This window comes from Streptomyces sp. NPDC079167 (assembly GCF_040686735.1).
In the GTDB taxonomy this organism is placed as follows: Bacteria; Actinomycetota; Actinomycetes; order Streptomycetales; family Streptomycetaceae; genus Streptomyces.
This window is the reverse complement of sequence record NZ_JBFBLO010000013.1, coordinates 1-57,671: the sequence shown is the minus strand read 5'-3', so window position 1 is coordinate 57,671 and position 57,671 is coordinate 1. Positions and strand designations below refer to the sequence as shown.

The following is a 57,671-nucleotide window of genomic DNA, read 5'->3' as shown; positions in this document are numbered from 1 at the left end:
ATTCAACCGCAAGGACAAGAAGGAAGAGGAGGCGTAGCCGTGGACATCGATGTGAAGCTTCTGAAGGGCTTGGCGCAGGACAAGGAGATCCCCTTCGACGTGCTCGTCGGGGCGATCGAGTCGGCCCTCCTCATCGCGTACCACCGCACCGACGGCAGTCACCGCCGTGCGCGCGTCGAGCTGGACGCCGCCGGTCATGTCACGGTGTGGGCGAAGGACGACCCGGCCGAGCTCGAGGAGGGCCAGGAGCCCAAGGAGTTCGACGACACGCCGTCCGGCTTCGGCCGTATCGCCGCGACCACCGCCAAGCAGGTCATCCTGCAGCGGCTGCGCGACGCCGAGGACGACAGGACGTTCGGCGAGTACGCGGGCCACGAGGGTGACGTCGTCACGGGCCTGGTCCAGCAGGGCAAGGACCCGAAGAACGTCCTGGTCGACATCGGCAAGCTGGAAGCGATCCTGCCGGTCCAGGAGCAGGTCCCGGGTGAGGAGTACACCCACGGCCTGCGGCTGCGTACGTACGTCGTGCGGGTGGCCAAGGGTGTGCGCGGTCCGTCCGTGACGCTCTCACGCACCCACCCGAACCTGGTGAAGAAGCTCTTCGCGCTGGAGGTTCCGGAGATCGCGGACGGCTCGGTCGTCATCGAGGCCATCGCCCGCGAGGCGGGTCACCGCACCAAGATCGCCGTACGCTCCACCCGGGCCGGTCTCAACCCGAAGGGCGCCTGCATCGGCCCGATGGGCAGCCGTGTGCGCAACGTCATGGCCGAGCTGCACGGCGAGAAGATCGACATCGTGGACTGGTCGGACGACCCCGCCGAGATGGTCGCCAACGCGCTGTCACCCGCGCGGGTGAGCAAGGTCGAGGTCGTGGACCTCGGGACGCGCTCCGCCCGGGTGACCGTGCCGGACTACCAGCTGTCGCTGGCGATCGGCAAGGAGGGGCAGAACGCCCGCCTGGCCGCCCGTCTCACCGGCTGGCGCATCGACATCCGCCCGGACACCGAGACCGACGAGGAGCGCGACGTCGCGGACCGTGAGCGCGCCGAGCGCGCCCGGGAGCGTTCCGAGCGCGGCTGAGGAATAGATCGAGGCGCCATGCCGCTGAGATCACGACAACATCCGTTCGATTTTTGCCCCCGAGGGGTGAGGTCGGTGCGGGGAGGTAGACTTAAACGTGTCTGGCCGGACGCAAGCTCGCGCTTGCCCCGAGCGAACCTGTGTGGGATGCCGGGAGCGAGCGGCCAAGAGCGAGCTGCTGCGCATCGTGGTGGACGAGGGAGAGGTTGTCCCTGATCCACGCGGTACGCTGCCCGGCCGGGGTGCGTACGTACACCCCGCCTCTGTCTGTCTCGACCTGGCGGTCCGCCGCCGGGCATTCCCCCGGGCCTTCAAGGCCAAGGGGCCGTTCGACTCCGCGGCACTGCAGCGGTTCGTCGAGCGGGTGACACCGTAAGAAAGTGAACGGCACGGGTCCCCGTGCGGTCAGGTACCTCGCGAGTTGGAAGTAGGTCGAGATTGCGATGAGCACTCGATGAGTACGCGATGAGTACGCCCATGAAGTAGCGACGGTCCGGCGGTAACCCGGACCTAAAAGGAGCGAAGTGGCTAAGGTCCGGGTATACGAACTCGCCAAGGAGTTCGGGGTTGAGAGCAAGGTCGTCATGGCCAAGCTCCAGGAACTCGGTGAATTCGTCCGTTCGGCGTCCTCGACCATCGAGGCGCCGGTCGTACGCAAGTTGACTGACGCACTGCAGGGTCCCGGTGGCAACGCCGGCAAGTCCGCTGCAAAGCCTGGCGCGCCCCGCAAGGCCGCCCCCTCGAAGCCCGCAGCGCCCTCCCCGGCCGCTGCGGCACGTCCCGCTGCCCCGAAGCCCGGCGCCCCGGCCCCCAAGCCGGCCGCCGCGGAGACTCCGGCGAGCAGCACCCCCGCGGCGCCCTCGACGCCGTCCGCGCAGTCCGGGGGACCCCGTCCGGGCCCCAAGCCCGCGCCGAAGCCCGCCCCGGTCACCCCGGTGCCCGCCGCGGAGTTCTCGGCACCGGCTCCGGCCCAGCAGCCGGCCGCGCCGCAGCAGGCCCCGCGTCCCGCGGGTGCCACCCCCGGCCCCCGCCCTGCCCGTCCGGCTCCGGCCGGCGGACAGCGTGACGGCGGCCGCGACGGTGGCCAGCGTGACGGCGGCCGTGGTGGCGAGCGTGGCGGCGACCGCCCCGCGCGTCCCGCCGGCCAGGGCGCCCCGCGCCCCGGTGGCGCCCGTCCGGCCGGTCCCCGTCCGGGCAACAACCCCTTCACCTCCGGCGGTTCCACCGGCATGGCGCGCCCCCAGGCGCCCCGTCCCGGCGGTGCCCCGCGCCCCGGTGGCGGTCAGGAGCGCCCCGGCGCCCCGCGCCCCCAGGGTGGTCCCGGCGGCGCCCCGCGCCCCCAGGGCCAGGGTGGCGCACGTCCCTCTCCGGGCGGCATGCCCCGTCCGCAGGCTCCCCGTCCGGGCGGTGCCCCCTCGGGTAACCGTCCGAACCCCGGCATGATGCCGCAGCGTCCCGCTGCGGGTCCGCGTCCCGGCGGTGGTCCCGGCGGTGGCCGTGGTCCCGGTGGCGGCGGCGGTCGCCCGGGTGGCGGCGGCGGTCGTCCCGGTGGCGGCGGCTTCGCAGGCCGTCCGGCCGGTCCCGGTGGCGGTGGCGGCGGTTTCGCCGGCCGTCCCGGTGGTCCCGGTGGTGGCGGCGCGGGCCGTCCCGGTGGTGGCGGTGGCTTCGGCGGCCGTCCCGGATTCGGTGGACGTCCCGGCGGCCCGGGTGCCCGTGGTGGCACACAGGGTGCGTTCGGCCGTCCCGGCGGTCCCGCGCGTCGTGGCCGCAAGTCGAAGCGTCAGAGGCGCCAGGAGTACGAGGCCATGCAGGCCCCGTCGGTGGGCGGCGTCATGCTGCCTCGCGGCAACGGGCAGGCTGTCCGGCTGTCGCGCGGCGCGTCCCTGACCGACTTCGCGGAGAAGATCAACGCCAACCCGGCGTCGCTCGTCGCCGTGATGATGAACCTCGGCGAGATGGTCACCGCCACGCAGTCCGTCTCCGACGAGACGCTGAAGCTCCTCGCGGACGAGATGAACTACGTCCTCGAGATCGTCAGCCCGGAGGAGGAGGACCGCGAGCTGCTCGAGTCCTTCGACATCGAGTTCGGTGAGGACGAGGGCGGCGAAGAGGCCCTGGTCTCCCGTCCGCCGGTCGTGACCGTCATGGGTCACGTCGACCACGGTAAGACCAGGCTGCTGGACGCGATCCGCAAGACGAACGTCGTCGCGGGCGAGGCCGGCGGTATCACGCAGCACATCGGTGCGTACCAGGTCTCCTCCGAGGTCAACGGCGAGGACCGCCGTATCACCTTCATCGACACCCCGGGTCACGAGGCGTTCACCGCCATGCGTGCACGTGGTGCGAAGTCGACCGACATCGCGATCCTCGTGGTGGCGGCGAACGACGGTGTGATGCCCCAGACGATCGAGGCGCTGAACCACGCCAAGGCGGCCGAGGTGCCGATCGTGGTCGCGGTCAACAAGATCGACGTCGAGGGTGCCGACCCGACCAAGGTGCGCGGTCAGCTCACCGAGTTCGGTCTGGTGGCCGAGGAGTACGGCGGCGACACGATGTTCGTCGACATCTCCGCCAAGCAGGGCCTCAACATCGAGGCACTGCTGGAGGCCGTCGTCCTCACCGCCGACGCCTCGCTCGACCTGCGGGCCAACCCGGAGCAGGACGCGCAGGGTATTGCGATCGAGTCCCACCTCGACCGCGGCCGCGGTGCCGTCTCGACCGTCCTCGTCCAGCGCGGCACGCTGCGCATCGGCGACACGATGGTCGTGGGCGACGCGTACGGCCGTGTCCGGGCGATGCTCGACGACAACGGCAACAACGTCCAGGAAGCGGGTCCCTCGACCCCCGTCCTGGTCCTGGGTCTCACCAACGTCCCGGGTGCCGGCGACAACTTCCTGGTCGTCGACGAGGACCGCACGGCGCGTCAGATCGCCGAGAAGCGGGCCGCCCGCGAGCGCAACGCCAACTTCGCCCGCAAGGGTGTCCGGTTCTCCCTGGAGAACCTGGACGAGGCGCTCAAGGCCGGTCTGGTCCAGGAGCTCAACCTCATCATCAAGGGCGACGCGTCCGGTTCGGTGGAGGCTCTCGAGTCCTCGCTGCTCCAGCTCGACGTCGGTGAAGAGGTCGACATCCGGGTCCTGCACCGCGGTGTGGGTGCGGTCACCGAGTCGGACATCAACCTGGCGACCGGCTCCGACGCCATCGTCATCGGCTTCAACGTGCGCGCCGCAGGGCGTGCCGAGCAGATGGCCGAGCGCGAGGGCGTGGACGTCCGGTACTACTCGGTCATCTACCAGGCGATCGAAGAGATCGAAGCGGCCCTCAAGGGCATGCTCAAGCCGGAGTACGAAGAGGTCGAGCTCGGCAAGGCGGAGATCCGCGAGATCTTCCGCTCGTCCAAGCTGGGCAACATCGCCGGTGTGCTGGTCCGCTCCGGCGAGGTCAAGCGCAACACCAAGGCGCGCCTGCTGCGCGATGGCAAGGTCATCGCGGAGAACCTCAACATCTCCGGTCTGCGCCGTTTCAAGGACGACGTCACCGAGATCCGCGAAGGCTTCGAGGGCGGTATCAACCTCGGAAACTTCAACGACATCAAGATCGACGACGTCATCGCGACGTACGAGATGCGCGAGAAGCCGCGAGGCTGATCCACGGGGAACCCCGGGGGGTGACCCCCGGGCTCTCCTGCACGGTCGGGGCCGGTCGACGGGTCGTATTTCCGTCGATCGGCCCCGGCCGTTGCGTGTACGGTTCGGGTGTCCCCGCCGGGTGAAGGCGGGGCGTGGCTGTGCCAGTCCGGGGGACGACCCCGGACCCCGAACCCGAACCGGCGGGACATCCGGACATACATGTATGTGGGGACACTGTCCTTCGATCTGCTCCTCGGCGACGTACGGTCGTTGAAGGAGAAACGCTCCGTCGTCCGCCCGATCGTCGCCGAGATCCACCGCAAGTTCGGGGTGAGCGTCGCGGAGACGGGCGGCCAGGATCTCTACCGCAGGGCCCAGATCGGTCTTGCCGTGGTCTCCGGGGACACCGGGCACCTCACAGACGTACTCGACCGGTGCGAGCGCATGGTCGCCGGCCGGCCCGAGGTGGAGTTGCTGTCCGTACGACGGCGACTGCACAACGACGAAGAAGACTGAGCACGTAGCAGAAGGAGAAGGACCAGTGGCCGACAACGCGCGGGCAAAGAAGCTGGCGGACCTCATCCAGGTGGTGGTCGCCGAGAAACTGCAGCGCGGCATCAAGGACCCGCGTCTGGGCACGCACGTGACCATCACGGACACCCGTGTCACCGGCGACCTGCGGGAGGCCACGGTCTTCTACACGGTCTACGGCGACGACGAGGAGCGGGCCAGCGCGGCCGCCGGCCTGGAGAGCGCCAAGGGCATCCTGCGCTCGGCGGTCGGCGCGGCGGCGGGGACGAAGTTCACCCCGACGCTGGCCTTCGTGGCCGACGCCCTGCCGGACAACGCCAAGGCGATCGAGGACCTGCTCGACCGGGCACGTGCCTCGGACGCCAAGGTCCGTGAGGCGTCCTCCGGTGCCACGTACGCCGGAGACGCGGACCCGTACCGCAAGCCGGAGGACGAGGACGAGAACGGCGAGGGCGCACCTTCCGCATGACGCAGAACAAAACGCCGGACGGCCTTGTCATCGTCGACAAGCCGTCCGGCTTCACTTCGCACGACGTCGTGGCCAAGATGCGCGGCATCGCCCGCACCCGGCGGGTCGGCCACGCCGGCACGCTGGACCCGATGGCGACCGGTGTTCTCGTCCTGGGCGTCGAGAGAGCCACCAAGCTGCTCGGGCATCTCGCGCTGACCGAGAAGGAGTACCTGGGGACGATCCGGCTCGGCCAGGACACCGTCACCGACGACGCGGAGGGCGAGATCACCTCGTCCAGCGACGCCTCGGGGGTGACCCGCGAGGGTATCGACGCCGGTGTCGCCGCACTGACCGGCGCGATCATGCAGGTGCCGTCCAAGGTCAGCGCCATCAAGATCGACGGCAAGCGGTCCTACGCCCGGGTGCGGGGCGGCGAGGAGTTCGAGATCCCGGCCCGTCCGGTGACCGTCTCGTCCTTCCGGGTCTACGACGTCCGTGAGGCCGTCGCGGAGGACGGCACCCCGGTCGTCGACCTGGTCGTCTCCGTGGTGTGTTCCTCGGGTACGTACATCCGCGCCCTGGCCCGGGACCTCGGCGCCGGGCTCGGCGTCGGCGGGCACCTGACCGCGCTGCGGCGCACCCGCGTAGGACCGTACGGCCTCGACGGGGCGCGCACCCTCGACCAGCACCAGCAGGAGCTGACCGTGATGCCGGTGGCCGAGGCCGCCGCCTCGGCCTTCCCGCGCTGGGATGTGGACGAGAAGCGCGCCAAGCTGCTGCTCAACGGAGTGCGGGTGGACATGCCGTCCTATCCGCCGGGGCCGGTCGGGGTCTTCGGGCCCGACGGGGCGTTCCTCGTGCTCGTCGAGGAGCAGAAGGGCAAGGCCAAGAGCCTCGCCGTCTTCGCCTGACGTCTTCGTCCGACGACGTACACGCGGGCTCCCGTGGGTCCGCCCGTCGTGGAGCGGGCCGCCCCCCCGGTGCGTGCCCGCTCCACGGTCCCCCTCCCGTGACCATCCCTGTCCACGAGAACCCGCCGATTCACCCCAACGGGCGGGCGCTCGGAGTGACCGGGGGGTGCGAGGGGGGCGCTTTCGCCTCGCGCGTTTCCGGTGCCGCTCATCCGGGACCTACCGTCGGAACCATGGGCAGCGGGGACCGGTCGAAACTTGTGAAGATCTGCGATCACGCCGGCCGGCCGCGGGGGACCGGATTCGTCGCGGACGACCGGGGCACAGTCGTCACCAGTCATCAGGCCGTCGCGCGCTCCCTGCCCCTGACACTGCACTCCGCCGACGGCCTCAGCTGCGTCGTCGGCCCCGAGGACATCACCGAACTGCCCGCCCTGGGCCTGGCCCTGCTCCGCACCGGTGGCCCCGGGACCCTCGGCGTGGAGCCGCTCCCCATCGCCGTGCGCGAACAGATCGGTACGGGCACCTATGTGCGGATCGCCGCCCATGGCTGGCGCGAGGCAAGGGTGCTCGGGACGACCCCCGCGACGTATTCAGAGGGCGGCCGCGACCACCCGGTGAGCGACGCGCTGGAGCTCGCCCTCGGTACGGACGGGCGCGACGCGCTGCGGTCCGGCGGTGCCGCCGTCGGCGGGCCGGTGACGGACCCGCGCACCGGGGCCGTCCTCGGAGTGCTCTCGACCGCGCTGAGCGCCGGACGCGAGACCGCCGGGCTCGCGGTGCCGCCGGCTCCCCGGGACGCCCCGGCGCCGCTGGCCGAGGTCCTCCGGCGCAACGCGAACAGCGTTCCGGGATACGGCCGCGACCTCAACCTCGCGGGGGCGCTGCAACTGACCGCCACCTCGCTCGGCCACGCGGACAGCCGGCCCTGCGGCACGGAGATCGTCGAACGCCCCGGCATCAGCGCCGAGTTCACCGCCTTCGAGACCGGCACAGGGCCCGTGCTCGGCATGGTCGGCGCTCCCGGGACCGGCCGCACCACGGAGCTCGCCGCCCTGGCCGACCGCCGCGCCCGGGGCCCCGTGCCCGCACTGACGCTCTGGCTGCGCGGGGCCGATCTGCTGGCCGACGACACCTCGGTCACCGATGCCATGACCAGGGCCCTGCAACGCTCCGGCAGGATCATCACCGCTGCCGGAGCCAGGGGCGACATGGAGACGGCCACCCCCGAGCGGGTGGCCCGCCTCGCCGCGGACTCCGGGAACCCGCTCCTGGTCGTCGTGGACGGACCCGAGGAGATGCCGCCCCTGCTCGCCCACCGGCTCGCCGGGTGGACCGTGGCGACGGCCGGATGGCTCAGGGCCCACGAGGTGCGGATGGTCGTCGCCTGCCGCCCCGAGCACTGGGAGACCGCCGGCGCGCTGTACTCCCCGGGAACACTGCACCGCCCGGAGCGGCCTGCCGGAGGCCTGCCGCCCGCCGTCCGGCTGGGCGACCTCACGGCGGAACAGGCCGCGCGCGCGGCGGAACGGTACGGCATCCCGCCCGGCACGATCGCTCCCGGCCACGACCGGCATCCGCTCACACTGCGCCTGCTCGCCGAGGTGCGCGCGGCCCTGCCCCCCGACGTGCCCGGCAGGCCCGGCACGGAGGAGGTCTTCGCCGCACATCTGGACCTCGCCTGCGTCCGGATCGCCGTCCGGATCGGGGCCCAGGGCGAGCCCCGGCTCAGGGGCGCGGCGGTCCGCAGGCTGGCGGCGAAGGTGGCCGGCCAGGTCCACGAGGCGGCCAGGCGCTGCCTCGGGCCGGGCCAGGGGGAGCTGGACCGGGCGGCGTTCGAGGAGATCTTCCCCTGGCGCACGGGCTGGGCCTCCGCCGTACTCACCGAGGGCCTGCTGGTCCCGGCGGGCGCGGGATACCGCTTCGCCCACGAGGAGCTGGGCGACTGGGTGCAGGGCGCGCACCTCGACCTGGACGCGGCGCTGCACTCGCTGGTCCACCGCTGGCACGCGGACGGCGCCTCCGAAGAGCCCGCGCCCGCCCCGAAGGACCCGGCCGAACCCCACAACCTCCCCGTGCCGCGCCACCGCATCGGCCCCGTGCTCCAGGCGATGCTCCTGCTGGAGCGGCGACAGGGGCACGCGGCCCTCGCCCACCGCATGGCCGACCTGATCGAGGCGATGGACCGCCTCCCCACCGGCCCGGGCACGCAGGAGAGGCTCACCGACGCCGCCTGGTGGGCCGCGCACCTGCTCCGGGAGAGCCTGCTCAGGGTCCCCGACGCCCGGCCCTGCCTCGGAGTGCTGCGGGTGCTCGCCGGCCGGATCACCCGGCGCTCCCTGCCCGGCGGCGGCCCGGCCGCGCTCGGGCCCTACGCGGAGTTCGGGCCGTGGTTCTGGCGCCGGATCCGGCTGCCCGAAGCCGACCGGATCGACCTCCTGCGCCGTCTCCTGCCCGCCGACGGCGCCCCCCGCACGGACGGCGGCGAACGGTATCTGGACGCCGTCTCCCGGCGCCTGGCCGCCCACCCCAGGACCGTGCAGGCGCTGCTCTGCCGCTGGTTCACCGACGAGAGCCCCCTGCCGGCCGAGGAGGGCCTGCCGATGCGGCTCACCGTGGCCGCCGCCGCGCAGGCACTCCTGTACGCCCGCCGGGACCTCGCCGTCGACGATCTGACCGAGGCGCTGGTCGACGCCGACCACCCACGCGCCGCCGAACTCCTCACCACTCTCGCCGAGGACGAGCCGGCCGCCCTCTGCCGGGCCGTCGACCGGTGGGCGCGTGACGAGGAGCGGCCCGGGCGGCGCGCCGCCGCGGCGGTCCACGCCACGCTCACCGCCGCCCGCGACCTGGCCGCATCCGACCGCGCCCTGCTGCGCGGGGCGGCGCTCACCCTGCTGGCCCGGCCGGACGACACACCGCTGCACGCCCAGGCCCTCACCGTCCTCGTACGGGACCCGGGCACGGGGGGCCGCTACCTGCCGCAGGCCCTGAGGCTCTTCGCCGCCGGAGACCCCCGGCTGCCCGTGGCCCTGCTCACGGAGGTGTTCCCCGAGCACCCCGAGCCGGTGCTGGCCGCGCTGCGCGCCCGCCTCTCGCTGCCCGGGGAGGCCGCCGACGCTGTGCTGCGGGAGCTGGCCGCCCTGGACGCCCCCGCCCTGGCGCTGCACGCCCCGGATCTCGTACGGCGTTACATCGACAGCCGGGCCGACGGCGAGGAGTCCGGCGCGCAGACCGCCGCCTACGTAAATCTCCGGCTGGAGCACAGTCCCGCCGCCCGGGCGCTCCTGCTGCCCCTGATGACCGGGCTGCTGCGGGGCCGTCCCGCGCCCGCCGCCGTACGCGCCGCGCTGGCCCGGGTGCTCGCCGCCCCGGGAAGCGCCGCTTCGAGGCCGCTGCGGGCGGAGCTGCTGGAGGTCCTGCTGGAGTTCGAACAGGAGAAGGGGAAGGACCCGGAGGTCCTCGACGCCCTGCTGAGGGCGGCTGCGGCAGGCTCCGGCCGCCGCCCCGAGGCCCGTACACGGGCCCTGGTGCACCGCACCGGAATGCTCCTCGTGCGGACACCCGAGGGCGCGGCCCGCTTCGACCGGGGCCTGGTCGAACTCGCCCGGGACGTTCCCGGATTCGCGGCCCTCGTCACCCGCTGGCTGGCGGACGCCCCGCAGGAGTGGGCCGCCGTCGTGGGACCGGGCGCCCGGCGCACGATGGAGGCACTGGACGGTTCACGGCCCGGGATCCCCATGCCGATGCAGGCCGCGGGACGTGAGCATGGCAGTCTTAGACCTGCGTAATGGACATACACACGTACACAGGTTCGGGCGAGGAGCGGTCAGAGTGCACTGCTGGCGTGGCTTGGAGGACATCCCTGAGGGCTGGGGGCGCAGTGTCGTCACCATCGGCTCCTACGACGGGGTGCACCGCGGACACCAGCTGATCATCGGCCGTGCCGTGGAGCGGGCGCGCGAGCTCGGCGTGCCCTCGGTCGTCGTCACCTTCGACCCGCACCCCAGCGAGGTCGTACGCCCCGGCACGCACCCGCCGCTGCTCGCACCGCACCAGAGGCGAGCCGAGCTCATGGCCGGCCTCGGGGTGGACGCGGTGCTGATCCTGCCGTTCACCTCTGAGTTCTCCAAGCTCTCGCCCGCGGACTTCGTCGTGAAGGTGCTCGTCGACAAGCTGCACGCGAAGCTGGTCATCGAGGGTCCCAACTTCCGCTTCGGACACCGGGCGGCGGGCAACGTCACCTTCCTCGCCGAGCTCGGCCCGACGTACGACTTCCAGGTCGAGGTCATCGACCTCTACGTGAGCGGTGACGCGGGCGGCGGCGAGCCGTTCTCCTCCACGCTCACCCGCCGGCTGATCGCGGAGGGCGACGTCGCAGGGGCCGCGGAGATCCTCGGCCGCCCGCACCGCGTCGAGGGAGTCGTGGTGCGCGGCGCCCAGCGGGGCCGCGAGCTCGGCTTCCCCACGGCGAACGTGGAGACCCTGCCGCACACCGCGACCCCCGCCGACGGCGTCTACGCCGGCTGGCTCACGGTGAACGGCGAGGCGATGCCCGCCGCGATCTCCGTGGGCACCAACCCGCAGTTCGACGGCACGGAGCGGACCGTCGAGGCCTACGCCATCGACCGCGTCGGCCTCGACCTGTACGGGCTGCACGTCGCGGTGGACTTCCTGGCCTACGTACGCGGCATGCTGAAGTTCGACTCGATCGACGACCTGCTCGTCGCGATGGCCGCCGACGTGAAGCGGGCCGGCGAGCTGATCGCGGCGTACGAGCGCGCCTGACGCCTTCCTGTGGTGCGCACGCCGGCACCGGGGCATGGTCGGGGGACATGAGCCCGTCGAGCCCGGGAGGACGCCCGCCCATGCGTGAACTGCTGTCGGAACTGCGCGACTGGCACACCGCCGGTACGCCCTTCGCCCTGGCCACGGTCGTCGCGGTGCGGGGCAGCGCGCCACGGGCCCCCGGCGCCCTCATGGCGGTGTCCGCAACGGGCGCGGTGGCGGGCAGCGTCTCCGGCGGGTGCGTGGAGAGCGATGTGTACGAGGTCGCCACCGAGACGCTCACCACAGGCCGGACGGAGCTGCGGACCTACGGCATCAGCGACGACGAGGCTTTCGGCACCGGGCTGACCTGCGGCGGCACGATCGAGGTACTGGTCCGGCCCTTCGTCACGGCGGCCGACCGCGACGGCCTGCGGGAACTCGTCGACACCGTCGCCACCGGGGAACCCGTCGCGCTCGCCACCGTGGTGTCCGGCGCGGCGCGCCCCGGCGCCCGCCGGGTGGTCCTGGCCGACCGTGTCAGCGGTTCGCTGGGGGACGAAGGGCTCGACGCCGCCGTCACCGACGACGCGCGTGGGCTGCTCGCCCAGGGAGCCACGGGCAGCGTCCGGTACGGCGCGCACGGCGAGCGCCGGATGCAGGACGTCACCGTCTTCGTCCAGGCGTACGCCCCCGCGCCCCGCATGCTCGTCTTCGGGGCCATCGACCACGCGGCGGCCACCGCGGGCATCGGGTCCTTCCTCGGCTACCGCGTGACGGTGTGCGACGCCCGCCCCGCCTTCGCCACCCGGGAGCGCTTCCCCACCGCGGACGAGGTCGTCTGCGCCTGGCCGCACACCTACCTGGAGTCGACCCCCGTGGACGCGCGCACCGTCGTCTGCGTCCTGACCCACGACCCGAAGTTCGACGTGCCCCTGCTCGCCGCCGCGCTGCGCACACCCGCCGCGTACATCGGGGTGATGGGCAGCAGGCGTACCCACGCCGACCGGACCGCCCGGCTGCGCGAGGCGGGGGTGGACGAGGCGGCCTTGGCCCGCCTCGCCTCACCCGTCGGCCTCGACCTCGGAGCCCGTACGCCCGAGGAGACGGCCGTCTCCATCGCCGCCGAGATCATCCAGCACCGCTGGGGCGGCACCGGCCGCCCCCTGGGGGAGCTGGCCGGCGCGATCCACCACGGACCACCGGCCGGCCCTTAGGGGACCACCGCTCCCGCGGCCGCCCAGTGGCAGGCCACCTGGGTCAGGCCGCCTCCCTCCAGCACCGGCAGGTCCTTCGTGCGGCACGCGTCCGCGACACCCGCCCGCTCCGCCTCGCCCGAGGCCAGGATCTGGCACCGGGCGTGGAAGCGACAGCCGGACGGCACCTTCGAAGGGTCCGGCGGTTCACCCGTCAGCAGCACCGGCTCACCGTCCGCCTCCGGCAGCACCGACAGCAGCGCCTGGGTGTACGGGTGCCGGGGGGCCGTGAGGATCTGCTCGACGTCACCCGTCTCCACGATCCGGCCGAGATACATCACCGCCACCCGGTCCGCGATGTTCCACGCCAGCCCCAGATCATGCGTCACCACCAGTGCGGACAGGCCCAGCTCGTCCCGCAGCCGCAGCAGGAGCGCGAGGATCTCGCCCCGCACGGAGGCGTCCAGCGAGGCCACGGGCTCGTCCGCGACGATCAGCTCGGGCTCCAGGACCAGTGCGCCCGCGATCACGACGCGCTGGCGCTGACCGCCGGACAGCTCGTGCGGATAGCGCAGGAAGAACCGCTCCGGGGGCCGCAGCCCCGCCCGCGCCAGCGCGCCGGACACGGCCTCCCGCTCGTCGCCCGCGTAGCCGTGGATGCGCAGGCCCTCCGCCACCGCGTCGTACACCGTGTGGCGGGGGTTGAGCGAACCGCTGGGGTCCTGGAGCACCAGCTGCACCCGCTTGCGGTACGCCTTGAGCGCCCGGCTCCCGTAGTCGAGGGGCTCGCCGCCGAACGTGACGCGGCCGGCCGTGGGCGTCACCAGGCCGAGCAGGGACCGGGCCAGGGTCGTCTTCCCGCAGCCCGATTCGCCGACCAGGGCGACGATCTCACCGGGACGGATGTCGAGGTCCACCCCGTCGACCGCCCGCGCGGTCGCCGCCCCGCGCCGCCCGGGGAACGCGATCTCCAGCGCCTGGGCGCTGAGCAGGGGAGCCGGGGGAGTCGTCGTCATGAGGTGCTCCTTGCTTCCTCGGTGCCGCCCTGCGGGCCGGGCGTCGCGGTGGCTTCCGGCTCCACCAGCACACAGGCCGCACGCCGGGACGGGCCGGCCGGCCGCAGCTCCTGGTCCTCGGTGGCACAGGAGTCCAGCGCGGCTGCGCAGCGCGGATGGAACGTACAGCCGGAGGGCAGCGCCGACGGGTCCGGGGGATCTCCCGGCAGACCACGCGGCGCGTGCCGCGACGCGAGGTCACCGATGCGGGGGAAGGCGGCCGACAGGGCGCTGCTGTAGGGGTGACGGGCGTTCTCGTAGACCTTCTTGGCCGGTCCCTCCTCGACGACCCGGCCCGCGTACATCACCGACAGCCTGTCGCAGGTGTCGGAGAGCACCGCGAGATCGTGGCTGATCATGATCAGTCCGAGGTCCTGGTCGCTGACGAGCTGTTCGATCAGCCGCAGGATCTGCGCCTGGATCATCACGTCGAGGGCGGTGGTGGGTTCGTCGGCGATGATCAGCCGCGGGTCGCAGGCCAGTGCCATCGCGATCATCACGCGCTGGCGCTGACCGCCCGACAGCTCGTGCGGGTAGGCGTCCGCACGCGCGGCCGGAAGCCCCACCTGTTCCAGCAGCTCACCCGCGCGCCTGCGAGCGGCCGCCGGGGTCCCCTTGCCGTGCAGCAGGATCGGTTCGGCGATCTGGTCCCCGATGCGGTGCACGGCGTTCAGCGAGTGCATCGCGCCCTGGAAGACGATCGACGCCCCCGCCCAGCGCACGGCGCGCAGCCGCCCCCACTTCATGGTGAGGATGTCCTCGCCGTCCAGCAGGATCTCACCGCTCAGGGTCGCGGTGGCGGGCAGCAGCCTCAGCAGGGCGAGCGCGAGCGTCGACTTCCCGCACCCGGACTCCCCGGCGATGCCCAGCTTCTGGCCCGCCTCGACCCGCAGGTCGACTCCCCGTACGGCGGGGACGGCCGACGCCCCGGAGCCGTAGGTGACATGCAGGTTCCGGACGTCGAGCAGCGGCTGCCCGGTCTCCGGCTCCGTGACGTTCTCGGTCTTCACGGCAGTCAACGGGACACCCCCAGCTTGGGGTTGAGCACGGTCTCGATGGTGCGGCCGCACAGCGTGAACGCGAGGGCGACGACCGCGATGGCGAGTCCGGGCGGAGCGAGGTACCACCAGTTGCCGGAGCTGACCGCTCCGGCCTCACGGGCGTCCTGGAGCAGCCCGCCCCAGGAGACGATCGTGGGATCGCCGAGCCCGAGGAAGGCGAGGGTCGCCTCGGTGAGGATGGCGGTGGAGATCACCAGCGTGGTCTGTGCGAGCACCAGCGGCATCACGTTGGGCAGCACATGGCGGGACATGATGTGGCCGTGTCCGCCCCCGAGCGCCTTGGAGCGCTCGATGTACGGACGGGACTCCACGGACAGCGTCTGCGCCCGTACGAGCCGCGCGGTCGTCGGCCAGGTCGTCACGCCGATGGCGAGGACCGTCGTCCAGAGGGACCGCGAGAGCACGGTGGCCAGCGCGATGGCGAGCACCAGCGTCGGCATCACGAGGAACCAGTCCGTGATCCGCATGACGACGTTGCCGTACCAGCCCTTGAAGTGACCGGCCGTGATGCCCACCAGCGTTCCGATGGCCACCGACAGGAAGGCGGCGAGCAGACCGACGGTCAGCGAGACCCGCGTCCCCCACACCAGGAGGGCGAGCAGACTGCGTCCGAACTGGTCGGTGCCGAGCGGGAACTCGGCGCTCGGCGACTCCAGCGCGCCGCCCGGCGCGTCGGTGACGCTCTGCGAGTCCGCGCCGACCAGCAGCGGCGCCGCCAGCGCGGTCAGGGCGATCAGCGCGAGCACGGCCAGACCGGCCAGGCCCGCCCGGTGGCTCCGGTACTGCCGCCAGAAGCGGGCCGCCGCCTGGCGACGGCGGGCCCAGGTCAGCGCGCGCGGGCCGATGGCCGGCGCGGCGTCGGTCGAGGTCGTCATCGGCCCACCCGGGGATCGAGGAGCGGATAGATCACATCGGCGAGCGTGTTCATCAGGATCACCGAGGCGGCGAAGACGAAGAACAGCGCCTGCACCAGCGGCAGATCGGGGACGCTCAGCGCCTGGTAGAAGAGACCGCCCAGGCCGGGCCAGGAGAACACCGTCTCCACCAGGATGGCACCGGCCACCGTGTTGCCCAGGTTGACGAAGAGCAGCGTCACCGTCGGGAGCATCGCGTTCGGGACGGCGTGCCGGCGGCGTACGAGGTCGTCGCGGAGCCCCTTCGCGCGGGCCGTCGTCAGATAGTCGCTGCCCATCTCGTCGAGCAGCGAGGAGCGCATCACCAGCAGGGTGCGCGCGTACTCGACGGCGACGAGGGTGATGACCGGCAGCACGAGGTGGTGGGCCACGTCGAGGACGTAGGCGAAGCCGCTCTCGCTGCCGGACTCCATGCCGCCGGTCGGGAACATGCCGGGGATGGGCCCGATACCGACCGACAGGGTGATGATCAGGAGCAGCCCGAGCCAGAACGAGGGCACCGAGTACAGCGTCAGCGCGAAGGCCGTGTGGAAGCGGTCGCCCGCCGAGCCGTTGCGCCAGGCGGACCTGGCACCGAGCCAGATGCCGATCGCCGTGTAGATCACGAACGCGGTGCCGGTGAGCAGCAGCGTCGCGGGCAGGGCCTCGCTGATCTTGTCCATGACGGGAGCGCGGAACTGGTACGACGTACCGAAGTCCCCGGTCAGGGCCTTGCCGCAGTACTCGGTGAACTGCTGCCAGAGCGGCAGGTCCAGGCCGAATTCCTTACGCATCGCGGCGATCTGCTCGTTCGACACCTGCCGGCCGCCGGTCATCTGCTTGACCGGGTCGCCGGGGATCAGACGGAACAGGAAGAAGCTGGTGACGAGCACGGCGAACAGCGAGACGGCCGCACCGGCCAGCTTGCCCGCCGCATAGCGGAGATACGCGGTCGTGCTGCGGGCGCGCGGACTGCGGGCCGACGGCCCGGCCGGAGCCGGGCCGTCGGTCTGCACAGCGTCCACGCCCGCCGCGCCCTTCACGAGCGCGGGAGTGCTTTCTGTGCTCATGGACTATTCACGGTCTTCCGCGGTGGAACGACGACGCATGGCGAACAGCAGCCCGCCACCGGCGAGGACGACTACAGCGATACCGACACCGACGAGGACTCCGGTGGAGCTGCCGCTGTCGCCGGACGAGCCGCCCGACGCACCGGCGGCCGGGACCGCCGACCACCAGCTCCAGTAGCCGTCCTGACCGTAGATGTTGCCCGCGTCCGAGGGCATGGTCGTGATGGACCGGATCTGGTCGGTGCGGTAGGCCTCGACGGCATTCGGGTACGCCATGACATTCATGTATCCCGTGTCGTACAGCCGCGACTCCATCTGCTTCACCAGGTCGGCCCGTTTGGCGGGGTCGTATTCGGCCAGCTGCTTCGCGTAGAGCTCGTCGTACTGCTTGTCGCAGATGAAGTTGTCGGTCGCCGCGGTCTGCTTCGCCTTGGCCGGGAGCGCGGCGCAGGTGTGGATCGACATGACGAAGTCGGGGTCCGGGTTGACGGACCATCCGTCGAAGGCGAGGTCGTACTCACCGGCGTACCAGGGGTCGGAGACGTTGTCCCGGCAGTCGACCTTCAGGCCGATGCCGAGCTCGCCCCACCACTCCTGGAGGTACTTGCCGATCGCCTTGTCGTTGGGGTCCGTGGCGTGGCACAGGATGCGGAAGTCGAGCGGCTTGCCGTCCTTGCCGGTCCGCTTGCCCGCGCTGTTCTTCCTGTACCCCGCCTCGTCGAGGAGGGCGCCCGCCTTCGCCGGGTCGTAGGCGAGCTTCTGCTCGGCCGCCGGCTTCCAGAAGTACGTGCCGTAGCGGGGCGGGATGTAGCCCTCGCCCTCTATGGCGTACCCCTGGAAGACCTTGTCGATGATGGCCGTGCGGTCCACGGACATGAACAGCGCCTGGCGGACCTTCTGGTCCTGGAGCGCCGGGTGCCCGTCGCCGAACTTCTTGCCGTCCTTGGTCTGCGCGCCGGGGTTGGTGGCCAGTGCGTAGAAACGCCGGCCGGGGGCGTCGTTGACCTTGATGTTGTCGGCCGACTTCAGCGACGCGGCCTGCGCGGGGGTCAGGCTCGGGCTTCCGGCGACGAAGGAGACTTCACCCTTTCGGAGGGCGGCGACCGCTGCGTCCTGGTCCTTGTAGTACCGGAAGACGAGCTCGTCGAACTTGGGCGAGCCCCGCCAGAAGTCCTTGTTGGCCTTGAGCTTCACATAGCTGTCGACCTTGTAGTCCGTCAGGATGAACGGCCCGTTGCCGACGATCGGGAACTTCGTGTCGTTGTTGAACTTCGAGAAGTCGCCGACCTTCTCCCAGACGTGCTTGGGAACGATCGGCACGTCCAGCGCCGTCATCGTGGCCTGAGGCTGCTTCAGCTCGATGACCAGCTTGTCCGGGCTGGGTGCGGACACCTTCTTGAAGTTGGAGACGAAGCTGCCGTTCGACGTCGCGGCGCCCTCGTCGGTCATCATCTTGTTGAAGGTCCATGCCGCGTCCTCGGCGGTGGCCTTCTCGCCGTCCGACCACTTCGAGTCGTCCCGGATCGTGTACGTCCACGTCAGCTTGTCCGCGGACGGCTCCCACTTCGTGGCGAGCCCGGGGATCGTGTGGTTGTCCTTGGCGTCGTAGTTGGTCAGGAAGTCGTACATCAGCCGGCTGATGCTCGTGGAGACAAGCCGCTGCGCGAGGAACGGGCTCAGTGAGTCGACGCTCTGGGCGACCGCGACGGTCAGCGTCGACGTGCCGTCGGCGGCCTGCGCCTCCTGCGGGGCGGGGGCGAGCGGATTGCCGGGGACGACCGATCCGGCGGCCAGCGCCAGGGCGGCGGCTCCGGAGGCGAGGAGGATACGCAGTCGGCCGCGTGGGCGGGACGGGCGTGGTGGGACTCTTGTGACCATGGACGTGGACCTCGCGTCATGACTCGCATGGTGAAGGCGGGCAGATCTCTGGTTCGCCAGCTGGTGAAGCGAAGGTTTATCAGCGGCGGTCGAGTCGCGTCAACGGTCCGCCAAACCGCGTGTGGTCTGCGGGAATGCAAGAAGGGCCCGCACCGTGTGAACGGTGCGAGCCCTCATTGGTTTAGACCTCTACTGCCTTACTGCTGAGGCGCAGACGGCGGCTGCGGGGGATGCTGCTGCCGGCCCGCGGGCGGAACCGGGCCTTGCAGTTCGGGCTGCCCCGACTGATGTGCCTGGCCACCGTGCTGTCCGGGCGGCGGAGGCGGTCCGGCCTGCCCCGCGCCGGGTTGCGCCTGCGGTGGCAGCGGCTGCTGCCAGCTGTTGTTCTGCGCGCCCGGTCCGGCGGGCGGCGGGTAGGCCTGCTGGGGCGCGGCGGCCTGCTGGGGCGGCTGCTGCTGGCCTCCGTACTGCTGCCCGCCGTACGGCTGCTGGGGCGGATACGGCTGCTGCGGCTGTCCGGGGTACGGCTGACCGGGGTACGGCTGCTGCCCCGGATACGGCTGACCGGGCTGGGGTGCGTACGGCTGCTGGCCGGGCACCTGCTGACCGGGCGTCTGCTGACCCGGCATCGGCGGGGCGTACTGCGGCGGCGGACTGGTGCCGTCTGCCGTCCACAGCCCCTGCTGCTGCTGGGCGCGCTGGAAGTCCTCGGCGACGAGCGCGGAGAGGTTGAAGTACGCCTCCCTGGTCTTAGGCCGCATCATGTCGAGGTCGACCTCGGCGCCCGCCGACAGGTGCTCGTCGAACGGTACGACCACGACGCCGCGGCAGCGCGTCTCGAAGTGCTGCACGATGTCGTCGACCTTGATCATCTTGCCGGTCTCACGGACACCGGAGATGACGGTCAGGGAGCGCTGCACCAGCTCCGCGTAGCCGTGCGCCGACAGCCAGTCCAGCGTGGTCGACGCGCTCGACGCGCCGTCGACGGACGGCGTCGAGATGATGATCAGCTGGTCGGCGAGGTCCAGCACCCCGCGCATCGCGCTGTAGAGCAGGCCGGTGCCCGAGTCGGTGAGGATGATCGGGTACTGCTTGCCCAGGACGTCGATCGCCCGGCGGTAGTCCTCGTCGTTGAAGGTGGTGGAGACCGCCGGGTCCACGTCGTTGGCGAGGATCTCCAGGCCCGAGGGAGCCTGCGAGGTGAAGCGGCGGATGTCCATGTACGAGTTGAGGTACGGGATCGCCTGGACCAGGTCGCGGATGGTCGCCCCGGTCTCGCGGCGCACCCGGCGCCCGAGCGTGCCGGCGTCCGGGTTGGCGTCGATGGCGAGGATCTTGTCCTGCCGCTCGGTGGCCAGGGTCGAGCCGAGCGCGGTGGTCGTCGTGGTCTTGCCCACGCCGCCCTTGAGGCTGATGACCGCGATCCGGTAGCACGACAGCACCGGCGTACGGATCAGCTCCAGCTTGCGCTGCCGCTCGATCTCCTCCTTCTTCCCACCCAGCTTGAAGCGGGAGGCGGCGGACGGCGTGCGGCTGCTCTTGGCCTTCTGCTTGCCCCGGACCAGCCGGTCCGACGACAGTTCCACCGCGGCCGTGTAGCCGAGCGGGGCACCCGGCACCGAGCGCTCGCGCTGGTCGTGAGTGACGGGCGTCGGCCAGGCGGCGCCGGTGCGCGGATCGGCCGGCGGGGCCTGGGGCGCGGGCGGCTGGGGCTGGTAGGCCCCGGGCTGCTGCTGGGCAGGCACGTTCGGTGTGCCCTGGGGAGCCGGCTGCTGCGGGGGGAGCGGGGCACCCTGCGCGGGGAGGTGCGGGGGCTGCTGACCGGCCTGCGGAGCCGGGAAGCCGTAGCCGCCCTGCGGCTGCGCGCCCGGAGGCAGTTGGGGCGCGCCCTGGGCGGGGTACTGCTGCTGCGGAGCCTGGGGGAACCCGTAACCGCCCTGCTGCGGTGTCTGCGGGAAGCCGTAACCGCCCTGCGGTGCGGGTGTGTTGGGCTGAGCCGGGTGCTGGGGAGCCGGCGGGGACGGCTGTGCGGGTGGCGGCGTAGGAGCCTGCGGGAAGCCGTAGCCGCCCGCCGCGCCGGCGGCCGGAGCGGGTGGCTGCTGTGCGGGCCACTGCTGCGCGGGCTGAGGGGCGCTCGGCTGCTGTGCGGCCGGCTGGAAGGCGGGCGGCAGCGGCGGGAGGGCGCCTTGCGCGGGAGGCGCGGGCGTCCACGGGGCGGGCGCGTTCGACGGGACGGCGCCCTGAGGCGGTGCGTCGGCGGACGGTGTGCCAGCCGACGGTGTACCTGCAGGAGGTGTGGCCCGGGGCGCCGCGTCCTGGGGTGCCGGGTCCGTCGCGGAGTCCGAGGGCTCGTCGTCCGTCTCGTCCCCTGCGGGAGCCTGCGCCGCGTCCGCCCCCAGGGCGCCTGCCTCGCCGGGGTCCTCTTCGGAGCCCTCGGACGCTCCGGGTGCTCCGGACGTCCCGGGCTCTTCGTCGGATGCTGCGGAGCCCTGCTCCTTCACGGGGCCGTCCGAGTCCGAACCGTCGGCTTCGGAAGGCGCTGAACCCGGCGTGGATCCGGCGGAACCGGAACCCGTGGACTCGGCCTCCGCACCGGCCTTGGCCGCCTCGCGCTCGGCGATCTCCTGCTTCAGCGCGGCAGGTGAGAACCGCATGGTCGCGCTGCTCTCCACATCGCCGCCACCGAAGGGATCAGGCGCGGCGGCAGGCTCCTCGGAGCCCGCCGCGGGAGAAACCGACGCCGGCTCCGGGAGAGCGGGCTCGTGGGAAGGCGGTGACGGCCGGGGTGAGGCGGACGATGCCGCTTCGGACAGCCCGACCGAGAAATCCGGTGGCCAGACGGGCTCGGAAGCCGACGGTCCCGGCACGGACACCGGCGCCCCCTGCGGCGGCGGAGGCGCCAGGTGTGCCCCCGTCCCTCCCGAAGAGTCACCCGGCGCGTTCTGCGTGTACCAGGCGGGCGGGGTGTAGTCGATGGTGAACTCACCCGTCATCTCGGCGGGATCCGCGTCGGACGACTCGTCGACGGGCGTGTTCCATCCCCCGCTGATCTCGTCCCGATCGCCGTTCACTTTGCCTCCTGGTGTGGTCGAGCACCCTTGTGCCGTGGTGGGTGGGGGCGACCGTTCCCGTAATTTCCGGTCCGCCCGGCTCTCCCCCTTGCGACGCGCAGCGCCTGCCCGCAGGTTCCTCTGCCGCGCCCCCACCACCCTAATCGCCATGGGGCGCGCTACGGCAGGCCGTATCGCTTGCGACCGCTGTCCCGTAGGTCACGCATGGTCCCCGCACGGAGCGGCCGAGGCAGAACGTCGGTCCTGAGGCACCGGGGACGGGACCGGGGGAGGCGAAGTGGCGGGCACGACGGGCGGCGGAGCGCGGCGAGGGGGCGGCAGTTCCCGACCGCCGCCCCCTCGCCGCGCGGTCGCCTACTTGAGGTCGAACTCCCCGTCCCGGGCGCCCAGCACGAACGCGCGCCACTCGGCCTCCGTGTAGCGCAGTACGGTCCCCGGGTCCAACGACGACCGCATCGCGACCGCGCCCCCGGGGAGGTGGGCGATCTCGACCCGTTCCTCGACATCCTCGGTACCGGGCGCACTCAGCCACTCCACATCCGAGATGTCGAGAGCGTAGAGCTCGTCCTTTTCCTGCTGGGTGCCCATGCGCACGTCCCTTCGGTCGAACTGTGTCGTTCCCCGTAATGATCCTGAAAAGCGGCCGGTCCGGGGGCCGAACAGGACGGATTCAGTCCATCCTGCGAGCGGTGCCCAGCAATCCGGTCTCCACGTCCGTCGCGCTGGTCATCACCCAGTGGCGCTCACGGCCCGCCACCCAGAGGGTGACACCGTCCGCCAGGGTGGGCAGCGCCTCGCTCTCGGCCCGCGCGAGCCCCAGGATCCGGCCGATCTGCTGCGCCTCCTCCGGCGACACCCGCTGAACACCCACGAGGGTCGCCGCCCGCATCAACCGGGGGGCCACGGGGCTCAGATAGGGCAGCAACGTCAGCACCGACTGCCACGGCGAGGACACCACCCGGCCGCGGGGCGGACGCATACCGCAGTCGCGCACCACCACCACAGGACTGCCCACGGTCGCCCCGGTCGGCGGCACCCGCCCCACGTCATGGAGCGAGACGCACTCGAGACCGGCACCGGCGGCCTGCGCCAGCGTGGTCCACGCCTGGGTGCGACCCGTCTCGACCGCCACCCGCGCCCCCGTGGCGGCCGCGCGCAGCGTCAGGACCTGCGCGGTCCACAGGCCGCCGATCAACAGGACGTCGTACGGCGCCGGCCGGTGGAACCCGATCATCTGCGGGCGCCCCTCGGCGTCGTCCCCGATGATCACGCCGTCGTCCCCCACAGGCAACGACAGCGCGCCCAGATGGTCCGCGGCCAGGGTGTGGCCGGCATGGCGCGGCCCCAGCAGCCCCCGCCTCGGAGCGATGTGCTTCGTCACTGCGCGCCTCCCAGCGGGAGCGTGGCCAGGACACCCGGCAGCTGCTCGCGGTCCAGCCGTACGAGACCGACCTCCGCGTGCCGGGCGGCTTGCTCCAAAGTCCTCCGGACCCCGACCAGTTCGGTGTCGGAGCCGCCGGTGATCCGTACGTGGCCGCGCACGGACATGTGCCCCTGGTGCGCCCCGCGGCGCACCGTCAGGCTGAACGTCGTCGCGTACGCCGGCACCGAGGTCAGCAGCGCCACGAGCCTAGGCAGCGGAGTCGCTCCCCGGCCGAGCTCGGGCCAGCGGTCCACGGCGTAGGTGGTGTGCCAGCGGTCGTCGCAGCGCCAGACCCGCGTGGTCTCCGTCGTCCGCCGCTGCGGCGCGGCATCCGGACGCCCGGCGCGCGCCGACAGGATGGGATTTGCACACGCGGACGTGGCCACGGCGGAGTTCAGCTCGTCCTGGTCCAGCACCGAGGCCCGGAAGCCCGCGCCGGTGATCCGGCTCGCCACATGGTCCGCGACCCGCACCAGACAGCGCTGAGCCCCTCCGAGCCCGCCACCGCGCGCCTCCACGGCCTCCCGGCACAGCTCCGGGTCCAGCTTCACCGCCACCCAGGTCATCCGCAGCGCGGGCGCACCGGTCCGGTCCTGGAGGGGGCCGTACGACAGCCTGGCCACCGACCGCTCCGGCAGATGCGGCGCCGGAGCGGGCCGCACCTGCTGCACCAGCTGCGCGGACTCCAGCACGATGTCGTCCACCGCGAGCGCGTCGCCCAGGAGGGACAGCGGAAGCGCCCGGGCGCCCATGGCCTGACGGAGCGACTCACCGCTCGCCTCGACCCGCACGACGGCGGTCAGGAACGTCCCGTCCCCGATCATGCCCACCGTACGGCGGGCACCGTCCACATAGATGTAGGGAGCGAATCCCGGAACGTTCTCCGCCACCGGCGCCAGCTGCGGCTCCGACTCGGCGGGGGACGCCGTGGCGGACCGCCTGCGACGGCGGAGGGACGACACGGTCGACAGCCAGTCCTGCACGGCCCTGCCCCGGCGGCGTACCACCGCGAGGAGGATCAGCAGCGCGGCGATCACACCGGCGGGGATCATCCAGGCACCGCCGAGCGCGGCACCCACCACGGCGACCGCCAACGCGGCCTCGACGAGCACCAGCTGCCGCAGCGCGGGCCCGACGCGGCCGGTCCTGGAGATCGAATGCAGAGTGGTCGCGGCGGGGGTGTCCCCCGGCTGACGCGGAGCGGATCCGTCCGGTCCGTTGCTGCGTTGCCGCCGGGAAGGGGCGGGGGTTCGCCGGCTGGACCGCCTCGTGCGCTCGCCCGTCGCTGCAGCCATCGCCGCGTTGCCCCCTCGTGTCCGTATTCACCGTTTTTTTCACGGGCGTTGATCGGGCGATCACCCTACCTGAGCGGTGAATGCCAAGTGCCAACAGGCATAGTAGGGGTCCCGGTCGACGGCAGCGGCCCACGGCAGGTGTGGGAACCTGGTCGCCCACTGGGGAGAAGGGGCAGCGCGCACATGGCATCACGGCGGGACGAACTCAATGCCTACACCTTCGCGAAGCGGAGGTTGGTCGCACAGTTCCTGCAGCCCCACCCGTCCGGCTCGGAGGAGGGCGCGCCGCGCCCTCTTCGCGCGGTGGTGCCCGGAGCGATCGTCGGCGTGGTCGTCCTGGCGGTGTTCGGAGCCTGGGGGATGTTCAAACCCGTGGCGCCCCAGAAGTGGGACACCCCGTACGAGAACGTCATCATCGCCAGCAAATCCACCACCCGCTACGTGGTGTTGAAGACCGACGGCAAGACCCAGCTCCACCCCGTCCTGAACATGTCCAGCGCGAAGCTCCTCCTCGCACCGGACAAGGGCAAGGTCATCAACGTCGACGAATCGGTCCTCGACAACGGCAAGATCCCGCACGGGGCGACCCTCGGCATCCCGTACGCCCCGGACCGCCTGCCCGACCCGAAGGAAGCCGGTTCGGCCAAGCGCTGGGCGGTCTGCGAGCGGCCCGGCGAGGGCGGCAGGGCCATCCAGAAGGCGGCGTTCGTCTTCGCGGAGCGCGAGCAGGACAAGACCGAGGGCAAGGGCAAGCTGCGGGGTGGCGAGCTCATGTACGTCGAGGGCCCCGGGCCGGACAAGGCCCGCTACATCGTGGACGCCACGGGCACCGCGTACGCGGTGAAGAACGACGAACTCCTGCTGCGTACCCTGGTCGGCCCGGACCGTGACCCCCAGCGGGTGTCCGCCGACTGGCTGGACACCTTGCACAAGGGAGACGCCGTCGCCATCCCCACCATCGAGGGAAATCCCGGTACCGACGCGGGCGTTCCGGGGATCCTCCAGGCCGAGGACAACAAGGTGGGCATGATCCTCGCGGCGACCTCCGGCACCGGAACCCAGCAGTACGTGGTCCTGCCCGGCAGGGTGGCCCCGGTGTCCGACTTCGTCGCCAAACTCCTGCTCAGCAGCCGCGCCCTGGTCGGCCTCGGCCAGGACGGCCAGGCGAAGCAGGTCAGCGCCGGAGCGTTCGAGCCCGGTGAGGCGTTCGGGCAGGAGAAGAACTGGCCCACGAGCGAGCCGACGCCCGTCAACTCCGCGAGCACGGAGAGCGGAAGCCGCAACACCGTGTGCAACGTCCTGCGCAGTGTCTCGGACAAGAGCGGAGCCACCACACTCAGCACCTGGGCGGGCACGAGCTTCCCCGCCACGCTCCCCACCGGCTCCAGCAGTGCTTACGCCACCCCCGGATCCGGGCAGCTCTTCCGGCAGTTCAAGGGATCGAGCCCCGACTCCGGCCCTCTCTTCCTCGTGACCGACACCGGGCTGCGCTACGCCATGCAGTCCAACGGCGACAGCGTGCAGGGCGACTCCGGCATCGGTGAGTCAGGCACACAGGAGGAGAAGAAGCAGAGCCAGCAGGAGGCACAGCAGGCGCAGAACCACCTCGGGTACAAGGACGTCGACCCCGCGCCCGTCCCCGCCGCCTGGTCCACCTTCCTGCCGACCGGCCCCCGCCTGTCGACGGGCGCGGCCCGCCAGCCGCAGGGTTCGTGAGGAGCGGCCACGTGACCACGGACTCCTCATACCGTCGGCGGCTGCTGACGACCGCGGCCGCCACGGCAGTCCTCCTCGTCTCGCTGCCGGTGCTGCCCGCAGCCGCGGACGACTCCACCCAGTGCACCTTCGGCCCGGAATCGAAGATGTACACGGGCCGGCCCTGGGCACTCCAACGCGTGCTGATGGACGAACTGTGGGAGCAGTCCACCGGCAAGGGCGTACGCGTGGCGGTCATCGACACCGGTGTCGACATCAAGAACCCCCAGCTCACGAAGGCCGTGGATGCCGGGAGCGGCCGCAACTACCTGCCGAAGAACCTCAAGGACGAGAGCGGCAACAAGATCGAGCGGGGCAAGGAGAACGGCACCACCGACGTGGTCGGCCACGGCACCAAGGTCGCCGGCATCATCGCCGCGCGAGAGGCGAAGGGCACCGGCTTCACCGGCCTCGCTCCCGACGCGACGATCATCCCGATCCAGCAGAACGACGCCGAGGGCCACGGGACGGCGGAGACGCTGGCGGACGCCATCAACTACGCCGCCGGGCAGGGCCGGGCGGACGTCATCAACATCTCCCAGGACACGGCTGACGCGGTGAAGCCCACGCCCCTCCTGGAGCAGGCGGTGGACGCCGCCCTGGCCAAGGAGATCGTGGTCGTCGCCTCGGCCGGCAACGACGGACTGGGCGGCAACATCAAGAAGACCTACCCGGCCTCCTACGAGGGCGTCCTGTCCGTGGGCGCCTCGGACCGCAACAACGAACGAGCCGCCTTCTCCCAGTCCGGCGACGTCGGCGTCTCGGCACCCGGCGTGGACATCGTCTCGACGGTCCCCGGCGGGGGCCACTGCTCCGACAACGGCACCAGCTTCTCGGCCCCGTACGTCGCAGGGGTCGCGGCCCTCATCAAGGCCAAGCACAAGGACTGGACGCAGGAGCAAATCGTCGCCCAGATCGAGCAGACGGCGGAACGCTCGATCGCGGGCAAGGACCACCTGGTCGGCTGGGGCGTCGTCGACCCGGTTCGCGCGCTCACCGAGGATGACAAGCCCATCGAGAAACCGGTGGCACACGAAGGTGTGAGCAAGGGCGAGGCCCCGTCTCCGGCCGTCGTCCACCTGGGCGAAACCGCCGAGCAACGCAACTCCCGGCTCGCGACGTACGTCGTGGTGGGCGGAGGAGTCCTGGTCGCCGCCATTGCGGGCGCGGCAGTGGCCGTACGCGACCGGCAGCGACGGCAGGGGCGACCGGGCGGCGGGTGAGGCCGGGGAAGTCACGTGATGGACAAGACGGTTGGTCCTGTCAGTGCCATTGGCTAGAGTGATGTTATGGGGTCAGTTCTGTTCACGCGGGTGCGATAGCAACGCGAAACGGACTGAGCAAACGGGGAAACGGGGAAGGGCAGCAACGTGAGCAAAGGAAAGGGAGATCTCCGGCGCGGAGTAGGCGCCCTGGAGAAGTTCCAGAAGAGCGTCAACGCGTTGCTGGCGGACCTCGAGAGCTCACCGGCCGGCAAGTCGAAGGTCGCGGCACAGACGGTGTCGCGTAACGCCTTGAGCGGCGGGAACACACGCTTCGCAGAGGCGGACGGCCTCTACACCCAGTACAACCGCGTCCACGACGCACTCGTCACGCTCTCGAAGTCGCTGGGCGACCAGATCGAGTACCTGAGCCTCGGCGTGCACGCGGCGGCGGTGGGCTTCGACAACGTGGACGACGACACGCGGCGGCGGTTCTACGAGATCCAGGCGCACCTGGATGCGGAGAGCGAGAAGGCGCGGGCGGAGAAGGCCGACAAGCCTGAGCAGCCGCGCTCCGACAGCAAGACCGGCTCTGCCTACGACGACTTGGGTGATAGCTGATGAGTGACGAGAAGCAGCAGCCGGAACTGACGCCCGCTGAGCAGCAGCAGCAGGACACGGAGCGCGTCCAGGGTCAGCTGATCGTCACGGACGTGACGCGCCAGATGCAGGGCGTCATGGAGGCATTCGGCTTCGGGAGCCCCGGCGGCTCGGGTCGGACGTCCTTCGAGGGCGTTGACCTCAACGTGATGATCGACCTGATCGAGAACTCCAACCCGGAGCACCTCGAGGAGGCCGGGGAGGCGTTGCTGAAGGCACGGACCGCGATCAGCGACGCGGCGAAAGAGCTGGGCGACTTCATCGCGGAGGTCGACTGGGAGGGCGAGTCCGGAGTCGCCTTCCGGGACTGGGGCAAGGGCTTGGTGGCCCATGCCGAGAAGCTGGGCGAATTCGCCCAGGCGGCCGGCACACAGATCACGGTCGCGGGCACAGGTCTCGCCTCGGTCCGTAACTCCCTTCCTCCCCGCGACAACCGTTTCATCCGCAAGTCCCCCGAGGACATCGAGTCCCCGGCGCGGATCGAGTCGAACCCGGAGTACGCGGCGGCGCTGAAGGTCGAGAAGGACCGCCAGGAGGCCATTAACCAGGCCAACCGGCTGGCTTCGTATTACGCGGTGGCGGGGGAGTCGCTGGCTTCGCAGGAGCCGCCGCGGTTCGACAAGAGGCTTGATGTGGCGATGCCGAGGCCGCAGGGCCACTGGCGCGACGGAGAAGAATCGGGCTCCGCGCCGTCGGGTGGCTCCGGCCCGTCAAGCAGCGAAGGCCCTGGACGTGTCACGGAGCACACGGCGACTGGCAGCCAGAGTTCCTCAGGAAACGGCCGTGGTCATGAGACGCCTGTGGCGGTGGAGCCTGTTCTGGACAAGGGCACATCGACAGAAATCAACAGCGTCGCCACTCCGCCGTCCCCGGTGACCACTCCAAGCGCCCCTTCTCCAGCACCGAGTACGAGCCCTGCGGCACCTGGGGGAGGACCAACGCCTATCGCGAACGGCTTCGTGAACCCCGTGACAAGTAGCTCACGGGGTGTCCAGACAGCAACGGGCGCACCCAGAGCTGCTGGCCCGTCGAGAGCTGGTGGTCTCTCGGAGGGTGGTCCAGCGGCGAACGGCCGTACTGGAGCAGCGGTGGGACGCCCTGGGCCTTTGGGTGGGGGATCTACTTCCTCCGGAAGTGCCGGACGCGCTGGCGGCGGGCCGCAGACCCCCGCCGCTGGTCGGTCCGGTGTCACTGGCGGCCGGCCCACAGCAACAGGCCATGCGGGTACGTCCGGAGCCACCGGTGCGCGTGCAGGTCGAGGCGGCATCGTAGGTGGGACTCCCCAGCGTGCCGCTCCAGGTGCGGGCACGTCGGGGGGAGCCCGTGGCGGCGTGCCCCGCGGCACGGTCATCGGAGCCGGTGGAGCGGCACGGACAGGCGGTCCGGTCGCCGGCGCCGGCCCGCGAGGTGTCGTCGGAACCAGTGGGACGGGCGGGGCATCGCGCGCAGGGGGGCGGGGCACTCCCAGTACCAACGGAGTTGTGGGCACACCCCGTGGAGGCGCTCCGCGACCAGGTGCAGGTGCGAAGGGCTTCACCGCCGGGGGCGCGGGTCTTGTCCGTGGTCCGGGCCGGCAGGACTCGGGAGACGAAGACGAGACCGATGGCACGGCACGCCCGGACTACCTGACAGAAGACAGAGAAACGTGGGACGCCGGTCGGCGTGGATCCGCACCGCCGGTGATCGAGTAGGTAACGGGAAGGTGCGGAAGTCAGGATGACAGCGGTAATGAGCCAGACCCGGAAACGCCACAGCTCTTTCAGGCTGAAAGGGCGCCTGCTCGGCACGATGACTGTGGCTGCTGCGTGGAGCGTGGTTTTCGCCGGGGCTGCTCCCTCGGCGGTTGCCGAAGACGTGCAGTCGAAGCAGTGGTACCTCGAACTTATGCATGCCGAAGAGATGTGGAAGACGACTACCGGCGAAGGCGTCAAGGTTGCTGTCATTGATACGGGTGTTAACTCGTCGACGGCGTCTCTGAAGGGGCAGGTTCTCAAGGGGCTTGATGCCACGGGTGCGGCGGGTGACGAGACCGACGACTATGAGGGGCACGGCACCACCATGGCCGAGTTGATCGCTGGCACAGGGCGGGGTGGTGGGTTGAAAGGTCTGGCTCCAGGAGCAAAGATCATTCCGATGAGAATTGCGGGGGGCGATTGGGGGGAAAAGGAGTCTACAAATCCCCTCGATACCACAGACGCGATTCGGGCCGCTGCTGATAGTGATGCAAAAATCATCAGCATGTCGTTTGGCAACGACTTCAAGCTTGATGAGGAAATTGAAGCCGTAAAATATGCTCAAAGAAAAGGAAAGCTTTTCTTTGCCGCTGTTGGCAATGAGGGGAATGAAGCCAATAATCCGATTTATCCGGCAGCGTACCCAGAAGTTGTTGGTGTTGCAGCTACCGACCGGCAGGGCAAGGTATCCGAGACTTCCCAGCATGGTGATTTCGTAGATATCGCCGCACCTGGTGATGACCTCCCTTCTTGGTGCGACGAGAACTTTGAACGTTATTGCCAGGGAAACGGCGGAACCAGCGCCGCAACCGCCATCACGTCAGCCGCCGCCGCCCTGATCTGGTCCGCCCACCCGGAGTGGACGGCCAACCAAGTCCTCAACGTGCTCTTCGACACCGCTGGGCGAGGCGACATGGAAAAGGGCACGCTCAGCAACTACATCGGACACGGCATCATTCGCCCGGCCGTCAACATCCTCAAGGGCACGGGGACTCCTGGCGCTCCGGACATCAGTCCCCTCACCAACGAGAAGACGGCCGGCTCACCCGCCGCCTCCGCATCAGCTTCGTCACAGCCTGAGAAGAAGGAGAAGGCTGAGGACGCTGCTATGGCAGGCTCCAGTGCGGAGAAGAACGACGACAGCCAACTGGGCCTGATCCTCGGCGGAGTGGCAGTGGTGCTCGTGCTCGGTGGTGGCGCCTTCGCGCTCGTTCGCAAGCGCCGTAGCGCCTGACCGACCGTAGTTCCTCCTGTATGTACCCCCGGCAAGAATGCCGGACCGAACAAGAGCACCAGAAAGGAAGCCAGAACTATGGCAGATCAGAAGCTTTCAGATGAAGCCCTCCTCAAGCTCGAAGGCGAGCTCGGTAGGCGATTCGACTCCGTGAGGGGCCAGCTGAAGACGCTGAACGCGACGATCGACAGCCTGGAAGGCGCCTGGAAGGGCATCGGCGCCAACGCGTTCAACGCCAAGCAGGTTGACATCAACAACAGGATGAGCGGCATCGCCACCCGGTTGGTCAACTTCCAGGAAGCCATCAAGGCGGCTCGTACCATCTCGGGCAACACCGAAGACGAGATCAAGCAGGCCCTCCAGGGCGTGGACGTCGTCTCCGGTCACTCGGGCGGCTCGGAGGCCAGGACCTCCGCCATCAACTCTCTCTGACCCTTGCTGAACCCGTACCGAGTGCGGGTCATCACACCGAACTAGATTGAACTGGAGGGGCCGTATGTCAGCCAACGACGGCACGATGGTTGTCACTTACTCGAGCCTGGAGCAGGCAGCCGGGGACATCGACCGGCAGAGCAAGCAGCTCCAGGAAGACCTTGCGGCGATCAAGCGAATGATCGCCAGCGTCTCCGAACTCTGGGTCGGCGAGGCGAAGTCCGCGTACGACGCGTCGCAGGCCGGCTGGGACCGTGACGCCACGGGGATCCACACCGCCCTGTCCGAGATCTCTCGCAAGGTGCGCGACGCCGGTGTCGCCTACCACGCTGGCGACAAGCGGGCGAGGGCCAACTTCGAGTAGGACTCGACAAAAACAAACAGATCAGGGTGGGCACGCACGGGAGGTGCCCACCCTGACGTGTGTCGTGAGGCTGTCCAGACTGCTGGCTTCTGCCGGTGATCGAGTAGGTGCAGGGGAAGGTTCGGAAGTCGGGATGACAGCAGGAATGAGCCAGGCATGGAAGCAGGGCTACAGCGCTCTCCGACTGACAGGGTGCCTGCTCGGCACAATGGCTGTGGCCGCCGCCTGGAGTGTTGGATTCGCAGGAATTGCTTCTGCGGCGTTTGCCGTAGACGCACGGTCGAAGCAGTGGTACCTCGAACCCATGCATGCCGAAGAGATGCGGAAGGCAACCACAGGGGACGGTATCAAAGTTGCCGTCATCGACTCCGGTGTTAACCCTCGGACGCCCTCTTTGAAGGGGCAGGTACTCAAGGGGTTCGATGCCACGGGGACTAGCGGTGATGAACACGACGACTACAACGGCCATGGCACCACAATGGCTGAACTGATTGCTGGAACGGGTAGAGGTGGGGGTCTGGAAGGCCTTGCGCCAGGTGCGAAAATCATTCCCATTCGTATCACGGACACAAAATTGCAAAACGATAACTCTGTTAATCCTCACGACATTTCTGACGCGATCCGGGCTGCGGCAGACAGTGATGCGAATATTATTAGCATGTCCTTTGCCAGTGACTTCGCGCGTGGGGAGGAGCGGGAAGCCATCGAATATGCTGACAGCAAGGGGAAATTGTTCTTCGCGGGCGTGGGTAATAATGGAAAGCAGGGGAACAAGGAGCAGTACCCTGCCGCGTACCTGCAAGTCGTCGGTGTGGCGGCTACTGACAGTAGTGGCCGAGCTTCGTCCTACTCTCAGCATGGTGAATCCGTAGACATTGCGGCCCCCGGCGACGGCATTCCCACGTGGTGTGACTCGCAATTTCAGAACTACTGCGAAACTGAAGGTGGTACCAGTCAGGCCACAGCCATTACTTCAGCCGCCGCCGCCCTGGTCTGGTCCGCCCACCCGGAGTGGACAGCTAACCAAGTCCTCAACGTGCTCTTCGACACCGCTGGACGCGGTGACATGGAAAAGGGCAAGCTCAGCAACTACATCGGTCACGGCATCATTCGCCCGGCCGTCAACATCCTGAAGGGCAAGGGAACCCCGGGCGACCCGGACATCAGCCCTCTCACCAACGAGAAGACGTCCGGCCCACCCACCGCATCCGCATCAGCTTCGCCCCAGCCTGGGAAGAACGACAAGGCCGAGGACGCCGCCATGGCAGGCACCAGCACGCAGAAAAGCGACGAAAGCCAACTGGGCCTGATCCTCGGCGGAGTGGTAGTGGTGCTCGTGCTCGGTGGTGGCTCCTTCGCGCTCGTTCGCAAGCGCCGTAGCGCCTGACCGACCGTAGGTCCTCCTCTATGTAATGCACTCTTCAAGCTCTTGAAGCGTGTCGTGGGACAGCCCTGACCGTGAAGCACAGAACCGACCCACACCAGGTGGGTGATTCCCACGTGACCGCAGGTCCCCAGGGACCGCGCTCATACAGAATCCGTTGTACTGGTTGACCTCCTGGACTGGGCGGACGACTGCCCGTGACCGCAGGGAGCGTCAGCGTTGTACCGGGCAGCACGGTTGGGTCCAGTACTGAGCAGGCACGGAAGGGCGGGCGGTGGCCATGCGGGCGGACAATGGGGCCGGGGACGCGACCAACAACGAGCCGGAGCTGTCGGACAGCCTCAAGACATTCGGGGCGGTGCTGAAGGCGCTGCGGGACGAAGCCCATCTCACACAGGAGCAGTTCGCGCCGCTGGTGCAGTACTCGGCGGCGTACATCGCCAAGATCGAGCAGGGGAAGCGGTTCCCGCCGAGGGACCTGCTGGACCGCTCGGAGGGGGTGCTCGGGGCGCCGGCCGCGCGGGTTCTCGCTGCGGCGGCGCGGAGTTTGACGCGGAAGGTGGGTCTGGCGTCGTGGTTCCGGCAGTGGGCGGGGATCGAGGAGGATGCGATCACGCTGTACGCGTACGAGTGCCGGGCGATCCCCGGGCTGTTGCAGCCGGAGGGGTACATCCGGGCGATCTTCGAACGGCGGCTGCCGCCGGTCACCGAGGAGCAACTGGAGCGGGAGGTTGCTGCCAGGCTCGACCGGCAGCAAGTCATCCTCCAGAAGCCAAACACTGCGTTCAGTTTCATCATTGAACAGGCCGTCCTGGAAAGGAGCCTGGGCGGCGACGAAGTCACGCGGGCCAGCATCGACCATCTGTTGTCCGTTGGCCGGCTGCGTAACGTCGAGATCCAGGTCATGCCGCTACGGCAAGAGGATCACTGCGGAATCGACGGGCACATGTACCTCGCCGAGACCCCGGAGCACCAGTGGGCCGGATACACGGAGGGGCAGCGGTCGAGCAGCCTCCTCACTGCGCCGAAGGACGTAAGCGTTCTACTCCAGCGCTATGGCAAGCTGCGTTCGCAGGCCCATGACTGCAGGGCCACGATCAGCCTGCTGGAAGAGATGCGAGGAGCGCTATGAACACCGCCGAGCAGGATTGGTTCAAGAGCAGCTACAGCGGGAGCGAGGGCGACAACTGCGTCGAAGTGGCGGCACACCAGGCGACGGTCCTCATCCGGGACTCGAAGAACACGCAGAGGCGTCCACTGAGCGTATCCCCGGGCGCCTGGTCGGCGTTCACCGTGCTCGCAGCTGACTCAGCGGTTTGAACGAGGGCGATGGGGCAGCCCCCTGACCTACTCCTTGTCCGCGGCCTGCGTCACCGTCAGCCCGTGGCCGGCGAGATGCTTGATGAGGAGTTCAGCCAGTACGGCGGAATCGTCGTGCTGGTTCAGCAGGTGGCCGCCCTCACCGTCTCCGTCTTTCTCTCCGAAGGCGAAAGGGTAGCGGCCGGGCAGCACGACGGCGCGGGTGAAGAAGTCGCACAAGACATCTGCGAACTCTGCGTCCGGGCGCTCCGGCACCGGCTTGCCCAGTGCCGTCAGGCCGGACTCGACGATGGTGTTGAGGTAACGGCGGCGCGCGTTCCTGTCTCGCCGGGCCTCACCTTCGGCGCTCTCCTCGGCCGCCTCCACCACGCGAAACCGGCCGGGGTCACTGCCGGGACCGGCATCCGGCCGCCGGTCGGGCTCGTGGGCCTTCGCCAAGGCCTCCTCCATGGTGCCCGCATGCACCTGGGTCGTGCGGCGGATTCCCTCGTCGGCGCTTGCCAGCTCGACTCGGAAACGAGGCAGAGCGCCTTCCCGTTCCGCGCTCGACGGCTCACTCATCCCGTCCTCCGTAGCTTGTCGGGTGTCCATGAGGCTGCCCCCCGACGCGAAATATACGCGGCGTGTATAGCTGGCCGCAGCCCCCGGCCCGTAAGCCGGCCGGCCCAATGATCAAGTCCACGCCGCTCGGCAAGCCTTGGCGACATAACCGGGATGGATCGAAGGTGGCACGGTCGAGCGGGCGGCCGGCACCTCACCCAGCTGAACCGCTGATCCGAACGAATTGCGTGCGCGCTGATACCGGGGCGAAGGCCGACGAACGTGACTCCTCGAAGTCTTCGCCACTGAACCGACGCCGGTCACTGACCAGCCACCCGGGCGCCGACCGCCGTCATCTGGCACACCGATCACACCTGGCAACCGTCTTGCGATCGCTGACTGCGTAAGACCACTGACGGCCTGGTTTCGATCATCTACGGTTCCGCTATGACGACTACGGAGCCCCGCTCGGATCTTCGGCCCCCCGGCCTGAACGCCGACGAGAGGACCACCCTGCTGACCTTCCTGGACTACCTGCGCGAGTCGGTCCTTGCGAAGGCGGCCGGTGTCCCGGAGCCGGCCGTCCGCGCCGCCGGTGTCCCTTCCGGGACCAGCCTGCTCCGACTGCTCAAGCACCTGACGGCCGTCGAGCTCAACTGGTTCGTCTGGGCCTACGCCGGCGCCGACCGCGAGCAGTGGGAGGACGAGGCGGTGTCCGCTGACGAAACCGCCTCGGACTTGGCGCACGCCTATCGCGAAGCGGTCACCCGGGCCAACGAGGTCGTCCTCGCCTGCACCGACCTGGACCGCCCCGGCGCCCGCTCGCTGCGGGAAACCGCGCCGCCGTCGATGCGCTGGGTGCTGGTCCACATGATCGAGGAGACCGCCCGGCACGCCGGCCACGCAGACATCCTGCGCGAGCAGATCGACGGCTCGATCGGGCGGTGATGCAGAGGCGGTCAATCAGACGCGACCGCGCCCGCCAACCGATCATGCGAGCCCTGACCGCCTACGACCACCAACCCTGTTGGCATCGATCATCTAGTCCTTCACCAGGTTCCACCACCAAGCGATGCTGGCGATCGGCAAGGGCTGGTCAGCTTCCCGTTCCTGGAAGGGGGAAGCGGCGCTGCCTGCCGGCAGGTCTGCCGGGTTCTCAGGGTTGACGTAGCGATGGGTGGTCAGGGACCAGTCGTAGTCGGCGCGGATCCAGGAGTCGCAGTCCGTGACCCACCGACGGAGCTCGGGGCCCGCGTCACGCAGGATCTGGTCGCGGAGACGTAGGTACAGGGCCATGGCGCGGGTGTGCATCATGGCGGTCTCGCTCACCGCTTCGTCGAGGGTGCATTTCCGCTCGTACGCGATCAGGTCGACGATGTTTCCGTATCCGTCCTGGCTGCGCTGGCGCTCCTTGTGGTACGAGACCAGGTCGTTCGACCAGCCGATGATCGAGGCGAAGATCTCGACGAAACCGCGGATGTCGGGGCGCTCGTAGTCGGCCGCCGGCAGGTCGTAGCCGTGGATGATCTCGCTGAGGGTCGAGAAGATCTTGACCCCGGAGGAGTCGAGCCGGACCGCCAGGTGGTCGGAGAGCGTGGGGATCCGCCCGGTGGCACTGTTGGCGGCCATCCAGATCTGGCCCTGGAGGTAGGCGCGGAAACTTGCCGCCCAGCGGGCCGTCTGCACCGGGGTGGTCAAGCCGTCGAGCCGCAGGCGCAACTCACGTAACGCTGCGCTGTAGTTGTCGTCGGTGGGCGCCGTCCAGGGGACCTCGACGATGCGCTGAAGCTTGGTGATCATGAGCAGGGTGGCATCCGGCGAAGCCGCGACGGGCCCCTCGTCGCAGTACTCGTCGTCGAAGGCGAAGAGCCACATCAGGAAGTCGGAGGTCCACTGCAACGCAGCGACGCGTCCGGCAGGGGCGCCGCGGCTGGTTATCTCGCCCACGGAGATCCGGGTCAGCCGTTCGCGTTGCGCGCGGTCGGAGTAGAGGCCGAACCGATCGAGCCAGGCGGCCGAGCGTTCGTCGATCTCACGCCAACGTGGATGGATCCCCGAGGGGAGCGGAACCCACAGCTGGGGGATCTTCGGCGCTGGTGCTGGGGAGGTCATGTACCGCCCTTTCACATGTACTTTTCAATGCCTCTGAGACCCGGAAGTTAGCAAGGTGCACGGGGAACGGGTACAGCCTTTTCAAGCCTGGTTGGCTCGTGTACGGCTGTCGTTTTCGGCCTTGATTCAGGCATCTGGCAGCGTCTCCGGGGCCCGAGGGAGGTGCGAAAGTGGTTGATCAGGCATGGTTAGCAGTTGATCGGTCTCTGCGCGCAGTTGGCCCGAAAGTGACTCTTGCCAGTTCAAGATTCACCGATTCAGCGGTGGAGCACCCGGTTCCGCCCGCCCGGGAGCTCACGATGGCTTGGCGTGGGGACGACCTGGTGGAAGCGACGCTCCGCAGGAGACGCGGTCAGCACTCACCTTCGCGGCTCGTCACCGCGAAGTCGTAGTCCGGAACGGTGACCGTGCCTGGGCTGCCGGCCACGCCAGGGGGCTCGTAGTCCCCGTCGTTCGACCGGGTGCATACGACGCGAACGCAGAAGGCCGCGTCCGCGCCCGAGGCCTGGACCGTGTAGTCGGCGTCGGAGGGCTTGTTGGAGGCTGCGCCGCTGGCACCGACGCCATCCTGCGGGGCGCCGCCACCGTTCTCGACGATCTCCTCCTTGATCATCATCGCGAACTCCTCGCCGAAGCCGCTGTCGTCACCGAAGAATGAAGTGCCGTCCAACTCCGCTGTGGCCTGCTGACCGCACTGCACAGTTCGTCGTGACTCCACTCCGCATTGGCGGCCCATACCTGGAAGCCGAGACTGGGCAGCCAGTTGCGGAGTAATGCTGTTGATTCGCTCAAGCCTCGAAAGGGAGAGTGCAGTGGGCGTCCTCGTGGGCATACTTCGCGGCACTTGTGGCCAGGTCGATCAACTCTTGGTGATATCGGTCGTTTGTTCTACCCTCGGCCGTGACCCACAATACGACGACAGTGGTGAGGCTTTTCTTCTCTTCGGGAAAGCAAGGGGTAGCAAGAGCCGCTTTTCTTTGCGATACGACGCCCCACCTGTTCGAGCTGATGTCGAACCTGTCAAACTTTTTAGGGTCTTCGATATCGATCATTTTACTCGCCGGCCCCTCGGCCCAGTCATCGAACGTGCCACCTGAATTCGTATACTCGGTTCGCGTAACCAGAAATTCCGTATTTTCCGTCCAAGCGTGACAGCCCGAAAAATAGCTGATTTGACCACCCAGGTTTCCCTGTTCCCTGAAGGAGTACTCCGGTTTGCGTGGGGCCACTTCCTGGAGGGCAGGAGCCACTTTCTCTGAGGTGCCGAGGTTTTCGCATACGTCTTCTGCCTCGATGGTCCCGATGCCTTCGAACGGGGGGAGTTCAAGCAGATACGCGGACCCGGCGGCCAAGGCCGTCACTGCGACCAAAGCCGCTGTAATGTGCCGCACTCTATTCTTGTGCATGTGTCACTTCTTTTCCTCGAGTTCGCCAGGTTTTCCCTCGCCGTCAATGGAGGTGCGAATGTTGGCGGTTGCGTGAGTGAATCCCAACTCTGCTGCGGGCGCTACCGACGCTACGATGTCCGGGGAAGGATTCCCAGACTGCTCGCCAGCTTTTGTCGCGGCGCTCTCGATCAGCTTGAAGGCTGATTCCTTTGTTGCGTCCATCGCCTGGCCGTTGCTGTAGATGACGTCGCCAGACTTGTCTCTCATGGTTCCTTCTGTGAACCCACTGATAATTTCGTCCGCAGCGGTGCCGGCCACCCCTCCCACGATCACCCCGCCCGGACCTAGCATAGATGCTGTTCCGATGCCGATTCCGATACCAACGGTGCTGCCGACCCAGGTGCTCGTGGCCTCGATTGCTTTGTTGTACTCGGCATCTTTGGCTCCACCTTCCGCTTCTGCCTCGTATGAGCGACCAGCGCCAATAGTTCCCTGGATTTCTCCGGCGACCGTTGCGGTCAATCCGATTGTTTGCTTGAGGCTCTGCTGCTGTGGAACATTCGGGTCGGCGCCGAACGCGTCGGGGTTGCGGAAGTGGTGCTCCATGATGTGAGTCGTATAGCTGTGTTGTCCGACGTTTACTGCGGCGTAGCCCTCAGGGTTTCGCCCCAGCATGTAAAGGAAGCGCGTCGTGTCTGATTCCCCCACCGACACCGCGGAGCCTGCGATTGGGAAAAGATCCTCTTGTCCTTTTGTATTCGGATTGAGCGATCGAAAAATGTCAGGCATATACTCTGCAGCAATCTGCCCGATGCTGTCGGACATGTAACTGTGATTGCCCAACAGGTCAGGTTTCTCAGAAATAGTCTCGATCAGGCTTTTCGTCAGCGCCGCCTGCTCCGCATTGTGCGCCGGCGTCTCTTGAGTAGGCATCTCACCCGCCGGGTGCCCGGTTGTCGCTGCCTCAAGGGCCAAGGCCATGTTGTTCCGCCCGACGATACTGTCTTCACCCTTGTTCGTGGAGTCCTCCGGCCAGTCCCGCTCCCCGAAGAGGTAGTCGAAGTTGCTCAACTCCCGCATCTCTCTCTTCCCGTTTCCGTCAGCGTCTTCCATGAACTCGTGGTCCTCGTCCTTCGTCACGAAGGTGTCGCTGAAGAACTCCGTAGCAGCGTCAGGACTACTCGAAAGCGCCTTCATGAAGCCGGTCATCGGGTCGGTCCCGGAATCCGAGCCCGTGCGGTTGAGGACCGGGTCCATGGGGCCGCCGACACGCCAGGCCCCATGCCGGCCGTTGTCGGTGCGCTCCTTCTCGGTCTTGATCAGCTCATTTCCGTAGTCGTTGAGGAAATGGTTGTCGTAGTTTCCCCAGCGCATGAGGTTGCTCATCACCTGGAAGCCGAGGGTGCCTGAATTCTTCGTGACGGGCTGGCTGCCGAGATCCACCATCTCGCGTTTCCAGTTCGTCATCCCGGACGAGTCGCTGTGGCTGGCAGTGGCAAGGGTGAGACTCAAGTTTTTCTGCAGGTCGTCGAACTGGTCGCCGCGGGCCCTCAGTAGGTCGGTGGGCCTCGGAGTGTTCAGCTCCGCCCAGAAGTCCAACGTCCCCTGTGCCTTCAGCTGCTCCGCGAAGCGAGCGCTGAACAGTTCGTCGTCCGACATCTTCTTGAGCCCGGCGTTCAGCTTGTCGAACTCCTTGGCCGTGAGATCCTCCGGGTTCTTCTTCGCGATTGCCGCCAGTTCGTCGGCCTGCTTGATCGCGTTGGCCGCGGAGTCCCGGTCCTTGTACTCGGCACCGGTGAATCCGAGATCGGCTTGGTCCGCAAGAGCCCGGAGCGCGACAGAGCCCGTGTGGTCGCTCTCGGTCGCCTTGTCAAGGATCTTCTGGAGCTCACCGCGGAGGGCGTTGACATCATGTTGGAGCTCGCCGGAGACAGGAGCGGTGGGGCCCATGGCTGGGGCGACGTAGAGGGAACCGGCGGTGACCATGAAGCCCCCTCCGCTGGTCGTGGTGACCCTGAGGTTCTTCGCGGCCCCGCGTGCCAAGGCCTCGTTGAGCTCCCCCTGGTACGCCTTCAACTCGCTGCGCGTGTCCTTGAGGATGTTCCACAGGGATTTGGCCTGTTTGTGTGCGTCAGCGAACTCGCGCACCGTCTTGTCGACGAACCCTTTGGTGACATCGGCGTTGTCGCCTGACCAGTCCGCCTTGTCGGCCCTTGCCTTGAGACCGTCGCGGGCATCCTTTTCCAGGGTGGCGAGGTTGGTCACCATGGTCGACCAGTCGGCGACTGCTTCGTCCAGCTGCCCGAACGTGGCGAAGCGCAGGGTTTCCAGGTCCATCAGTTGTCCGCCTTGTTCTTCTCACCCTTGGGCGCGTTGTCGTCGTCGAAAGCCTCGCCGAGCAAGGTGATACTGCTGACCCTGCTCCTCACGTACTGGTCGTCTCCACCGTGCACGTACTTCGTGAAGTCCATGTGGTTCGCGATGTGCCCGCACGCATCCAGCAGGGACTTGAGCTGAACGTCCCACTTGCCGGCCACGTGCCGGAGAGCACCGCCGAGTTCGAAGCCCTGAGTGGTGAGATTTCCGGCCGCCGTCTCACTGGTGGGCACGGCGACGCGGGCCTCCTTCCACAGACGGGAATTCAGCTTCGATGCCTCGTCACGGACACCCGACAGGTCGGTCTGGTTGACCGCGAGGTCGCCCTTCTTGCCCCCAGTGCCCCCGGGCTCGGCCTTGTTGAGCCGCATCTGTGTGCCACCGTTGTCGGCTGCATCTGCCTTCAACTGCTCCCACTCGGCCCATGCCATGCGTGGAGCCCCCCTCAGCCAGTACTCGGAATGCCGGAATTTCCGAATCCATTCTGCTCGCCGCCCACCCGACACGCCGAAGCGGGCGGCAACAGTGGCGCGTATGCGCCCGCTGTCACCGCCCGCCCGGATACCGCCGTACGCCCTACCGCTCCCCGTCCATGAGACCGGACTGCACCAGCGGATTCCCGCGGCGCCGGGTGACGAACACCCCGCGCCCCGGGGGCATCGGGCGCGGTCGTACGTTGCCGAGGATGTCGCCCTCGATGGGGTCGCCCGAGAGCATCAGACCCTGCGCGCCCAGTTCCAGGATGCGCTGGAGGAAGGGCTCGTACAGGGCGCGCCCCGCCCCTGCCGTGCTGCGGGCGATGATGAACCGCACGCCGACGTCGCGGGAGAACGGCAGCATCTCCGTGAGCTTCGCCAGCGGGTTGCCGCTGGACGTCGAGACCAGGTCGTAGTCGTCGACGACCACGTACACGTCGGGGCCGCTCCACCAGCTGCGGTCACGCAGCTCCTGCGCCGTGACCTCGGGCGAGGGCGTACGGCGCTTCATCAGGTCGTACAGCGCGTCCGCGTGGTGCTCCATGTTGTTGGACATGGGCACGTACTCCGCCAGGTGCGTGGCGGGAGTGACGTCCAGGAGCGCTCGCCGGTTGTCGATGACGAAGAACTTGGCGGCGTTCCCCTCGTACCTCTCGGTCAGCTGCTTGATGAGCAGCCGCAGCAGGTTGGACTTGCCGGACTCGCTCTCGCCGAACACCAGGAAGAACGGGTCCCGCTCGAAGTCGAGGAAGACCGGCTCCAGGTTGTTCTCGTCGATGCCGAACGCGATGCCCCGCTCCGGCCGCGCGTAGCCCGCGGGCAGTTCGCGGACCGGGAGTTCGCGGGGCAGCAGCCGTACCGCCGGGGCGGGCGCCGCCGTCCAGTGCCGGGCGACCTCCTGGTTCATGGCGGCCGTGGCCTCGGAGAGGTCGCTGTCGGAGTTGATGCCGTCGATCCGCGGCACCGCGGCCATGAAGTGCAGCTTCTCCGGGGTGAGACCGCGACCGGGGACGCCGGCGGGCACGTTGACCGCGGCCTTGCGGTCCAGCTCGGAGTCCATGACGTCACCGAGCCGCAGTTCGAGCCGGTTCATCAGGTGGTCCTTGAGGTTGGCCCGGACCTCCATGGAGCGCGACGCCGTGACGACCAGGTGGATGCCGTAGCCGAGTCCGCGCTGCGCGATGTCGATGGCCGCGGACTCCAGGCCCTCGTAGTCCGTACGGAAGTTGCCCCAGCCGTCGATCAGCAGGAAAACGTCACCCCACGGCTGGTCCGTCACCGAGATGTCGCCACGCGCCCGCATCCTGCGGAAGGTGGCGATGGAGTCGATGCCGGCGCTGCGGAAGTACTCCTCGCGGCGCGCCATGATCCCGTAGACCTCGGCGACCGTACGGCGCACCCGCTCGGGGTCGAGACGGGAGGCGACCCCGCCGACATGGGGGAGACCCGAGACCGAGGACAGCCCACCGCCACCGAAGTCGAGTCCGTAGAACTGGACCTCCTGGGGTGTGTGGGTGAGGGCGAAGCCCGCGATGAGCGTGCGCAGCAGCGTGGACTTGCCCGACTGCGGGCCGCCGGTGATCTGCATGTGGCCCGCAGCGCCGGAGAAGTCCCGGTAGAGCGTGTCGCGGCGCTGCTCGTACGGCTTGTCGACCACACCCAGCGGTACGACGAGACGTCCCGAGCCCTCGAACCCGGGCTGGGTCAGCCCGCGGCCCTCCACCGCCGAGAGCCCCGGCAGGAGCTCGTCCAGCGACGGCGGATTGTCCAGCGGAGGCAGCCACACCTGGTGCGCGGACGCCCCCCGGCCCTCCAGCCGTCGCACGATCACGTCGAGCACCGTGTCGGCCAGGGCGTCGTCCTCGGACGTGCGGGCATCGGGCACGCCTGCCTGCGCCGTCGGCTGTACGTAACGCACCGGCACCGGAGCAGCGGTGAACACCACCGGCCTGCGGTCCACCGGCAGAGGACCGGAGGCCGCGGCCGGCTGGGCACCCGAGCGGTACACCCCGGAGACGTACGCCGCCTTGAAGCGGACCATCTCGTCCGTGCCGTACTTCAGATAGCCCGACCCCGGGACGTTGGGCAGGTGGTAGGCGTCGGGCACGCCCAGCGCGGCCCGGGACTCACCCGCGGAGAACGTACGCAGACCGATCCGGTACGACAGATAGGTCTCCAGGCCGCGCAGCCGCCCCTCCTCGAGGCGCTGCGAGGCCAGCAGCAGATGGACGCCCAGGGAACGGCCGATACGCCCGATCTGCACGAACATCTCGATGAAGTCCGGCTTGGCCGTGAGCAGCTCGCTGAACTCGTCGATGACCAGGACGAGGGACGGGATGGGCTGCAGCGGCGCACCCGCGGCCCGTGCCTTCTCGTAGTCGTGGATGTTGGCGTAGTTGCCCGCGTCGCGCAGCATCTCCTGGCGACGGTTGAGCTCACCGCTGATGGAGTCGCCCATGCGGTCCACCAGCGTCAGGTCGTCCGCGAGGTTGGTGATCACCGCTGCGACGTGCGGCATCTGAGCCATGCCGGCGAAGGTGGCACCGCCCTTGAAGTCCGCGAGGACGAAGTTCAGCGTCTCCGAGGTGTGGGTGACGGCGAGGCCCAGCACGAGCGTGCGGAGCAGCTCGGACTTCCCGGAACCGGTGGCGCCGACACAGAGGCCGTGCGGGCCCATGCCCTCCTGCGCCGCCTCCTTGAGGTCCAGCATCACGGGGCCGCCGTCCTCGCCCACGCCGATCGGCACCCGGAGCCGCTCCGCCTGCGAGCGGGCCCGCCAGGTCCGGCTGACGTCGACCGAGGCGGCGTCGCCGAGGTTCAGCAGATCGGTGAACTCCAGATTGGCGAGCAGCGGTTCGTCGTCGTCCCCGCCCGACGCCACGTGGAGGGGGGCCAGCTGCCGCGCCAGCGCCTCCGCGGCCTCGTGGCTCAGCAGGTCGGGGAGGCCGTCGTACACCAGGCCGTGCCCCGACTCCAGCTGCAGCGAATGAGGGTCGACCACGATGGAGAGGCCGCCGCGTGCTCCGGTGACCTGGCCCGTGACGATCTCGACGACCGTCACGCCCTGGAGGCCCTCCGCCGACGCGAGCGCCGACGTCGCCGGTACGGACTCCCCGTCGAGCACGACGACGACGTGCGGCTGGTCGAGGATCGGCTGGCCACCCGGCTGGAAGCGAGGCCGGCCGTCGAGACGGCCCGCGAGCATCTCCTCCAGCTCCGCCACGCTCGTGGTGATCAGACGCCGGCTGCCGGCGCCGTCGGTGGAACCCCGCACCTGGACGTGCGGGAGCCACTTCGTCCATTCCCAGCGCGGAGCGGCTTCGCGGCCGGTCGCGACGGCGATGACCAGGTCCTCGGGGGAGTGCAGCGAGGCGAGCGCCCCGACCATCGCACGGGCCGTGGCACGGGCGGACTCCGCCTCACCGCTGATCGTGAGGTGGTAGAAGGCGCGGAGCGAGACCGCCATGGGCAGCCCGTCCAGCGTGCTGTGGGTCGTCAGGAACTGCTGCATCGCCCCTGCGGTCAGCGGCTCCAGCTCATCGACCGGCGCGGTGTCCGGTGCGACGAGCGGCGTGGCGAGTTCCTGGCTGCCGAGACCGATGCGTACGTGTGCGAAGTCCGCGTCCCCGACACGGCGCTCCCACACCCGGCTGCCCTCGGCGACGAGCGCCCACAGCTGCTCGGGGGAGGGGTGGAGGTAGAACTGTGCGTCGCGCTGCTTCCGGGCGGTCCGCAGCACGGCGCGCCTGGTCTGCGTCAGGTACTTCAGATAGTCGCGCCGCATGTCCGCGAGCTGACCCTGGGTGCCGCGCCGGAAGCGGATGATCATCGCAATGGCCATCGCGACCGTCGACGCAATCATGATCATGCCCATGATCCGCATGATCGGGTTCGGCGTCATGAAGAAGAAGACGACCGAGCCACCCATGCCGAGCATCGGCAGCAGCTGCATCATCACCCCCTCCTGCTGCCCACGGGGCAACTCGGGCGGAGGTTGCAACTGCACCTGCTCGCCCGGAACTTCGGAGGGGAGGGCCCGCGGTGGGCGCTTGACGACAATCTGGCTCACAGCTCACCAATTCCCTTGCCGGACGGAACTGTTCCTATCGGCGCCCCCGTGGCGACGGGTTCCGTCCGCGGGAGGATCCTACTGGCGTACCCGGCGACCCGAGGGCGGTAGGGTGTCGCGACGCGTGTACGCATCCGCTAACTACCGCAAAAAAATGGGTCATTCGGGACGCAGCTGGAGCCCATGGCCCAGGGGTGCGTACCAGAGGGAACCCAGGAGAAGCATGAGGGGGAGCAGCAGGTGACTATGACGGCCCAAACGGCGGCGACCGGATCCGGTCGGCCGGGTCCCGGAGTTCCGGCCGGCAACGGAACCGGCTTCTGCCGGGTCACGGTCGTCGCGCCCGACAGCCGCGTCGACGTGGCGCTGCCCGAGGACATCCCCGTCGCCGACCTGTACCCGGAGATCCTCCGGCTGTCGGGGCAGAGCCCCGCCCAGGGCGCCCCGGTCGGCTACCACCTGGTGCGCCGTGACGGCACCGTGCTCGACAGCGGGCGCACGCTGGCCGGCCTGCGCGTCCTCGACGGCGAGCTGCTGTCTCTGCGGCCCTTCTCGGAGTCGCTGCCTCCCGCGGTCTTCGACGACGTCTCCGACGCCGTGGCCACTGCCGTCGCCCGGGACCGCACCCTCTGGGGTGACACCCTCATGCGCTCGGCCGGCCTCTTCGGCGGATCCGTCCTGCTGGTCCTGCTCGGCTTCGTGCTGTGGACCTCCGACGTCCGTCACGACATGCACGGCCTGCCGGGCATCCTGGCCGGCGTCACCGCCCTGCTCCTTCTCGCGCTGGCGTGCGTACGCGCGCGTGTCTACGCGGACCGCGGGTCCTCCATCGCTCTGGGGATCGGCGCACTCGCCAACGCGGCGGTCGCCGGCGCCGGGCTCCTCTCGCTCAGCCAGGGCCAGGGCATCGGCAGGCTCCAGTTCCTGCTGGCCTGCGCCGCCGTACTGGTGGTGTCGGTGATCCTCATGATCGCCGCTCCCGAGGGTGACGGAACCTTCGTCGCGTTCGTGTTCGCCTCCGCCATCGGCGTACTGGTGACCTTCATCGCGATCCTGACCGGCATGGCGCCGTCCGAGACCGCGGCCGTCTGTGCGCCCCTCTCCGTAGGGCTTCTCGGCTTCCTGCCCGGACTCTCCACCCGCTTCGCCCGTCTCCCGATCGGCTTCGAGCCTCCCCGCACCACCGTCGGCGACTACGGGACGTCCGACCCGGCCCCGCAGGGCCCCGTCGACGCCGACCGCATCGCCGCCCAGGCCCGGCGCGGCCACGAACTGCTCCTCGGTCTGGTCGGCGGATGCGCACTGGTCGCCGTGGGCGCAGCCGCGGTGCTGGGCTTCTCGGACAGCGTCTGGGGCCAGCTGCTGGCGCTGGCCACCGGGGTCGCGATGCTGATGCGCGCCCACCTGTTCCGCTACACGGCCCAGGTCGGCTGCGCCCTCGGGGCGGGTCTCTCCGCGCTCGTGCTCCTCGGCCTCGGGCTCTCGCTCAACCCGCCGGCCGAACTGATCCGCAACGCGCTCATGGGTGACAGCGCGGGACTCGACATCCGTACGATCTGGCTCACCGCCGCGGTCGCGGGCGTGGCCGCGCTGATCACCGCCATAGGGCTGATCGTGCCGCGCAAGGGCGTCACCCCGTTCTGGGGGCGCTTCCTGGAGGTCGCCGAGGCCTGCGTGCTCCTCACGCTGCTGCCGCTGTGCCTCGCCGTTTTCGACGTCTATCACTCGATCCGGGCGCTCACCAGCTGACACCCGTCAGGGGTGCCCCGGGGGACTGGTACTCTGACCAGTGGCCGTTTGTGTACGCGTCCCCGGATCATCCTGGGGGCTGCGCTCATCGGACCTTCGCCTCCGAGTCATGGAAGCTCCCCTGAGATCAAGACCAGGGGCACTCGTGGGCGCATCGAACATCAAGAGGAGTACGCGTGCCGCTCGACGCCGCTACGAAGAAGCAGATCATGTCCGAGTTCGCCCAGAAGGAGGGTGACACCGGATCCCCCGAGGTCCAGGTCGCCATGCTCTCCCGCCGGATCTCGGACCTGACGGAGCACCTCAAGACGCACAAGCACGACCACCACTCCCGTCGTGGTCTGCTGATCCTGGTCGGCCAGCGTCGCCGCCTCCTGCAGTACCTTGCCAAGAAGGACATCCAGCGCTTCCGTGCGCTCGTCGACCGCCTCGGCATCCGCCGTGGCGCGGCCGGCGGCGCCAAGTAAAGACGCTGTCGAAGGGAGCGGTACCCACTTCCAGGGGACCGCTCCCTTTGCCGTACGTGCGCTACCGGGCTCCGGCTCAGTAACCTGGACGTACAACACCAGACGAGGAGAGGCGCCCAACGGCCGCCGCCGGTCCTCGGTAGTGGCCCCCGGGACAACGCCCGGGAGCTTCGATCGAAGACCGGCCCCGCACACACGGTGCGCTTCTCCGCACCGTCCTGCGCCACACGGGCGCCAGGACGAAAGACGACGAGTATGGAGAAATCACTAGTGGAGAACGAGACCCACTACGCCGAGGCCGTTATCGACAACGGAACCTTCGGCACCCGCACCATCCGCTTCGAGACGGGCCGCCTGGCCAAGCAGGCCGCAGGCTCCGCCGTCGCGTACCTGGACGACGACACCATGGTGCTGTCGGCCACCACCGCTTCCAAGCGGCCCAAGGACAACCTCGACTTCTTCCCCCTCACGGTGGACGTCGAGGAGCGGCAGTACGCGGCCGGCAAGATCCCCGGCTCCTTCTTCCGCCGTGAGGGCCGGCCCTCCGAGGACGCGATCCTCACCTGCCGCCTGATCGACCGCCCGCTGCGCCCCTCCTTCACCAAGGGCCTGCGCAACGAGATCCAGATCGTCGAGACGATCATGGCGCTCAACCCCGACCACCTGTACGACGTGGTCGCGATCAACGCCGCATCCGCGTCCACGATCCTGGCGGGCCTGCCCTTCTCCGGCCCGATCGGCGCCACCCGCGTCGCCCTGATCAAGGGCCAGTGGGTCGCCTTCCCGACGCACACCGAGCTCGAGGACGCCGTCTTCGACATGGTCGTCGCCGGTCGCGTCCTCGAGGACGGCGACGTCGCGATCATGATGGTCGAGGCCGAGGCCACCGAGAAGACCATCCAGCTCGTCAAGGACGGCGCCGAGGCCCCGACCGAAGAGGTCGTCGCCGCCGGTCTGGAAGCCGCGAAGCCCTTCATCAAGGCGCTCTGCAAGGCCCAGTCCGACCTCGCCGCCAAGGCCGCCAAGCCCACCGGCGAGTTCCCGGTCTTCCTCGACTACCAGGACGACGTCCTGGAGGCGCTCTCCAAGGCCGTCAGCACCGAGCTCGCCAAGGCGCTCACCATCGCCGGCAAGCAGGAGCGCGAGGCGGAGCTCGACCGCATCAAGGAGATCGCGGGCGAGAAGCTCCTCCCGGCCTTCGAGGGCCGCGAGAAGGAGATCTCCGGTGCCTACCGCGCGCTGACCAAGAAGCTGGTCCGCGAGCGCGTCATCAAGGACAAGGTCCGCATCGACGGCCGCGGCGTCACGGACATCCGTACGCTCGCCGCCGAGGTCGAGGCCATCCCGCGCGTGCACGGCTCGGCACTGTTCGAGCGTGGCGAGACCCAGATCCTGGGCGTCACCACCCTCAACATGCTCCGCATGGAGCAGCAGCTGGACACCCTCTCCCCGGTGACCCGCAAGCGCTACATGCACAACTACAACTTCCCGCCGTACTCCGTCGGTGAGACCGGCCGCGTGGGCTCGCCCAAGCGCCGCGAGATCGGCCACGGTGCGCTCGCCGAGCGCGCCATCGTGCCGGTGCTGCCGTCGCGCGAGGAGTTCCCCTACGCGATCCGCCAGGTCTCCGAGGCGCTGGGCTCCAACGGCTCGACGTCCATGGGCTCGGTCTGCGCCTCCACCATGTCGCTGCTGAACGCCGGTGTGCCCCTCAAGGCCGCCGTCGCCGGTATCGCCATGGGCCTGATCTCGCAGGAGATCGACGGCAAGACGCACTACGTCGCCCTCACCGACATCCTCGGTGCGGAGGACGCCTTCGGCGACATGGACTTCAAGGTCGCCGGTACGAAGCAGTTCGTGACCGCGCTCCAGCTCGACACCAAGCTCGACGGCATCCCCGCCTCGGTCCTGGCCGCCGCGCTGAAGCAGGCCCGTGACGCGCGTCTGCACATCCTGGACGTCATGAACGAGGCCATCGACGTCCCGGACGAGATGTCCCCGAACGCCCCGCGGATCATCACCGTCAAGATCCCGGTGGACAAGATCGGTGAGGTCATCGGCCCCAAGGGCAAGATGATCAACCAGATCCAGGAGGACACCGGCGCCGACATCACGATCGAGGACGACGGCACCATCTACATCGGTGCCCAGCAGGGCTCGCAGGCCGAGGCCGCCCGCGCCACGATCAACGCCATCGCCAACCCGACCATGCCGGAGGTCGGCGAGCGCTACCTGGGTACGGTCGTCAAGACCACCACCTTCGGTGCGTTCGTCTCCCTGATGCCCGGCAAGGACGGTCTGCTGCACATCTCGCAGATCCGCAAGCTCGCCGGTGGCAAGCGCGTGGAGAACGTCGAGGACGTGCTCGGCGTCGGCGCCAAGGTCCAGGTCGAGATCGCGGAGATCGACTCCCGCGGCAAGCTCTCCCTCATCCCCGTGATCGAGGGCGAAGAGGCCGACGAGAAGAAGGACGACACCGACAAGTGACGTCCCGTAGTTCCGTGACGACGGCCCGCCCCTCCTCCGAGGGGCGGGCCGTCGCCCGTACCCAAACGCTTCTCAAGGGCAGCAACGGCATCGGGACCGTCCGCCGCACCGTCCTCCCGGGCGGTCTCCGGATCGTCACCGAGACGCTGCCCTCCGTACGCTCCGCCACCTTCGGGATCTGGGCCAACGTCGGTTCACGCGACGAGACGCCCACCCTGAACGGCGCGACGCACTACCTCGAACACCTCCTCTTCAAGGGCACGGCCAAGCGCAGCGCCCTCGACATCTCGTCCGCGATCGACGCGGTCGGCGGCGAGATGAACGCCTTCACGGCGAAGGAGTACACCTGCTACTACGCGCGGGTCCTGGACACCGATCTGCCGCTGGCCATCGACGTCGTCTGCGACATGCTGACCGGCTCCCTGATCGCCCCTGAGGACGTCGACGCCGAGCGCGGCGTCATCCTCGAGGAGATCGCGATGACGGAGGACGATCCGGGCGACTGCGTGCACGACCTGTTCGCGCACACGATGCTCGGTGACACGCCGCTGGGCCGCCCCGTGCTGGGCACCGTCGACACGATCAACGCCCTGAACCGCGGCCAGATCGCCCGCTTCTACAAGAAGCACTACGACCCCACGCACCTGGTCGTCGCCGCCGCCGGCAACGTCGACCACGCCACGGTCGTACGCCAGGTCCGCAAGGCGTTCGAGCGCGCAGGCGCCCTGGGCCGCACCGACGCCGTCCCCACGGCGCCCCGCGAAGGCTCCCGCACGCTGCGCGCCAACGGCCGTGTCGAACTGCTGAACCGCAAGACCGAGCAGGCCCACGTCGTCCTCGGCATGCCCGGCCTGGCCAGGACCGACGAGCGCCGCTGGGCGCTCGGCGTCCTGAACACCGCGCTCGGCGGCGGCATGAGCTCCCGCCTCTTCCAGGAGGTACGGGAGAAGCGCGGCCTGGCCTACAGCGTGTACTCGTACACCTCGGGCTTCGCCGACTGCGGGCTCTTCGGCGTGTACGCGGGCTGCCGCCCCAGCCAGGTGCACGACGTCCTCAAGATCTGCCGCGACGAGCTCGACCGCGCGGCGACGGACGGCCTCGGCGACGAGGAGATCAGCCGCGCCGTCGGACAGCTCGCCGGGTCCACCGTCCTCGGCCTGGAGGACACGGGCGCGCTCATGAACCGCATCGGCAAGAGTGAGCTCTGCTGGGGCGAACAGATGTCCGTTGATGACATGCTGGCGAAGATCGCGGCGGTCACCCCCGACGAGGTCCGGGCCGTCGCGGCCGACGTCCTCGGACAGCGGCCCTCGCTCTCGGTCATCGGCCCGCTCAAGGACAAGCAGGCCGACCGCCTCCAGGAAGCGATCTCCTGACCACCCGTAAGGAAAAGAAGACATGAGCAAGCTGCGCGTGGCCGTTCTCGGCGCCAAGGGACGCATCGGTTCCGAGGCGGTACGAGCCGTGGAGTCCGCCGACGACATGGAGCTGGTGGCCGCACTCGGCCGCGGCGACTCGCTGGACGCCCTCACGGACAGCGGCGCCCAGGCGGTCGTCGAGCTGACCACACCCGCTTCGGTGATGGACAACCTCGACTTCTGCGTCCGGCACGGGATCCACGCGGTCGTCGGCACCACGGGCTGGACCGACGAACGGCTCGCGCAGCTGAACACCTGGCTCTCCGCCTCCCCGGAGACCGGGGTGCTCATCGCGCCGAACTTCTCCATCGGCGCGGTCCTCACGATGAAGTTCGCGGAGCAGGCAGCCCGCTACTTCGAGTCGGTGGAGGTCATCGAGCTCCACCACCCGAACAAGGCCGACGCGCCCTCCGGCACGGCCACCCGCACCGCCCAGCTCATCGCGGCGGCCCGCGAGAAGGCCGGAGCGGCGCCGCAGCCCGACGCCACCGCCACCGCGCTGGACGGAGCCCGCGGCGCGGACGTCGACGGGGTCCCGGTCCACTCGGTCCGGCTCCGCGGCCTCCTCGCCCACCAGGAGGTCCTGCTGGGCGGTGAGGGCGAGACCCTCACCCTGCGCCATGACTCGCTGCACCACAGCAGCTTCATGCCGGGCATCCTGCTCGGCACCCGCCGCGTGGTGAGCACTCCCGGCCTCACTTTCGGCCTGGAACACTTCCTCGACCTGAACTGACTGGGCCCAACCCCATGCGCGCAAAGCTCACCTACGTCGTCACCGCCGCCGTACTGGTCTTCTACTTCGTCCTGGCCGGCAGCCGCGGCGTCCTGCTCATCGAGCACGGCACGCTGCTCACGGTCACCTTCGGCGTGGCCGTGCTGATCCTGCCGGTGATCGGCATCTGGTTCCTCTGGAAGAACACCCAGTTCGTACGCAGGGCCAACGCCCTGGCCGCCGAACTGGACGCGGAGGGCGGCCTCCCCGTCGACGAGCTGGTGCGCACCCCCTCCGGGCGTATCGACCGCGACTCCGCCGACGCCGTCTTCGCGCGGCGCCGGGAGGAGACCGAGGACAGCCCGGACGACTGGCGCTGCTGGTTCCGGCTGGCGGTGGCCTACCAGGACGCGAGGGACACCCCCCGTGCCCGCAAGGCGATGCAGCGCGCCATCGCCCTTCACACGAACAAGCCGGTACGCGCCTGACCTGGCGCCGTACCGGCTTGTATGTGTCCTCGCGGGCCCCTGAGGGGCCTCCGGGTCAGACGGTGCGGTATTCGTCGCCCCAGGCCTCGACGGAGTCCGTGGCACGCTCGAACGCCTCGGCGCGCGCCAGGAAGTCTGCGTTGTGGTCGGTGACCAGCGGCGCCAACGGCTCGCCGCCCTTACGCACCACGATCAGGGCCTGTCCCTGGACGGTGCGCGGGAGACCGAGCCACTTGACCGGCTGCTGCACCGTGCGCACGGCTGCGGCGTCGTTCCACCGGACCGTGGTGGTGAGGAAGAAGCCCACCCGGCGCACGCCGTGCCGGCTGACCCACGCACCGACCCGGAGCAGCCGCAGCGCACACGCGATCGCCACGGCGGCGAGCGCGAAACACACGGAGGCACCGGACAGGGATCCGGCGAACGTGATGATCATCGCGGCCAGCAGGACGAAGGACGCAAGCAGCAGCAGGGTGGCTGCCGCCGCGACCCGCCACGGGCCGGGGCGGTAGGGCCGCCGCCAGCTGTCGTGGTCGTCGAACGGCAGCGCGATGTCCTCCGCTTCCGCGTCGAATGCGCGGTCGGCCGTCAGGAAGGGCAGGGGCACGACTGATCCTCACTCACAAGCACGCTCGATTGCTGTGCCCGGTGAGGCTACCGAGCAGCCCCCCGGCCGACCACCCCAGGGGGCCCGTACGGGTCAGCGGTGCCGTGCGGCCTCGGACGTCTGGCTGTGCGAGGGCGTCCGGTCGGTGTCGAGAGCGGGCAGGCCGAAGAGCAGCGAACCGGCGAAGCCGGCGATCAGCGTCAGCCCTACGAGGGAATGAGCGGCCAGCTGGGAACGGCTGGCGCGTCGGCGGGGAGGCGGAGTGACATTACTGCGGAACCGGTCGGCCTCGGCAACGAACGAGAACGGGACGGATTCACGCCGGCGGAACATGAGGAAGCTCTCCTTGAACTCTGTGACGGGTGCTGCTAATGAGTCAGACGTACGAGAGGCCCCATCGGTGCCCCGAATCGCCGAACCCGTGCAGAATTTCCCGCTGACGGAGGCCGTCCCAGGGGCCCGTAGAGTGGACGCCGCCCGAGCGACGCCATTGGAAGGACCCCCGCCGGTGACCGACACCCCCGAGCCCACGAAGGCCCACTTCCGCAGCGATGTCACCGTTGACCTGGTGAAATCGGCTGCCGCCGACTCCGACGTGCTCTTCGCAGCCCGCGTGTCGACGGCAGGGGAGCAGTCCCTGGAAGAGGTGACCAAGGACCCCGAGCGGTCCAAGGGGCTCATCAACTATCTGATGCGGGACCGGCACGGCAGCCCGTTCGAGCACAACTCGATGACCTTCTTCATCAGCGCCCCGATCTTCGTGTTCCGTGAGTTCATGCGGCACCGCGTGGGCTGGTCGTACAACGAGGAATCGGGCCGTTACAGGGAGCTCGAGCCGGTCTTCTACGTCCCGGGCGAGTCGCGCAAGCTCATCCAGCAGGGCCGCCCCGGCAAGTACGAATTCGTCGAGGGAACCGCGGAACAGCATGACCTCACCAGCCGCGCCATGGAGGCGTCGTACCGCCAGGCCTATGACGCCTACCAGGAGATGCTCGCCGCCGGGGTCGCGCGCGAGGTCGCCCGAGCGGTGCTGCCCGTCGGCCTGTTCTCCACGATGTACGCCACCTGCAACGCCCGCTCGCTGATGCACTTCCTCGGCCTGCGCACACAGCACGAACTGGCCAAGGTGCCGTCCTTCCCGCAGCGCGAGATCGAAATGGTCGGCGAGCAGATGGAACAGCACTGGCAGAACCTGATGCCGCTCACTCATGCCGCCTTCAACAAAAACGGACGGGTGGCCCCGTAGGCGGTGTCCGTATTGCGACGTTTAGTGAAGTTCATCTAGGCTGATCAAACGGACCCGGCACTGCTTGAACCCCCGAGCAGGCAGTGCCGGGCTCCTCTTCCTCGTCCCCCGAGGGAGCGCGGCGCTCCGAGCAACGAGTAGCGTGTTACCCATGGCTCCGATCTCCACTCCGCAGACCCCCTTCGGGAGGGTCCTCACCGCTATGGTCACGCCGTTCACGGCGGACGGCGCTCTCGACCTCGACGGCGCCCAGCGGCTCGCCGCCCATCTGGTGGACGCAGGCAATGACGGCCTGGTCGTCAACGGCACCACGGGCGAGTCCCCGACCACCAGCGACGCGGAGAAAGACCAGCTCGTACGGGCTGTGCTGGAAGCTGTAGGAGACCGGGCCCACGTCGTCGCCGGCGTCGGCACCAACGACACCCGGCACAGCATCGAGCTGGCACGCACCGCCGAGCGCAGCGGTGCCCACGGCCTCCTCGCGGTCACGCCGTACTACAACAAGCCGCCGCAGGAGGGCCTCCTCCGCCACTTCGGCGCCATCGCGGACTCCACGGAGCTCCCGGTCATGCTGTACGACATTCCGGGCCGCAGCGGTGTGCCGATCGACACAGAGACGCTCGTACGCCTCGCCGAGCACCCCCGGATCGTCGCAAACAAGGACGCCAAGGGAGATCTGGGCCGTTCCAGCTGGGCCATCGCCCAGTCCGGCCTCGCCTGGTACTCCGGCGACGACATGCTCAACCTCCCGCTCCTCTCGGTCGGCGCCGTCGGTTTCGTCTCCGTCGTCGGCCATGTCGCCACGCCGGAACTGCGCGCGCTCATCGAGGCCCACCTCGGCGGCGACGTGCAGAAGGCCACGGAGATCCACCAGAAGCTGCTCCCGGTCTTCACCGGGATGTTCCGCACCCAGGGCGTGATCACCACCAAGGCGGCGCTCACGCTCCAGGGCCTCCCCGCCGGCCCGCTGCGCCTCCCTCTGGTGGAACTCACCGCACAGGAGACGGCCCAGCTCAAGATCGATCTGGCTGCCGGTGGGGTACAGCTCTGACCACGAACTTCACAACTGAATACGCGAGGACACTCGCGGCGGTAACACCACCTGACAACAGCAAGTGCACGAATGACATGCGCGCCACGTGCCCTCAGCGGTACGTGGCGCGCGTGGTAAGGAGAGTCTTTTGAGTCATCCGCATCCTGAACTCGGTACCCCGCCGAAGCTCCCCAAGGGCGGCCTGCGGGTCACCCCGCTGGGCGGCCTGGGCGAGATCGGCCGCAACATGACGGTCTTCGAGTACGGCGGCCGCCTGCTCATCGTCGACTGCGGCGTTCTCTTCCCGGAGGAGGAGCAGCCCGGCATCGACCTGATCCTGCCGGACTTCACCACCATCCGGGACCGCCTGGACGACATCGAGGGCATCGTCCTCACGCACGGCCACGAGGACCACATCGGTGCCGTCCCGTATCTGCTCCGGCTCAAGCCGGACATCCCCCTCATCGGCTCCAAGCTGACCCTCGCGCTCATCGAGGCCAAGCTCCAGGAGCACCGGATCCGTCCTTACACCCTTGAGGTGATCGAGGGACAGCGCGAGCGCATCGGTGTGTTCGACTGCGAGTTCATCGCCGTCAACCACTCCATCCCGGACGCCCTCGCGGTCGCCATCCGCACCCCTGCGGGCCTGGCCGTCGTGACCGGTGACTTCAAGATGGACCAGCTCCCGCTGGACGGCCGTCTCACCGACCTGCACGCCTTCGCCCGGCTGAGCGAGGAAGGCATCGACCTCCTTCTCTCCGACTCGACGAACGCCGAGGTCCCCGGATTCGTCCCGCCGGAGAAGGACATCTCCAACGTCCTGCGTACGGTGTTCGCCAACGCGCAGAAGCGCATCATCGTGGCCAGCTTCGCCAGCCACGTCCACCGCATCCAGCAGATCCTGGACGCCGCGCACGAATACGGCCGCAGGGTCGCCTTCGTCGGACGGTCCATGGTCCGCAACATGGGAATCGCCCGGGATCTGGGCTATCTGAAGGTGCCCGCCGGACTGGTCGTCGACGTCAAGACCCTCGACGACCTGCCCGACGACGAGGTCGTGCTGGTCTGCACGGGCTCCCAGGGCGAGCCGATGGCGGCCCTCTCCCGTATGGCCAACCGCGATCACCAGATCCGGATCGTCCCGGGGGACACGGTGATCCTGGCGTCGTCGCTGATCCCCGGCAACGAGAACGCCGTCTACCGCGTGATCAACGGCCTGACCCGCTGGGGCGCGAACGTCGTCCACAAGGGCAATGCCAAGGTCCACGTCTCGGGCCACGCCTCGGCCGGCGAGCTGCTGTACTTCTACAACATCTGCAAGCCGAAGAACCTGATGCCGGTGCACGGCGAATGGCGCCACCTCAGGGCCAACGCCGAGCTGGGCGCGCTGACCGGTGTGCCGAAGGACCACATCGTCATCGCCGAGGACGGCGTCGTCGTCGACCTCGTCGACGGCAGGGCGAAGATCGTCGGCAAGGTCCAGGCCGGCTACGTGTACGTGGACGGCCTCTCCGTCGGAGATGTCACCGAGACGTCTCTGAAGGACCGCCGCATCCTCGGTGACGAGGGGATCATCTCGGTCTTCATCGTGGTCGACAGTTCGTCCGGCAAGATCGTGGGCGGGCCGCACATCCAGGCCCGCGGCTCCGGCATCGACGACGGCGCCTTCACCGCGGTGGTGCCCAAGGTCGAGGACGCCCTGAACAAGTCGGCGCAGGACGGGGTGATGGAGCCGCACCAGCTCCAGCAGCTTGTGCGGCGCGTGGTGGGCAAGTGGGTGTCGGACACCTACCGCCGGCGTCCGATGATCCTTCCGGTCGTCGTCGAGGTCTGACAGCGACGGCCGCCTTCAGGCCGCCGACCAGGAGCGGGGCGCCTCGATTTGCATCGAGGCGCCCCGCTCCAGTACGTTTGCGGTTCCGCCTGAACGGGAAGCACCCCGCGCACCTGTGCGCCGGGAGCCCTTCGATGGGGCGGGAAATCCGACTCAGAATCTCTGATAAAGTCGGATCCGCCGAAAGGCAAAGGCCACTCCACAGGCCACCGGAATCAAATTCGGACCGGAAACGGAACGGAAAAGAGTCTGGTAAAGTTGGAAACGCCGGAAA

The 57,671-nt window shown here is 69.1% G+C and carries 48 protein-coding genes (1 of these 48 running past the window's edge); 29 read left to right on the top strand and 19 right to left on the bottom strand.

Features of this window, described 5'->3' with window-relative positions; translation table 11 throughout:
• The 10 genes from rimP to AB0P41_RS25845 all read left to right on the top strand — a co-directional run.
• Positions 1 to 37, top strand: the final stretch of a protein-coding gene (gene rimP / locus AB0P41_RS25890) for a ribosome maturation factor RimP (RefSeq protein ID WP_356713706.1). The gene continues 461 nt to the left of window position 1, outside the view; 37 of the gene's 498 nt are visible here — the last part of the coding sequence; its start codon lies beyond the left edge, outside the window; it ends in the stop codon at positions 35 to 37.
• Between the two features lie 2 nt (positions 38 to 39).
• Positions 40 to 1,080, top strand: a complete 1,041-nt coding sequence (gene nusA / locus AB0P41_RS25885) for a transcription termination factor NusA (protein ID WP_356713707.1) — start codon at positions 40 to 42, stop codon at positions 1,078 to 1,080.
• Between the two features lie 97 nt (positions 1,081 to 1,177).
• Complete coding sequence (locus tag AB0P41_RS25880) at positions 1,178 to 1,456, top strand: YlxR family protein (RefSeq protein ID WP_356713708.1); 279 nt, start codon at positions 1,178 to 1,180, stop codon at positions 1,454 to 1,456.
• A gap of 148 nt (positions 1,457 to 1,604) precedes the next feature.
• Entirely contained in the window at positions 1,605 to 4,727 is a 3,123-nt protein-coding gene (gene infB / locus AB0P41_RS25875) for a translation initiation factor IF-2 (protein WP_356713709.1), read from the top strand.
• Between the two features lie 201 nt (positions 4,728 to 4,928).
• On the top strand, positions 4,929 to 5,225 hold the full coding sequence (locus AB0P41_RS25870; RefSeq protein WP_356713710.1) for a DUF503 domain-containing protein: 297 nt from the start codon (positions 4,929 to 4,931) through the stop codon (positions 5,223 to 5,225).
• 25 nt (positions 5,226 to 5,250) lie between these two features.
• Positions 5,251 to 5,709 (top strand): 30S ribosome-binding factor RbfA, encoded by a 459-nt coding sequence (gene rbfA / locus AB0P41_RS25865; RefSeq protein ID WP_356713711.1) that lies wholly within the window; start codon positions 5,251 to 5,253, stop codon positions 5,707 to 5,709.
• Positions 5,706 to 6,602, top strand: a complete 897-nt coding sequence (gene truB, locus AB0P41_RS25860) for a tRNA pseudouridine(55) synthase TruB (protein WP_365934433.1) — start codon at positions 5,706 to 5,708, stop codon at positions 6,600 to 6,602. Before rbfA ends, truB begins: the two co-directional genes overlap by 4 nt.
• Before the next feature lie 233 nt (positions 6,603 to 6,835).
• Positions 6,836 to 10,393 (top strand): serine protease, encoded by a 3,558-nt coding sequence (locus tag AB0P41_RS25855; RefSeq protein ID WP_365934431.1) that lies wholly within the window; start codon positions 6,836 to 6,838, stop codon positions 10,391 to 10,393.
• Positions 10,394 to 10,436: 43 nt separating this feature from the next.
• Positions 10,437 to 11,390 carry a bifunctional riboflavin kinase/FAD synthetase gene (locus AB0P41_RS25850; protein WP_356713714.1) on the top strand — a complete coding sequence of 318 codons (954 nt, stop codon included), beginning with the start codon at positions 10,437 to 10,439 and terminating at the stop codon, positions 11,388 to 11,390.
• An 80-nt stretch (positions 11,391 to 11,470) separates the two neighbouring features.
• On the top strand, positions 11,471 to 12,586 hold the full coding sequence (locus AB0P41_RS25845) for an XdhC family protein (RefSeq protein ID WP_365934429.1): 1,116 nt from the start codon (positions 11,471 to 11,473) through the stop codon (positions 12,584 to 12,586).
• Here the strand turns inward: AB0P41_RS25845 and AB0P41_RS25840 are convergent.
• The 9 genes from AB0P41_RS25840 to eccE all read right to left on the bottom strand — a co-directional run bounded on the left by AB0P41_RS25840 (position 12,583) and on the right by eccE (position 24,311).
• Positions 12,583 to 13,581 carry an ABC transporter ATP-binding protein gene (locus AB0P41_RS25840; protein WP_356713716.1) on the bottom strand — a complete coding sequence of 333 codons (999 nt, stop codon included), beginning with the start codon at positions 13,579 to 13,581 and terminating at the stop codon, positions 12,583 to 12,585. The genes AB0P41_RS25845 and AB0P41_RS25840 overlap by 4 nt on opposite strands.
• Positions 13,578 to 14,639 (bottom strand): ABC transporter ATP-binding protein, encoded by a 1,062-nt coding sequence (locus tag AB0P41_RS25835; RefSeq protein WP_356713717.1) that lies wholly within the window; start codon positions 14,637 to 14,639, stop codon positions 13,578 to 13,580. Before AB0P41_RS25835 ends, AB0P41_RS25840 begins: the two co-directional genes overlap by 4 nt.
• Positions 14,636 to 15,556, bottom strand: a complete 921-nt coding sequence (locus AB0P41_RS25830; protein WP_356713718.1) for an ABC transporter permease — start codon at positions 15,554 to 15,556, stop codon at positions 14,636 to 14,638. Before AB0P41_RS25830 ends, AB0P41_RS25835 begins: the two co-directional genes overlap by 4 nt.
• On the bottom strand, positions 15,553 to 16,644 hold the full coding sequence (locus tag AB0P41_RS25825) for an ABC transporter permease (protein WP_356713719.1): 1,092 nt from the start codon (positions 16,642 to 16,644) through the stop codon (positions 15,553 to 15,555). Before AB0P41_RS25825 ends, AB0P41_RS25830 begins: the two co-directional genes overlap by 4 nt.
• Before the next feature lie 3 nt (positions 16,645 to 16,647).
• The gene (locus tag AB0P41_RS25820) at positions 16,648 to 18,522 is read right to left on the bottom strand and encodes an ABC transporter substrate-binding protein (RefSeq protein WP_356713720.1); all 1,875 of its coding nucleotides are present in this window, start codon (positions 18,520 to 18,522) and stop codon (positions 16,648 to 16,650) included.
• A 197-nt stretch (positions 18,523 to 18,719) separates the two neighbouring features.
• Entirely contained in the window at positions 18,720 to 21,593 is a 2,874-nt protein-coding gene (locus tag AB0P41_RS25815) for an SCO5717 family growth-regulating ATPase (RefSeq protein WP_365934425.1), read from the bottom strand.
• Positions 21,594 to 21,947: 354 nt separating this feature from the next.
• Positions 21,948 to 22,181, bottom strand: a complete 234-nt coding sequence (locus AB0P41_RS25810) for a DUF397 domain-containing protein (protein WP_203182782.1) — start codon at positions 22,179 to 22,181, stop codon at positions 21,948 to 21,950.
• An 82-nt stretch (positions 22,182 to 22,263) separates the two neighbouring features.
• On the bottom strand, positions 22,264 to 22,974 hold the full coding sequence (locus AB0P41_RS25805; RefSeq protein ID WP_356713722.1) for a hypothetical protein: 711 nt from the start codon (positions 22,972 to 22,974) through the stop codon (positions 22,264 to 22,266).
• Positions 22,971 to 24,311, bottom strand: a complete 1,341-nt coding sequence (gene eccE, locus AB0P41_RS25800) for a type VII secretion protein EccE (protein WP_365934422.1) — start codon at positions 24,309 to 24,311, stop codon at positions 22,971 to 22,973. Before eccE ends, AB0P41_RS25805 begins: the two co-directional genes overlap by 4 nt.
• Positions 24,312 to 24,494: 183 nt before the next feature.
• On the opposite strand from eccE, the gene eccB reads away from it, so the two are divergent.
• The 3 genes from eccB (at position 24,495) to AB0P41_RS25785 (ending at position 27,889) form a co-directional block, all read left to right on the top strand.
• Entirely contained in the window at positions 24,495 to 26,027 is a 1,533-nt protein-coding gene (gene eccB / locus AB0P41_RS25795; protein ID WP_356713724.1) for a type VII secretion protein EccB, read from the top strand.
• An 11-nt stretch (positions 26,028 to 26,038) separates the two neighbouring features.
• Complete coding sequence (gene mycP, locus AB0P41_RS25790) at positions 26,039 to 27,289, top strand: type VII secretion-associated serine protease mycosin (protein WP_365934420.1); 1,251 nt, start codon at positions 26,039 to 26,041, stop codon at positions 27,287 to 27,289.
• Between the two features lie 147 nt (positions 27,290 to 27,436).
• The gene (locus tag AB0P41_RS25785) at positions 27,437 to 27,889 is read left to right on the top strand and encodes a hypothetical protein (RefSeq protein WP_365934419.1); all 453 of its coding nucleotides are present in this window, start codon (positions 27,437 to 27,439) and stop codon (positions 27,887 to 27,889) included.
• Here AB0P41_RS25785 and AB0P41_RS25780 read toward each other — a convergent pair.
• Positions 27,865 to 28,260, bottom strand: coding sequence for a hypothetical protein (locus AB0P41_RS25780; RefSeq protein WP_365934418.1), 396 nt, complete (start codon positions 28,258 to 28,260; stop codon positions 27,865 to 27,867). The genes AB0P41_RS25785 and AB0P41_RS25780 overlap by 25 nt on opposite strands.
• A 1,384-nt stretch (positions 28,261 to 29,644) precedes the next feature.
• Here AB0P41_RS25780 and AB0P41_RS25775 point away from each other — a divergent pair.
• The 6 genes from AB0P41_RS25775 to AB0P41_RS25750 all read left to right on the top strand — a co-directional run bounded on the left by AB0P41_RS25775 (position 29,645) and on the right by AB0P41_RS25750 (position 34,395).
• On the top strand, positions 29,645 to 30,895 hold the full coding sequence (locus AB0P41_RS25775; RefSeq protein WP_365934416.1) for a S8 family serine peptidase: 1,251 nt from the start codon (positions 29,645 to 29,647) through the stop codon (positions 30,893 to 30,895).
• A gap of 78 nt (positions 30,896 to 30,973) precedes the next feature.
• Positions 30,974 to 31,327, top strand: a complete 354-nt coding sequence (locus AB0P41_RS25770) for a WXG100 family type VII secretion target (protein WP_356713729.1) — start codon at positions 30,974 to 30,976, stop codon at positions 31,325 to 31,327.
• Between the two features lie 64 nt (positions 31,328 to 31,391).
• The gene (locus tag AB0P41_RS25765; RefSeq protein ID WP_356713730.1) at positions 31,392 to 31,691 is read left to right on the top strand and encodes a WXG100 family type VII secretion target; all 300 of its coding nucleotides are present in this window, start codon (positions 31,392 to 31,394) and stop codon (positions 31,689 to 31,691) included.
• Between the two features lie 133 nt (positions 31,692 to 31,824).
• Positions 31,825 to 33,078 (top strand): S8 family serine peptidase, encoded by a 1,254-nt coding sequence (locus tag AB0P41_RS25760; protein ID WP_365934414.1) that lies wholly within the window; start codon positions 31,825 to 31,827, stop codon positions 33,076 to 33,078.
• A gap of 277 nt (positions 33,079 to 33,355) precedes the next feature.
• Entirely contained in the window at positions 33,356 to 34,207 is an 852-nt protein-coding gene (locus tag AB0P41_RS25755; protein ID WP_365934524.1) for a helix-turn-helix transcriptional regulator, read from the top strand.
• Complete coding sequence (locus AB0P41_RS25750; protein WP_356713733.1) at positions 34,204 to 34,395, top strand: DUF397 domain-containing protein; 192 nt, start codon at positions 34,204 to 34,206, stop codon at positions 34,393 to 34,395. Before AB0P41_RS25755 ends, AB0P41_RS25750 begins: the two co-directional genes overlap by 4 nt.
• Before the next feature lie 27 nt (positions 34,396 to 34,422).
• Here AB0P41_RS25750 and AB0P41_RS25745 read toward each other — a convergent pair whose 3' ends face one another.
• A complete protein-coding gene (locus tag AB0P41_RS25745) occupies positions 34,423 to 34,956 on the bottom strand; it encodes a hypothetical protein (protein WP_365934412.1) in 534 nt (177 codons plus the stop codon).
• A gap of 426 nt (positions 34,957 to 35,382) precedes the next feature.
• Here AB0P41_RS25745 and AB0P41_RS25740 point away from each other — a divergent pair, with 426 nt between their 5' ends.
• Complete coding sequence (locus tag AB0P41_RS25740) at positions 35,383 to 35,883, top strand: DinB family protein (protein ID WP_365934410.1); 501 nt, start codon at positions 35,383 to 35,385, stop codon at positions 35,881 to 35,883.
• A 93-nt stretch (positions 35,884 to 35,976) separates the two neighbouring features.
• Here the strand turns inward: AB0P41_RS25740 and AB0P41_RS25735 are convergent, their stop codons facing one another.
• The 6 genes from AB0P41_RS25735 to eccCa form a co-directional block, all read right to left on the bottom strand.
• The gene (locus AB0P41_RS25735; protein ID WP_356713736.1) at positions 35,977 to 37,047 is read right to left on the bottom strand and encodes a (+)-(1(10)E,4E,6S,7R)-germacradien-6-ol synthase; all 1,071 of its coding nucleotides are present in this window, start codon (positions 37,045 to 37,047) and stop codon (positions 35,977 to 35,979) included.
• A 352-nt stretch (positions 37,048 to 37,399) separates the two neighbouring features.
• Entirely contained in the window at positions 37,400 to 37,717 is a 318-nt protein-coding gene (locus AB0P41_RS25730) for a hypothetical protein (RefSeq protein ID WP_365934408.1), read from the bottom strand.
• 118 nt (positions 37,718 to 37,835) lie between these two features.
• Positions 37,836 to 38,453: a hypothetical protein gene (locus tag AB0P41_RS25725; RefSeq protein WP_365934407.1), complete on the bottom strand. Its 618-nt coding sequence runs from the start codon at positions 38,451 to 38,453 to the stop codon at positions 37,836 to 37,838.
• Between the two features lie 3 nt (positions 38,454 to 38,456).
• Entirely contained in the window at positions 38,457 to 40,772 is a 2,316-nt protein-coding gene (locus tag AB0P41_RS25720; RefSeq protein WP_365934405.1) for a DUF6571 family protein, read from the bottom strand.
• Positions 40,772 to 41,242, bottom strand: coding sequence for a hypothetical protein (locus tag AB0P41_RS25715; protein WP_365934403.1), 471 nt, complete (start codon positions 41,240 to 41,242; stop codon positions 40,772 to 40,774). The genes AB0P41_RS25720 and AB0P41_RS25715 overlap by 1 nt, the downstream gene beginning before the upstream one ends.
• A gap of 145 nt (positions 41,243 to 41,387) precedes the next feature.
• Positions 41,388 to 45,356 carry a type VII secretion protein EccCa gene (gene eccCa, locus AB0P41_RS25710; RefSeq protein WP_356713741.1) on the bottom strand — a complete coding sequence of 1,323 codons (3,969 nt, stop codon included), beginning with the start codon at positions 45,354 to 45,356 and terminating at the stop codon, positions 41,388 to 41,390.
• Positions 45,357 to 45,602: 246 nt separating this feature from the next.
• Between eccCa and eccD the strand changes: the two genes are divergently transcribed.
• The 6 genes from eccD (at position 45,603) to AB0P41_RS25680 (ending at position 52,677) form a co-directional block, all read left to right on the top strand.
• Positions 45,603 to 47,105 (top strand): type VII secretion integral membrane protein EccD, encoded by a 1,503-nt coding sequence (gene eccD / locus AB0P41_RS25705; RefSeq protein ID WP_356713742.1) that lies wholly within the window; start codon positions 45,603 to 45,605, stop codon positions 47,103 to 47,105.
• 176 nt (positions 47,106 to 47,281) lie between these two features.
• Positions 47,282 to 47,572, top strand: a complete 291-nt coding sequence (gene rpsO / locus AB0P41_RS25700) for a 30S ribosomal protein S15 (RefSeq protein WP_003965855.1) — start codon at positions 47,282 to 47,284, stop codon at positions 47,570 to 47,572.
• Positions 47,573 to 47,842: 270 nt separating this feature from the next.
• On the top strand, positions 47,843 to 50,059 hold the full coding sequence (locus AB0P41_RS25695) for a polyribonucleotide nucleotidyltransferase (RefSeq protein ID WP_356713758.1): 2,217 nt from the start codon (positions 47,843 to 47,845) through the stop codon (positions 50,057 to 50,059).
• A complete protein-coding gene (locus tag AB0P41_RS25690; protein ID WP_356713743.1) occupies positions 50,056 to 51,435 on the top strand; it encodes a pitrilysin family protein in 1,380 nt (459 codons plus the stop codon). Before AB0P41_RS25695 ends, AB0P41_RS25690 begins: the two co-directional genes overlap by 4 nt.
• Positions 51,436 to 51,457: 22 nt before the next feature.
• Positions 51,458 to 52,210, top strand: a complete 753-nt coding sequence (dapB, locus tag AB0P41_RS25685) for a 4-hydroxy-tetrahydrodipicolinate reductase (protein WP_356713744.1) — start codon at positions 51,458 to 51,460, stop codon at positions 52,208 to 52,210.
• A gap of 14 nt (positions 52,211 to 52,224) precedes the next feature.
• Positions 52,225 to 52,677, top strand: coding sequence for a tetratricopeptide repeat protein (locus tag AB0P41_RS25680; RefSeq protein WP_104789520.1), 453 nt, complete (start codon positions 52,225 to 52,227; stop codon positions 52,675 to 52,677).
• Between the two features lie 55 nt (positions 52,678 to 52,732).
• Here AB0P41_RS25680 and AB0P41_RS25675 read toward each other — a convergent pair whose 3' ends face one another.
• Both AB0P41_RS25675 and AB0P41_RS25670 read right to left on the bottom strand, forming a co-directional pair.
• The gene (locus tag AB0P41_RS25675) at positions 52,733 to 53,284 is read right to left on the bottom strand and encodes a hypothetical protein (protein ID WP_365934399.1); all 552 of its coding nucleotides are present in this window, start codon (positions 53,282 to 53,284) and stop codon (positions 52,733 to 52,735) included.
• Between the two features lie 93 nt (positions 53,285 to 53,377).
• Positions 53,378 to 53,617 carry a hypothetical protein gene (locus AB0P41_RS25670; RefSeq protein ID WP_356713746.1) on the bottom strand — a complete coding sequence of 80 codons (240 nt, stop codon included), beginning with the start codon at positions 53,615 to 53,617 and terminating at the stop codon, positions 53,378 to 53,380.
• A gap of 175 nt (positions 53,618 to 53,792) precedes the next feature.
• On the opposite strand from AB0P41_RS25670, the gene thyX reads away from it, so the two are divergent.
• The 3 genes from thyX to AB0P41_RS25655 all read left to right on the top strand — a co-directional run bounded on the left by thyX (position 53,793) and on the right by AB0P41_RS25655 (position 57,397).
• Positions 53,793 to 54,530, top strand: a complete 738-nt coding sequence (thyX, locus tag AB0P41_RS25665) for an FAD-dependent thymidylate synthase (RefSeq protein WP_365934397.1) — start codon at positions 53,793 to 53,795, stop codon at positions 54,528 to 54,530.
• 151 nt (positions 54,531 to 54,681) lie between these two features.
• Positions 54,682 to 55,581: a 4-hydroxy-tetrahydrodipicolinate synthase gene (gene dapA / locus AB0P41_RS25660; RefSeq protein ID WP_356713748.1), complete on the top strand. Its 900-nt coding sequence runs from the start codon at positions 54,682 to 54,684 to the stop codon at positions 55,579 to 55,581.
• Between the two features lie 130 nt (positions 55,582 to 55,711).
• On the top strand, positions 55,712 to 57,397 hold the full coding sequence (locus AB0P41_RS25655; RefSeq protein ID WP_356713750.1) for a ribonuclease J: 1,686 nt from the start codon (positions 55,712 to 55,714) through the stop codon (positions 57,395 to 57,397).
• Positions 57,398 to 57,671: the final 274 nt, after the last annotated feature.

Bases quoted from the DNA above. Each gene is read 5' to 3' on its own strand.
- AB0P41_RS25775 (WP_365934416.1), top strand. From the start codon at position 29,645: ATGACAGCGGTAATGAGCCAGACCCGGAAACGCCACAGCTCTTTCAGG.
- AB0P41_RS25715 (WP_365934403.1), bottom strand. From the start codon at position 41,242: ATGGCATGGGCCGAGTGGGAGCAGTTGAAGGCAGATGCAGCCGACAAC.
- AB0P41_RS25755 (WP_365934524.1), top strand. From the start codon at position 33,356: ATGCGGGCGGACAATGGGGCCGGGGACGCGACCAACAACGAGCCGGAG.
- AB0P41_RS25770 (WP_356713729.1), top strand. From the start codon at position 30,974: ATGGCAGATCAGAAGCTTTCAGATGAAGCCCTCCTCAAGCTCGAAGGC.
- eccD (WP_356713742.1), top strand. From the start codon at position 45,603: ATGACGGCCCAAACGGCGGCGACCGGATCCGGTCGGCCGGGTCCCGGA.
- AB0P41_RS25745 (WP_365934412.1), bottom strand. From the start codon at position 34,956: ATGAGTGAGCCGTCGAGCGCGGAACGGGAAGGCGCTCTGCCTCGTTTC.
- AB0P41_RS25780 (WP_365934418.1), bottom strand. From the start codon at position 28,260: ATGGGCCACCAAGCCCTTGCCCCAGTCCCGGAAGGCGACTCCGGACTC.
- AB0P41_RS25765 (WP_356713730.1), top strand. From the start codon at position 31,392: ATGTCAGCCAACGACGGCACGATGGTTGTCACTTACTCGAGCCTGGAG.
- truB (WP_365934433.1), top strand. From the start codon at position 5,706: ATGACGCAGAACAAAACGCCGGACGGCCTTGTCATCGTCGACAAGCCG.
- AB0P41_RS25670 (WP_356713746.1), bottom strand. From the start codon at position 53,617: ATGTTCCGCCGGCGTGAATCCGTCCCGTTCTCGTTCGTTGCCGAGGCC.
- AB0P41_RS25750 (WP_356713733.1), top strand. From the start codon at position 34,204: ATGAACACCGCCGAGCAGGATTGGTTCAAGAGCAGCTACAGCGGGAGC.
- AB0P41_RS25870 (WP_356713710.1), top strand. From the start codon at position 4,929: ATGTATGTGGGGACACTGTCCTTCGATCTGCTCCTCGGCGACGTACGG.
- AB0P41_RS25680 (WP_104789520.1), top strand. From the start codon at position 52,225: ATGCGCGCAAAGCTCACCTACGTCGTCACCGCCGCCGTACTGGTCTTC.
- AB0P41_RS25720 (WP_365934405.1), bottom strand. From the start codon at position 40,772: ATGGACCTGGAAACCCTGCGCTTCGCCACGTTCGGGCAGCTGGACGAA.
- AB0P41_RS25855 (WP_365934431.1), top strand. From the start codon at position 6,836: ATGGGCAGCGGGGACCGGTCGAAACTTGTGAAGATCTGCGATCACGCC.
- AB0P41_RS25735 (WP_356713736.1), bottom strand. From the start codon at position 37,047: ATGACCTCCCCAGCACCAGCGCCGAAGATCCCCCAGCTGTGGGTTCCG.
- AB0P41_RS25810 (WP_203182782.1), bottom strand. From the start codon at position 22,181: ATGGGCACCCAGCAGGAAAAGGACGAGCTCTACGCTCTCGACATCTCG.
- AB0P41_RS25760 (WP_365934414.1), top strand. From the start codon at position 31,825: ATGACAGCAGGAATGAGCCAGGCATGGAAGCAGGGCTACAGCGCTCTC.
- AB0P41_RS25845 (WP_365934429.1), top strand. From the start codon at position 11,471: ATGCGTGAACTGCTGTCGGAACTGCGCGACTGGCACACCGCCGGTACG.
- eccE (WP_365934422.1), bottom strand. From the start codon at position 24,311: ATGGCTGCAGCGACGGGCGAGCGCACGAGGCGGTCCAGCCGGCGAACC.
- eccB (WP_356713724.1), top strand. From the start codon at position 24,495: ATGGCATCACGGCGGGACGAACTCAATGCCTACACCTTCGCGAAGCGG.
- AB0P41_RS25820 (WP_356713720.1), bottom strand. From the start codon at position 18,522: ATGGTCACAAGAGTCCCACCACGCCCGTCCCGCCCACGCGGCCGACTG.
- AB0P41_RS25825 (WP_356713719.1), bottom strand. From the start codon at position 16,644: ATGAGCACAGAAAGCACTCCCGCGCTCGTGAAGGGCGCGGCGGGCGTG.
- AB0P41_RS25740 (WP_365934410.1), top strand. From the start codon at position 35,383: ATGACGACTACGGAGCCCCGCTCGGATCTTCGGCCCCCCGGCCTGAAC.
- AB0P41_RS25840 (WP_356713716.1), bottom strand. From the start codon at position 13,581: ATGACGACGACTCCCCCGGCTCCCCTGCTCAGCGCCCAGGCGCTGGAG.
- dapA (WP_356713748.1), top strand. From the start codon at position 54,682: ATGGCTCCGATCTCCACTCCGCAGACCCCCTTCGGGAGGGTCCTCACC.
- AB0P41_RS25830 (WP_356713718.1), bottom strand. From the start codon at position 15,556: ATGACGACCTCGACCGACGCCGCGCCGGCCATCGGCCCGCGCGCGCTG.
- dapB (WP_356713744.1), top strand. From the start codon at position 51,458: ATGAGCAAGCTGCGCGTGGCCGTTCTCGGCGCCAAGGGACGCATCGGT.
- AB0P41_RS25725 (WP_365934407.1), bottom strand. From the start codon at position 38,453: ATGCACAAGAATAGAGTGCGGCACATTACAGCGGCTTTGGTCGCAGTG.